The organism is Escherichia sp. Marseille-Q3837 (genome assembly GCF_916618735.1).
Classification (GTDB): domain Bacteria; phylum Pseudomonadota; class Gammaproteobacteria; order Enterobacterales; family Enterobacteriaceae; genus Escherichia; species Escherichia ruysiae.
This window is the reverse complement of the sequence record NZ_CAKAKC010000001.1, coordinates 514,502-572,172: the sequence shown is the minus strand read 5'-3', so window position 1 is coordinate 572,172 and position 57,671 is coordinate 514,502. Positions and strand designations below refer to the sequence as shown.

General features: G+C 52.2%; 44 protein-coding genes and 3 pseudogenes (2 of these 47 running past the window's edge). 26 read left to right on the top strand and 21 right to left on the bottom strand.

The genetic code is table 11. From position 1 onward, the window contains the following. Positions 1-155 carry the end of a glycerophosphodiester phosphodiesterase gene (gene ugpQ, locus LG381_RS02760; RefSeq protein WP_085461346.1) on the top strand. The gene continues 589 nt to the left of window position 1, outside the view, so 155 of the gene's 744 nt are visible here — the last part of the coding sequence; the start codon falls outside the window, past its left edge; it ends in the stop codon at positions 153-155. Here the strand turns inward: ugpQ and LG381_RS02755 are convergent. Continuing rightward, positions 142-582, bottom strand: coding sequence for a DUF2756 family protein (locus LG381_RS02755; protein ID WP_225761992.1), 441 nt, complete (start codon positions 580-582; stop codon positions 142-144). The genes ugpQ and LG381_RS02755 overlap by 14 nt on opposite strands. A gap of 120 nt (positions 583-702) precedes the next feature. On the opposite strand from LG381_RS02755, the gene ggt reads away from it, so the two are divergent. After that, positions 703-2,448, top strand: a complete 1,746-nt coding sequence (ggt, locus tag LG381_RS02750) for a gamma-glutamyltransferase (protein ID WP_222680849.1) — start codon at positions 703-705, stop codon at positions 2,446-2,448. A 60-nt stretch (positions 2,449-2,508) separates the two neighbouring features. Here the strand turns inward: ggt and yhhY are convergent, their stop codons facing one another. Further along, positions 2,509-2,997: an N-acetyltransferase gene (gene yhhY, locus LG381_RS02745; RefSeq protein ID WP_105290279.1), complete on the bottom strand. Its 489-nt coding sequence runs from the start codon at positions 2,995-2,997 to the stop codon at positions 2,509-2,511. A gap of 475 nt (positions 2,998-3,472) precedes the next feature. Here yhhY and LG381_RS02740 point away from each other — a divergent pair, with 475 nt between their 5' ends. From LG381_RS02740 to gntU, 5 genes are all read left to right on the top strand, one after another. Next, positions 3,473-4,510, top strand: coding sequence for an oxidoreductase (locus tag LG381_RS02740; protein ID WP_000236320.1), 1,038 nt, complete (start codon positions 3,473-3,475; stop codon positions 4,508-4,510). A gap of 122 nt (positions 4,511-4,632) precedes the next feature. Further along, positions 4,633-5,328, top strand: a complete 696-nt coding sequence (yhhW, locus tag LG381_RS02735; protein ID WP_000639800.1) for a quercetin 2,3-dioxygenase — start codon at positions 4,633-4,635, stop codon at positions 5,326-5,328. A 93-nt stretch (positions 5,329-5,421) separates the two neighbouring features. Further along, a complete protein-coding gene (gntR, locus tag LG381_RS02730) occupies positions 5,422-6,417 on the top strand; it encodes a gluconate operon transcriptional repressor GntR (protein ID WP_000730250.1) in 996 nt (331 codons plus the stop codon). A 138-nt stretch (positions 6,418-6,555) separates the two neighbouring features. After that, on the top strand, positions 6,556-7,083 hold the full coding sequence (gene gntK, locus LG381_RS02725) for a gluconokinase (RefSeq protein WP_000108328.1): 528 nt from the start codon (positions 6,556-6,558) through the stop codon (positions 7,081-7,083). Positions 7,084-7,086: 3 nt separating this feature from the next. Then, positions 7,087-8,427: a gluconate transporter gene (gene gntU / locus LG381_RS02720; RefSeq protein WP_000105942.1), complete on the top strand. Its 1,341-nt coding sequence runs from the start codon at positions 7,087-7,089 to the stop codon at positions 8,425-8,427. A 56-nt stretch (positions 8,428-8,483) separates the two neighbouring features. Here the strand turns inward: gntU and yhgN are convergent, their stop codons facing one another. After that, complete coding sequence (yhgN, locus tag LG381_RS02715) at positions 8,484-9,077, bottom strand: NAAT family transporter YhgN (RefSeq protein ID WP_001002547.1); 594 nt, start codon at positions 9,075-9,077, stop codon at positions 8,484-8,486. Between the two features lie 192 nt (positions 9,078-9,269). Between yhgN and asd the strand changes: the two genes are divergently transcribed. From asd to LG381_RS02670, 8 genes and pseudogenes are all read left to right on the top strand, one after another. Next, positions 9,270-10,373: an aspartate-semialdehyde dehydrogenase gene (gene asd / locus LG381_RS02710; RefSeq protein ID WP_000799967.1), complete on the top strand. Its 1,104-nt coding sequence runs from the start codon at positions 9,270-9,272 to the stop codon at positions 10,371-10,373. Positions 10,374-10,644: 271 nt separating this feature from the next. Continuing rightward, entirely contained in the window at positions 10,645-12,828 is a 2,184-nt protein-coding gene (gene glgB / locus LG381_RS02700; RefSeq protein ID WP_000116223.1) for a 1,4-alpha-glucan branching enzyme, read from the top strand. Then, entirely contained in the window at positions 12,828-14,801 is a 1,974-nt protein-coding gene (gene glgX, locus LG381_RS02695; protein WP_000192584.1) for a glycogen debranching protein GlgX, read from the top strand. Before glgB ends, glgX begins: the two co-directional genes overlap by 1 nt. Positions 14,802-14,818: 17 nt before the next feature. Further along, the gene (gene glgC, locus LG381_RS02690) at positions 14,819-16,114 is read left to right on the top strand and encodes a glucose-1-phosphate adenylyltransferase (protein ID WP_000624234.1); all 1,296 of its coding nucleotides are present in this window, start codon (positions 14,819-14,821) and stop codon (positions 16,112-16,114) included. Then, positions 16,114-17,547: a glycogen synthase GlgA gene (glgA, locus tag LG381_RS02685; protein ID WP_001197629.1), complete on the top strand. Its 1,434-nt coding sequence runs from the start codon at positions 16,114-16,116 to the stop codon at positions 17,545-17,547. The genes glgC and glgA overlap by 1 nt, the downstream gene beginning before the upstream one ends. Positions 17,548-17,565: 18 nt before the next feature. Beyond that, complete coding sequence (gene glgP, locus LG381_RS02680; protein ID WP_000993435.1) at positions 17,566-20,013, top strand: glycogen phosphorylase; 2,448 nt, start codon at positions 17,566-17,568, stop codon at positions 20,011-20,013. A 226-nt stretch (positions 20,014-20,239) separates the two neighbouring features. Further along, positions 20,240-20,495, top strand: a pseudogene (locus LG381_RS02675) (phosphate ABC transporter substrate-binding protein); the annotation flags it as partial. After that, positions 20,494-20,766, top strand: a pseudogene (locus LG381_RS02670) (hypothetical protein); the annotation flags it as partial. The pseudogenes LG381_RS02675 and LG381_RS02670, both read left to right, overlap by 2 nt. Before the next feature lie 232 nt (positions 20,767-20,998). Here the strand turns inward: LG381_RS02670 and glpD are convergent. Beyond that, positions 20,999-22,504 (bottom strand): glycerol-3-phosphate dehydrogenase, encoded by a 1,506-nt coding sequence (gene glpD / locus LG381_RS02665; protein ID WP_225761991.1) that lies wholly within the window; start codon positions 22,502-22,504, stop codon positions 20,999-21,001. A 189-nt stretch (positions 22,505-22,693) separates the two neighbouring features. On the opposite strand from glpD, the gene glpE reads away from it, so the two are divergent. From glpE to LG381_RS02650, 3 genes are read left to right on the top strand one after another with little or no spacing between them, the layout of a single operon-like run. Further along, positions 22,694-23,020 (top strand): thiosulfate sulfurtransferase GlpE, encoded by a 327-nt coding sequence (glpE, locus tag LG381_RS02660; protein WP_001517242.1) that lies wholly within the window; start codon positions 22,694-22,696, stop codon positions 23,018-23,020. Between the two features lie 44 nt (positions 23,021-23,064). After that, positions 23,065-23,895 carry a rhomboid family intramembrane serine protease GlpG gene (gene glpG / locus LG381_RS02655; RefSeq protein ID WP_000928717.1) on the top strand — a complete coding sequence of 277 codons (831 nt, stop codon included), beginning with the start codon at positions 23,065-23,067 and terminating at the stop codon, positions 23,893-23,895. A 16-nt stretch (positions 23,896-23,911) separates the two neighbouring features. After that, complete coding sequence (locus LG381_RS02650) at positions 23,912-24,670, top strand: DeoR/GlpR family transcriptional regulator (RefSeq protein ID WP_000815101.1); 759 nt, start codon at positions 23,912-23,914, stop codon at positions 24,668-24,670. Here LG381_RS02650 and rtcR read toward each other — a convergent pair. Next, complete coding sequence (gene rtcR / locus LG381_RS02645; protein WP_225761990.1) at positions 24,652-26,250, bottom strand: DNA-binding transcriptional regulator RtcR; 1,599 nt, start codon at positions 26,248-26,250, stop codon at positions 24,652-24,654. The two genes, LG381_RS02650 and rtcR, sit on opposite strands and share 19 nt — an antisense overlap. Positions 26,251-26,436: 186 nt before the next feature. On the opposite strand from rtcR, the gene rtcB reads away from it, so the two are divergent. Both rtcB and rtcA read left to right on the top strand, forming a co-directional pair. Continuing rightward, on the top strand, positions 26,437-27,663 hold the full coding sequence (gene rtcB / locus LG381_RS02640; protein WP_225761989.1) for an RNA-splicing ligase RtcB: 1,227 nt from the start codon (positions 26,437-26,439) through the stop codon (positions 27,661-27,663). Positions 27,664-27,666: 3 nt separating this feature from the next. Beyond that, positions 27,667-28,683: an RNA 3'-terminal phosphate cyclase gene (rtcA, locus tag LG381_RS02635; protein WP_225761988.1), complete on the top strand. Its 1,017-nt coding sequence runs from the start codon at positions 27,667-27,669 to the stop codon at positions 28,681-28,683. 42 nt (positions 28,684-28,725) lie between these two features. On the opposite strand, the gene malT is transcribed toward rtcA, so the two are convergent. Then, on the bottom strand, positions 28,726-31,431 hold the full coding sequence (gene malT, locus LG381_RS02630) for an HTH-type transcriptional regulator MalT (protein WP_032226671.1): 2,706 nt from the start codon (positions 31,429-31,431) through the stop codon (positions 28,726-28,728). A gap of 623 nt (positions 31,432-32,054) precedes the next feature. On the opposite strand from malT, the gene malP reads away from it, so the two are divergent. Then, a complete protein-coding gene (gene malP, locus LG381_RS02625) occupies positions 32,055-34,448 on the top strand; it encodes a maltodextrin phosphorylase (RefSeq protein WP_225761987.1) in 2,394 nt (797 codons plus the stop codon). A gap of 9 nt (positions 34,449-34,457) precedes the next feature. Further along, a complete protein-coding gene (gene malQ, locus LG381_RS02620) occupies positions 34,458-36,542 on the top strand; it encodes a 4-alpha-glucanotransferase (protein ID WP_225761986.1) in 2,085 nt (694 codons plus the stop codon). Positions 36,543-36,643: 101 nt separating this feature from the next. On the opposite strand, the gene gntT is transcribed toward malQ, so the two are convergent. The 3 genes from gntT to gntX all read right to left on the bottom strand — a co-directional run bounded on the left by gntT (position 36,644) and on the right by gntX (position 39,620). Then, positions 36,644-37,960: a gluconate transporter gene (gene gntT, locus LG381_RS02615; RefSeq protein ID WP_001131744.1), complete on the bottom strand. Its 1,317-nt coding sequence runs from the start codon at positions 37,958-37,960 to the stop codon at positions 36,644-36,646. Between the two features lie 342 nt (positions 37,961-38,302). Beyond that, a complete protein-coding gene (nfuA, locus tag LG381_RS02610; RefSeq protein ID WP_000619389.1) occupies positions 38,303-38,878 on the bottom strand; it encodes a Fe-S biogenesis protein NfuA in 576 nt (191 codons plus the stop codon). A 58-nt stretch (positions 38,879-38,936) separates the two neighbouring features. Continuing rightward, complete coding sequence (gntX, locus tag LG381_RS02605) at positions 38,937-39,620, bottom strand: DNA utilization protein GntX (RefSeq protein WP_010348483.1); 684 nt, start codon at positions 39,618-39,620, stop codon at positions 38,937-38,939. 37 nt (positions 39,621-39,657) lie between these two features. On the opposite strand from gntX, the gene bioH reads away from it, so the two are divergent. Further along, positions 39,658-40,428 carry a pimeloyl-ACP methyl ester esterase BioH gene (gene bioH / locus LG381_RS02600; protein ID WP_001060058.1) on the top strand — a complete coding sequence of 257 codons (771 nt, stop codon included), beginning with the start codon at positions 39,658-39,660 and terminating at the stop codon, positions 40,426-40,428. Positions 40,429-40,459: 31 nt separating this feature from the next. Here bioH and LG381_RS02595 read toward each other — a convergent pair. The 7 genes and pseudogenes from LG381_RS02595 to greB all read right to left on the bottom strand — a co-directional run. Continuing rightward, a pseudogene (locus tag LG381_RS02595) lies at positions 40,460-40,576 on the bottom strand (transposase); the annotation flags it as partial. Positions 40,577-40,647: 71 nt separating this feature from the next. Continuing rightward, complete coding sequence (gene rpnA, locus LG381_RS02590; protein ID WP_105281187.1) at positions 40,648-41,541, bottom strand: recombination-promoting nuclease RpnA; 894 nt, start codon at positions 41,539-41,541, stop codon at positions 40,648-40,650. Positions 41,542-41,744: 203 nt separating this feature from the next. Continuing rightward, positions 41,745-41,981 (bottom strand): [Fe-S]-dependent transcriptional repressor FeoC, encoded by a 237-nt coding sequence (feoC, locus tag LG381_RS02585; RefSeq protein WP_000157593.1) that lies wholly within the window; start codon positions 41,979-41,981, stop codon positions 41,745-41,747. Positions 41,982-41,991: 10 nt separating this feature from the next. Next, positions 41,992-44,313, bottom strand: coding sequence for a Fe(2+) transporter permease subunit FeoB (gene feoB / locus LG381_RS02580; protein WP_000737001.1), 2,322 nt, complete (start codon positions 44,311-44,313; stop codon positions 41,992-41,994). A gap of 16 nt (positions 44,314-44,329) precedes the next feature. After that, positions 44,330-44,557: a ferrous iron transporter A gene (gene feoA / locus LG381_RS02575; protein ID WP_001200455.1), complete on the bottom strand. Its 228-nt coding sequence runs from the start codon at positions 44,555-44,557 to the stop codon at positions 44,330-44,332. A 572-nt stretch (positions 44,558-45,129) separates the two neighbouring features. Continuing rightward, on the bottom strand, positions 45,130-47,451 hold the full coding sequence (locus tag LG381_RS02570; RefSeq protein WP_225761985.1) for a Tex family protein: 2,322 nt from the start codon (positions 47,449-47,451) through the stop codon (positions 45,130-45,132). Between the two features lie 96 nt (positions 47,452-47,547). Next, positions 47,548-48,024 (bottom strand): transcription elongation factor GreB, encoded by a 477-nt coding sequence (gene greB / locus LG381_RS02565; RefSeq protein ID WP_000856744.1) that lies wholly within the window; start codon positions 48,022-48,024, stop codon positions 47,548-47,550. A 227-nt stretch (positions 48,025-48,251) separates the two neighbouring features. Between greB and ompR the strand changes: the two genes are divergently transcribed. Both ompR and envZ read left to right on the top strand, forming a co-directional pair. Then, positions 48,252-48,971: a two-component system response regulator OmpR gene (gene ompR, locus LG381_RS02560; RefSeq protein ID WP_001157751.1), complete on the top strand. Its 720-nt coding sequence runs from the start codon at positions 48,252-48,254 to the stop codon at positions 48,969-48,971. Continuing rightward, entirely contained in the window at positions 48,968-50,320 is a 1,353-nt protein-coding gene (envZ, locus tag LG381_RS02555) for a two-component system sensor histidine kinase EnvZ (protein ID WP_225761984.1), read from the top strand. The genes ompR and envZ overlap by 4 nt, the downstream gene beginning before the upstream one ends. A gap of 76 nt (positions 50,321-50,396) precedes the next feature. On the opposite strand, the gene pckA is transcribed toward envZ, so the two are convergent. Beyond that, positions 50,397-52,019 carry a phosphoenolpyruvate carboxykinase (ATP) gene (gene pckA, locus LG381_RS02550; protein ID WP_001309803.1) on the bottom strand — a complete coding sequence of 541 codons (1,623 nt, stop codon included), beginning with the start codon at positions 52,017-52,019 and terminating at the stop codon, positions 50,397-50,399. 376 nt (positions 52,020-52,395) lie between these two features. On the opposite strand from pckA, the gene LG381_RS02545 reads away from it, so the two are divergent. Then, positions 52,396-54,120, top strand: coding sequence for a DUF4153 domain-containing protein (locus LG381_RS02545; RefSeq protein ID WP_225761983.1), 1,725 nt, complete (start codon positions 52,396-52,398; stop codon positions 54,118-54,120). A gap of 143 nt (positions 54,121-54,263) precedes the next feature. Here LG381_RS02545 and hslO read toward each other — a convergent pair whose 3' ends face one another. From hslO to igaA, 4 genes are all read right to left on the bottom strand, one after another. Beyond that, positions 54,264-55,142, bottom strand: a complete 879-nt coding sequence (hslO, locus tag LG381_RS02540; protein ID WP_024165248.1) for an Hsp33 family molecular chaperone HslO — start codon at positions 55,140-55,142, stop codon at positions 54,264-54,266. Positions 55,143-55,166: 24 nt separating this feature from the next. Next, positions 55,167-55,568: a ribosome-associated heat shock protein Hsp15 gene (gene hslR / locus LG381_RS02535; protein WP_000660493.1), complete on the bottom strand. Its 402-nt coding sequence runs from the start codon at positions 55,566-55,568 to the stop codon at positions 55,167-55,169. Between the two features lie 10 nt (positions 55,569-55,578). Beyond that, positions 55,579-56,247: a GMP/IMP nucleotidase gene (yrfG, locus tag LG381_RS02530; protein WP_001295168.1), complete on the bottom strand. Its 669-nt coding sequence runs from the start codon at positions 56,245-56,247 to the stop codon at positions 55,579-55,581. Positions 56,248-56,311: 64 nt separating this feature from the next. Then, positions 56,312-57,671, bottom strand: the 3' portion of a protein-coding gene (gene igaA, locus LG381_RS02525; protein WP_000104495.1) for an intracellular growth attenuator protein IgaA. Its footprint extends 776 nt past the window's final position; the window shows 1,360 of its 2,136 coding nt (coding positions 777-2,136); the start codon falls outside the window, past its right edge — the gene reads right to left on this strand; it ends in the stop codon at positions 56,312-56,314.

Below are 57,671 nucleotides of genomic sequence, written 5' to 3'. Positions count from 1 at the left end.
AAACGCGAGTGAGGCAGTTGAAAGACGCCGGATTACGGATTCTGGTGTATACCGTCAACAAACCCCAGCGCGCGGCAGAGTTGCTGCGCTGGGGCGTGGATTGCATTTGTACCGATGCGATTGACGTGATTGATCCGAACTTTACGGCCCAATAGTTTTCAACGGAATATCAGGCTGCGGCGTGCTGGGTTGATTCAGCATGTCGCCGTTTCTCCTCTCCGGCAGCATATGCTGCTGATTCAGCGAGTTATCCGGATTACGGTTGCCGTTTAACATCCCGCCGTTGGTGTTGGGCAGCATTTGCTGCCGGGCGGGATTTAGCTCCCCCGGCTGCGACTGCAATACCCGCTGCGAGTTACTGTTAATCTGATTTTCTAAATGTTGCTGCTGTAATTGCGTCTGCGTTTTCAGTTGCTGATTCAGCATCCCTTTTTGCTGGATTTGCTGGGCCTGCATCTGGGTTTGCATCCGTTGCTGACTGGGGATCTGATACCCCGACTGGTTAGGGTTGTTCAGAGTATTAATGGGCTGTGCAAAGCCGACGAACGGCAGGAGTGCCGTCAAAAGCAGAAGTCGTTTCATCGCGTATCCTCCTCTGAAGATATCCTTTAAGTTTACTCGCTTCCCGGCAAAACGATGATTAATTCAGAGTTATATACCAGGCTTAGCTGGGGTTGCCCCACACATAACTGGAGAATAACGATGATAAAACCGACGTTTTTACGCCGGGTGGCCATTGCTGCTCTGCTCTCAGGAAGTTGTTTTAGTGTTGTTGCCGCGCCACCTGCGCCGCCGCCGGTCTCGTATGGCGTGGAGGAAGATGTCTTCCATCCGGTGCGCGCGAAGCAGGGGATGGTGGCGTCTGTGGATGCTACTGCCACTCAGGTGGGGGTGGATATCCTTAAAGAAGGTGGTAATGCCGTTGATGCTGCCGTGGCAGTGGGGTATGCGCTGGCGGTAACGCATCCGCAGGCGGGGAATCTGGGCGGCGGCGGTTTTATGCTGATCCGCACTAAGGATGGCAATACAACCGCTATCGATTTCCGCGAAATGGCACCCGCCAAAGCGACCCGCGATATGTTTCTCGATGACCAGGGCAATCCGGACAGCAAAAAATCACTCACTTCGCATCTGGCCTCCGGTACGCCCGGTACGGTCGCAGGTTTCTCGCTGGCGTTGGAGAAGTACGGCACTATGCCGTTAAATAAAGTGGTGCAGCCGGCGTTTAAACTGGCACGCGATGGTTTTATCGTTAATGACGCGCTGGCTGACGATCTCAAAACCTACGGTAGCGAAGTGTTGCCGAATCACGAAAACAGCAAGGCTATCTTCTGGAAAGAGGGCGAGCCGCTGAAAAAGGGCGACAAGCTGGTACAGGCGAATCTGGCAAAGAGTCTGGAGATGATTGCTGAAAACGGCTCGGACGAATTCTACAAAGGCAAGATAGCGGAACAGATTGCCCAGGAGATGCAGAAAAACGGCGGCTTAATTACCAAAGAGGATTTAGCAGCGTATAAAGCGGTCGAACGCACACCAATAAGCGGCGATTATCGCGGGTATCAGGTTTACTCCATGCCACCGCCATCCTCCGGCGGGATCCATATCGTACAAATCCTCAATATCCTGGAAAACTTCGATATGAAGAAATACGGCTTTGGCAGTGCCGACGCGATGCAAATCATGGCTGAAGCTGAGAAATACGCCTACGCCGACCGCTCGGAATATCTTGGCGACCCGGATTTTGTCAAAGTACCGTGGCAGGCGCTGACCAATAAAGCCTATGCCAAATCCATTGCCGATCAAATTGATATCAACAAAGCGAAACCGTCCAGCGAAATTCGCCCAGGCAAACTTGCGCCTTATGAGAGCAATCAAACAACCCATTACTCAGTGGTGGATAAAGACGGTAACGCGGTGGCGGTGACCTATACGCTGAACACCACCTTCGGTACGGGTATTGTCGCGGGCGAGAGCGGTATTCTGCTTAATAACCAGATGGATGATTTCTCCGCCAAACCGGGTGTGCCGAACGTTTACGGGCTGGTGGGCGGTGATGCTAACGCCGTCGGGCCGAACAAACGTCCGCTGTCGTCGATGTCACCAACCATTGTGGTGAAAGACGGTAAAACTTGGCTGGTGACTGGCAGCCCAGGCGGGAGCCGGATTATCACCACTGTGCTGCAAATGGTAGTGAACAGTATCGATTACGGAATGAACGTTGCCGAAGCGACCAATGCGCCGCGTTTCCACCATCAGTGGTTGCCAGACGAGCTGCGTGTCGAGAAAGGATTTAGCCCGGATACGCTCAAGCTGCTGGAAGAAAAAGGTCAGAAAGTGGCGCTGAAAGAGGCGATGGGTAGCACACAAAGCATTATGGTTGGGCCGGACGGTGAGTTGTACGGCGCATCCGACCCGCGCTCGGTGGATGATTTAACGGCGGGGTATTAATATCTTAAGCCCTCTTCCGGTAGGTGAGGGCTTAAATGACCAACTTAGATTGCAAATTCTTTACTTCACCCGCGCCATAAAATACGCATCGACATATTCACCATTTCGCAACGCGTACTTTTTACCAGTTCCTTCAATCTCAAAACCGTATTTTTTATAGACCTTAATTGCCGGGGCGTTATCGACAAACACGGTTAGTTCAATGCGATCTACCCGCAGCCAGTTGTCGCACATCTCAATCATCTCTCGCATCAGGGCGCTGGCGACGCCGCGATTGTGCCAGCGGGAGTCGACGCAGATACCAAAATCGGCAACATGACTGCGGCGCGGGCGTTGCTGCACGTCAATGGTGAGATGACCCACGACGGTTCCATCAATACAGGCGACTAACTGTTTGATGCCGGGACGATCGGCGAGTCGCTCCTGCCACATATGATCGGAAGGATGAGGCACCTGTAGCGTGTTGTAATACACCTCCGGCTGGGCGTGGATTTGCCGAATGGCCTCGTAATCGCGCGTTTCAGCGTGGCGTATCACTATCTCACTCATTCCTCTGTCCTCTTTGGGGTAAATGTCCCTTTCAACATCATTGACTTTCAAATGCGAGTCAAATGCATTTTTTTGCAAAAAGTGTTGGACAAGTGCGAATGAGAATGATTATTATTGTCTCGCGATCAGGAAGACCCTTGCGGAGAACCTGAAAGCACGACATTGCTCACATTGCTTCCAGTATTACTTAGCCAGCCGGGTGCTGGCTTTTTTTTGCTTTCGTTCCTGCCAGGCTGACTTGCTATTTTGCCCACGGGAAGTGCTCGTGTTGAGACAAATGCAAAATTGCCTGATGCGCTACGCTTATCAGCCTACAAACCTGTGCCCGAACCGTAGGTCGGATAAGGCGTTCACGCCGCATCCGGCATGATCAAAGTGCACTTTGCCAACAATCTGACGTACTGAAGCACAGGCATAGGAACCACGTCCGCTTTGCGTTAAGGTGTAACTAACCACCTTATAAAAGGACGAAATCATGGTCATTAACTGCGCCTTTATTGGCTTCGGCAAAAGCACCACCCGTTACCATCTGCCGTATGTACTTAACCGCAAGGATAGCTGGCATGTCGCGCATATTTTCCGCCGCCATGCGAAGCCGGAAGAACAGGCTCCTGTCTACTCGCATATCCATTTCACCAGCGATCTCGACGAAGTATTAAACGATCCTGACGTTAAGCTGGTTGTCGTCTGCACTCACGCTGATAGCCACTTCGAGTACGCGAAGCGCGCGCTGGAAGCCGGGAAAAATGTGCTGGTTGAAAAACCGTTCACCCCTACGCTTGCGCAGGCGAAAGAGCTGTTTGCGCTGGCAAAAAGCAAAGGGCTGACCGTCACGCCGTATCAGAATCGCCGCTTTGATTCTTGCTTCCTGACGGCGAAAAAAGCGATTGAAAGCGGCAAGCTGGGGGAGATTGTTGAAGTGGAAAGCCATTTTGACTACTACCGCCCGGTGGCAGAAACTAAACCGGGGCTGCCGCAAGATGGTGCATTTTATGGCCTTGGCGTGCATACCCTCGACCAGATTATCTCGCTGTTCGGTCGCCCGGATCATGTGGCTTACGACATTCGCAGCCTGCGTAATAAAGCCAATCCGGACGACACCTTTGAAGCGCAGTTGTTTTATGGTGATTTGAAAGCCATCGTCAAAACCAGCCATCTGGTGAAAATCGATTATCCGAAATTTATCGTTCATGGTAAGAAAGGTACATTTATTAAATACGGTATCGACCAGCAGGAAACCAGCCTGAAGGCTAATATTATGCCGGGCGAACCGGGATTCGCAGCGGATGATTCGGTCGGTGTGCTGGAGTATGTCAATGACGAGGGCGTGACGGTAAGAGAAGAGATGACGCCGGAGGTGGGAGATTACGGACGCGTCTACGATGCGCTGCATCAAACCATCACCACCGGTGCACCAAATTACGTCAAGGAATCTGAAGTTCTTACTAATCTGGAAATCCTTGAACGCGGTTTTGAACAAGTCTCTCCCTCCACAGTGACTCTCGCGAAGTAAGTTTGATGGCTCCTCGAATAGTTCAATTTTTTTGAACAGAGGGGTCAATTTTCACCCTCTATCATCCCAGGCGGATCGGGTCCACACTAAGCCCATCGAAAACATTCAGGGGGTGAATACAAATGATCTACTTACGCAAAGCAAATGAACGTGGTCATGCAAATCATGGCTGGCTGGACTCCTGGCACACTTTCTCTTTTGCCAACTATTACGATCCGAATTTTATGGGCTTCTCCGCGCTGCGCGTGATTAACGACGACGTGATTGAAGCAGGGCAGGGCTTCGGCACTCACCCACATAAAGATATGGAAATTTTGACCTACGTGCTGGAAGGTACTGTTGAGCATCAGGACAGCATGGGCAATAAAGAGCATGTTCCGGCGGGCGAGTTTCAGATAATGAGTGCGGGTACGGGTATTCGTCACTCAGAGTACAACCCCAGCAGCACCGAGCGTCTGCATCTGTATCAGATCTGGATCATGCCAGAAGAAAATGGGATTACGCCGCGTTATGAACAGCGTCGCTTTGATGCCGTGCAGGGCAAACAGCTGGTTCTTTCGCCGGATGCGCGTGATGGTTCGCTGAAAGTGTATCAGGATATGGAACTTTACCGCTGGGCGCTGGTAAAAGATGAGCAGTCGATACATCAGATTGCCGCTGAACGCCGCGTCTGGATCCAGGTAGTAAAAGGCAATGTCACCATTAACGGTGTCAAAGCCTCTACCAGCGATGGTCTGGCAATCTGGGATGAGCAGGCAATCTCCGTCCACGCCGATAGCGACAGTGAAATCCTGCTGTTCGATTTACCGCCAGTCTAAATTTATCTCACAAACCTTCCTGAGGAATCAGGAAGGTTGTGATGCGTCCGTGGTAAACTAAAGGAATCTATCCCTTTTGTACCCTTCAGGACGATGAAAAAGAAAAGACCCGTACTTCAGGATGTGGCTGACCGTGTAGGCGTGACCAAAATGACGGTCAGCCGTTTTTTACGCAACCCGGAGCAGGTCTCCGTCGCCTTACGCGGCAAGATTGCCGCCGCTCTTGATGAACTGGGTTATATTCCCAACCGCGCGCCCGATATCCTCTCAAATGCTACCAGCCGGGCAATTGGCGTCCTGTTACCTTCTCTCACCAACCAGGTTTTCGCGGAAGTATTACGCGGCATCGAAAGCGTCACCGACGCGCACGGTTATCAGACTATGCTGGCGCACTACGGTTATAAACCGGAAATGGAGCAAGAACGTCTCGAATCGATGCTCTCCTGGAATATCGACGGGCTGATCCTCACCGAACGTACCCACACGCCGCGCACCTTAAAGATGATTGAAGTGGCAGGTATTCCGGTGGTGGAACTGATGGACAGTAAATCACCGTGCCTCGATATCGCCGTCGGTTTTGATAACTTTGAAGCGGCACGCCAGATGACCACCGCCATTATTGCTCGCGGGCATCGTCACATTGCCTATCTCGGCGCACGTCTCGACGAACGTACTATCATCAAACAGAAGGGATACGAACAGGCGATGCTGGATGCAGGCCTGGTGCCATATAGCGTGATGGTTGAACAATCTTCTTCTTACTCTTCAGGTATTGAACTGATTCGCCAGGCGCGGAGGGAATATCCACAGTTGGATGGCGTGTTCTGTACCAACGATGACCTGGCTGTCGGCGCGGCGTTTGAATGTCAGCGTTTGGGGCTGAAAATTCCTGACGATATGGCGATTGCCGGTTTCCACGGTCACGATATTGGTCAGGTGATGGAGCCACGGCTGGCGAGTGTGCTGACACCGCGTGAGCGGATGGGCAGCATTGGCGCTGAACGCCTGCTGGCGCGTATTCGTGGCGAAGCAGTGACACCGAAAATGTTAGATTTAGGTTTCACCTTGTCACCGGGCGGATCTATTTAAGCTCACAAATTTGAAGTAGCTCACACTTATACACTTAAGGCACGGATGGATATTGCTTCTGATTTTGTCCGGCTGGACAATGTTACCGATAACAGTTACCCGTAACATTTTTAATTCTTGTATTGTGGGGGCACCACTTTGAGCACGACTAACCATGATCACCACATTTACGTCTTGATGGGCGTATCGGGCAGCGGCAAATCTGCGGTCGCCAGTGAAGTGGCGCATCAACTTCATGCCGCGTTTCTTGATGGCGATTTCCTCCATCCACGGCGCAATATCGAAAAAATGGCGTCTGGCGAACCGCTGAATGACGACGATCGCAAACCCTGGTTGCAGGCGCTGAACGACGCCGCGTTTGCTATGCAGCGCACCAATAAAGTGTCGCTGATCGTCTGTTCTGCACTGAAAAAGCACTATCGCGACCTGCTACGCGCGGGTAATCCGAATCTCTCTTTCATCTACCTGAAAGGTGATTTTGATGTGATTGAAAGCCGCCTGAAAGCGCGTAAAGGCCATTTCTTTAAAACCCAAATGCTGGTGACGCAGTTTGAAACGCTGCAGGAACCGGGTGCGGACGAAACCGATGTACTGGTGGTGGATATCGATCAGCCACTGGAAGGTGTTGTGGCAAGCACCATTGAGGTTATCAAAAAAGGCAAATAAGTAGTGAGTACATTAACGCTTGTTTTAACAGCAGTAGGGTCTGTTTTACTGCTGCTGTTTTTAGTCATGAAGGCGCGTATGCACGCTTTCCTGGCTTTGATGGTGGTGTCTATGGGGGCTGGCCTTTTTTCCGGTATGCCGCTCGATAAAATCGCAGCGACGATGGAAAAAGGGATGGGAGGCACCCTCGGCTTCCTGGCGGTGGTTGTCGCTCTGGGAGCCATGTTTGGCAAGATCTTACATGAAACCGGCGCAGTCGATCAGATTGCCGTCAAAATGCTCAAATCCTTCGGCCACAGCCGCGCTCATTATGCCATTGGCCTTGCTGGGCTGGTTTGTGCGCTACCGCTGTTCTTTGAAGTGGCGATTGTTCTGCTGATTAGCGTTGCTTTCTCAATGGCGCGCCATACCGGCACGAACCTGGTGAAACTGGTTATCCCGTTATTCGCCGGTGTGGCGGCAGCGGCGGCGTTCTTACTGCCGGGGCCAGCGCCAATGCTGCTGGCATCGCAGATGAACGCCGACTTTGGCTGGATGATCTTGATTGGCCTGTGTGCGGCAATTCCGGGAATGATTATTGCCGGGCCGCTGTGGGGTAATTTCATCAGCCGCTACGTGGAACTGCATATTCCTGACGACATCAGCGAACCGCATCTCGGCGAAGGAAAAATGCCATCTTTCGGATTCAGCCTGTCGCTGATCCTGCTGCCGCTGGTGCTGGTAGGTCTTAAAACCATTGCCGCGCGTTTTGTGCCGGAAGGCTCTACCGCTTATGAATGGTTCGAGTTTATCGGTCATCCGTTTACCGCGATTCTGGTTGCTTGTCTGGTGGCGATTTATGGTCTGGCGATGCGTCAGGGTATGCCGAAAGACAAAGTGATGGAGATTTGCGGTCACGCGCTGCAACCGGCGGGAATCATTCTGCTGGTGATTGGTGCAGGTGGCGTGTTCAAACAGGTACTGGTTGATTCTGGCGTAGGTCCGGCACTGGGCGAAGCGTTAACCGGGATGGGGCTGCCGATTGCGATCACCTGCTTCGTGCTGGCCGCTGCAGTGCGCATCATTCAGGGTTCTGCTACCGTTGCCTGCTTAACGGCGGTGGGACTGGTGATGCCGGTTATTGAACAACTGAACTACTCCGGTGCGCAAATGGCGGCGTTGTCGATTTGTATCGCCGGTGGTTCGATTGTTGTCAGCCACGTTAACGACGCTGGTTTCTGGTTGTTCGGTAAATTTACCGGCGCGACCGAAGCCGAAACGCTGAAAACCTGGACCATGATGGAAACCATCCTTGGCACTGTCGGTGCTATCGTCGGGATGATTGCGTTCCAGCTGTTGAGTTAAGTTTGTTCGCCCGGTAGTTCTGACGCTACCGGGCTCATTTCGAGAAATTATCCCCGTCACCCCTTCATCCACATCCGAACGCCGTCGAGGAACATCTGGGTTGCCATCATCACCAGAATCAATCCCATCAGGCGTTCCAGTGCATTCACCCCTTTCTCGCCCAGCAGACGTAAAAATAGCGATGACTGCAGCAGGATGACAAATGTGCCGCCCCAGGCCAGCAGCAGGGCAATCACCAGATGCCCCATCTGATTGGGGTACTGATGAGACAGCAACATCAGCGTGGCGAGAATCGTCGGCCCGGCGACCAGTGGAATGGCTAATGGCACGATAAACGGCTCTTCACCGGCCGGAAGCCCACTGCTGTTTCCCGATGCGCTGGGGAAAATCATCTTAATGGCAATCAGAAACAGAATGATGCCGCCAGAAATAGAGACGGTTTCCGCCCGCAGACTAAGAAATGCCAGAATTTTCTCACCCGCAAACAGGAACACCAGCATCACCAGGAGAGCAATAAGCAACTCTCGCACCATGATTGCCCGACGTCTTTTCGGTTCAGTATGTTTCAGTACGGACATGAAAATAGGTAGGTTTCCGAGCGGATCCATAATCAAGATCAATAAAACTGCTGCAGAAATGATTTCATTCATAACTCAAGTTCCCTGATAATTGCGTTGGACTTTCTGCGTGCTATGAAAGCAGGATAAGTCGCATTACTGATTGCTTCGCTATCATTGATTAATTTCACTTGCGACTTTGGCTGCTTTTTGTATGGTGAAAGATGTGCCACGAGGACACCGGCACATATATACAGCACACATCTTTGCAGGAAAAAAACGCTTATGAAAAATGTTGGTTTTATCGGCTGGCGCGGTATGGTCGGCTCCGTTCTCATGCAACGCATGGTTGAAGAGCGCGACTTCGACGCCATTCGCCCTGTCTTCTTTTCGACTTCCCAGCCTGGTCAGGCTGCACCGTCCTTTGGCGGTACTACCGGCACACTTCAGGATGCCTTTGATCTGGAGGCGCTGCAGGCCCTCGATATCATCGTAACCTGTCAGGGCGGCGATTATACCAACGAAATCTATCCAAAGCTCCGTGAGAACGGGTGGCAAGGTTACTGGATTGACGCAGCATCGTCTCTGCGCATGAAAGACGACGCCATCATCATCCTTGACCCAGTCAATCAGGACGTCATTACTGACGGATTAAATAAAGGCATCAGGACTTTTGTGGGCGGTAACTGTACCGTAAGCCTGATGTTGATGTCGTTAGGCGGTTTATTCGCCAATGATCTTGTTGATTGGGTTTCCGTTGCAACCTACCAGGCGGCTTCCGGCGGTGGTGCGCGACATATGCGGGAGTTGTTAACCCAGATGGGCCAACTGTATGGTCATGTGGCGGATGAACTCGCAACCCCGTCCTCTGCTATTCTCAATATTGAACGCAAAGTCACGACCTTAACCCGCAGCGGCGAGTTGCCGGTGGATAACTTTGGTGTTCCGCTGGCGGGTAGCCTGATTCCGTGGATCGACAAACAGCTTGATAACGGTCAGAGCCGCGAAGAATGGAAAGGGCAGGCGGAAACTAACAAGATCCTCAACACATCTTCTGTGATTCCGGTAGATGGTTTATGCGTGCGTGTCGGAGCATTGCGCTGCCATAGTCAGGCATTCACCATCAAATTGAAAAAAGATGTATCGATTCCGACCGTGGAAGAACTGCTGGCGGCTCACAATCCGTGGGCGAAAGTCGTACCAAACGATCGGGAAATCACTATGCGTGAGCTAACCCCAGCAGCCGTTACTGGCACGCTGACCACGCCTGTAGGCCGCCTGCGTAAACTGAATATGGGACCAGAATTTCTGTCAGCCTTTACCGTGGGTGACCAGTTGCTGTGGGGTGCAGCGGAGCCGCTGCGCCGGATGCTTCGTCAACTGGCGTAATCTTTATTCATTAAATCTGGGGCGCAATGCCGCCCCTTTTAGTGCGTAATACAGGAGTAAGCGCAGATGTTTCATGATTTACCGGGAGTTAGATAGAGCATTGGCTATTCTTTAAGGGTGGCAGAATACATGAGTATTCACTGCCTTACCTGAAGGGAGGACGACGCAGAGAGGATGCACAGAGTGCTGCGCCGTTCAGGTCAAAAAAATGTCACAACCAGATGTCAAAAATCAGTTGGATGGGGTGACACAATAAAACAGGAAGACAAGCATGTCCGTTCGTATCGATAGAGACGTGATAAACGCGCTAATTGCAGGCCATTTTGCAGACCCATTTTCCGTACTGGGAATGCATAAAACTACAGCAGGACTGGAAGTCCGTGCCCTTTTACCTGACGCCACCGATGTGTGGGTGATTGAACCAAAAACCGGACGCAAAGTCGCTAAACTGGAGTGTCTCGACTCTCGTGGATTCTTCAGCGGCGTCATTCCACGACGTAAGAATTTTTTCCGCTATCAGTTGGCTGTTGTCTGGCATGGTCAGCAGAATCTTATTGATGACCCTTACCGTTTTGGCCCTTTAATTCAGGAAATGGATGCCTGGCTGTTATCTGAAGGTACTCACCTGCGCCCGTATGAAACCTTAGGCGCACACGCAGATACCATGGATGGCGTTACCGGCACGCGTTTTTCTGTCTGGGCACCCAATGCCCGCCGAGTCTCGGTTGTTGGGCAATTCAACTACTGGGATGGTCGTCGTCATCCGATGCGCCTGCGTAAAGAGAGCGGCATCTGGGAACTGTTTATCCCTGGCGCGCATAACGGTCAGCTCTATAAATACGAAATGATTGATGCCAATGGCAATCTGCGTTTGAAGTCTGATCCTTATGCCTTTGAAGCACAGATGCGTCCGGAAACCGCTTCCCTTATTTGCGGACTGCCTGAAAAGGTCGTGCAGACCGAAGAGCGCAAAAAAGCGAATCAGTTTGATGCGCCAATCTCTATCTATGAAGTTCATCTGGGTTCCTGGCGTCGTCACACCGACAACAACTTCTGGTTAAGCTACCGCGAGCTGGCCGATCAACTGGTGCCTTACGCTAAATGGATGGGCTTTACCCATCTCGAACTGCTGCCAATTAACGAACATCCATTCGATGGTAGTTGGGGCTATCAACCGACGGGTCTGTACGCGCCAACTCGCCGTTTTGGTACTCGTGATGACTTCCGCTATTTCATTGATGCCGCACACGCAGCCGGTTTGAACGTTATTCTTGACTGGGTGCCGGGGCACTTCCCGACTGATGACTTTGCACTTGCCGAATTTGACGGAACAAATCTGTATGAACACAGCGATCCGCGCGAAGGCTATCATCAGGACTGGAACACGCTGATCTACAACTATGGTCGCCGTGAAGTCAGTAACTTCCTTGTCGGTAACGCGCTGTACTGGATTGAACGTTTTGGTATTGATGCGCTGCGTGTCGATGCGGTGGCGTCGATGATTTATCGCGACTACAGCCGTAAAGAGGGCGAGTGGATCCCCAACGAGTTTGGTGGACGCGAGAATCTGGAAGCGATTGAATTTTTACGCAATACCAACCGTATTATCGGTGAGCAAGTTCCTGGCGCGGTAACGATGGCGGAGGAGTCTACTGACTTCCCTGGCGTTTCTCGTCCGCAGGATATCGGCGGCCTCGGCTTCTGGTACAAGTGGAACCTCGGCTGGATGCACGACACCCTGGACTACATGAAGCTCGACCCGGTTTATCGTCAATACCATCACGATAAACTCACCTTCGGGATGCTCTACAACTACACTGAAAACTTCGTCCTGCCGTTGTCGCACGACGAAGTGGTACACGGCAAAAAATCGATTCTCGACAGAATGCCGGGTGATGCGTGGCAGAAGTTTGCCAATCTGCGTGCCTACTATGCCTGGATGTGGGCGTTCCCAGGCAAAAAACTGCTGTTCATGGGCAATGAATTTGCTCAAGGGCGTGAGTGGAACCACGACGCCAGCCTTGACTGGCACCTGCTGGAAGGCGGCGACAACTGGCACCACGGTGTCCAGCGTCTGGTGCGCGATCTGAACCACACTTATCGCTATCACAAAGCATTGCACGAGCTGGATTTTGACGCGTATGGCTTTGAATGGCTGGTGGTGGATGACCATGAACGTTCGGTGCTGATTTTTGTTCGCCGTGATAAAGAGGGTAATGAAATTATCGTTGCCAGTAACTTTACGCCGGTGCCGCGCCATGATTATCGCTTTGGCATTAATCAGCCGGGTAAATGGCGTGAAATCCTCAATACGGATTCCATGCACTATCACGGTAGCAATACCGGTAATGGCGGCGCAGTACACAGTGATGAGATCGCCAGCCACGGTCGCCAGCATTCATTAAGCCTTACGCTACCGCCGCTGGCCACTATCTGGCTGGTTCGGGAGGGATAATGACACAACTTGCCATTGGCAATCCCGCTCCTCTTGGCGCGCATTACGACGGCCAGGGCGTTAACTTCACGCTCTTCTCCGCTCATGCCGAACGGGTAGAGCTGTGTGTGTTTGACGCTCAGGGCATCGAACATCGGTATGATTTGCCAGGACGAAGTGGTGACATCTGGCACGGTTATCTGCCGGATGCGCGCCCGGGTTTGCGTTATGGTTACCGCGTTCATGGCCCATGGCAACCCGCCATGGGGCATCGCTTTAACCCGGCGAAGTTGTTGATTGATCCTTGCGCGCGGCAAATTGTCGGGGAATTTAAAGATAACCCGCTGCTGCACGCCGGGCATAGTGATCCTGACTATCGCGACAACGCTGCTATTGCGCCGAAATGCGTAGTGGTCGTGGATCACTATGACTGGGAAGATGATGCCCCGCCGCGCACGTCGTGGGGCAGTACCATCATTTATGAAGCCCATGTCAAAGGCTTAACCTACTTGCACCCGGAGATCCCGGTCGAGATCCGTGGAACCTATAAAGCCCTGGGGCATCCGGTGATGATCAACTATTTAAAACAGTTGGGCATTACCGCACTGGAACTGCTGCCGATCGCGCAATTTGCCAGTGAGCCGCGCTTGCAACGAATGGGGTTGAGTAACTACTGGGGTTACAACCCGGTGGCGCTGTTTGCACTGCATCCGGCGTATGCATGCTCGCCCGACACGGCGTTGGATGAGTTCCGCGATGCAGTCAAAGCCCTGCACAAAGCGGGTATTGAGGTCATTCTCGACATCGTTCTCAACCACAGTGCGGAACTGGATCTCGACGGCCCGTTATTCTCCCTGCGCGGGATCGATAACCGTAGCTATTATTGGATAAGAGAAGACGGCGATTATCACAACTGGACTGGTTGCGGCAATACGCTCAATTTGAGCCATCCAGCTGTGGTGGAGTACGCCAGCGCCTGTCTACGCTATTGGGTGGAAACTTGTCATGTTGATGGCTTCCGCTTCGATCTCGCTACAGTCATGGGGCGAACGCCGGAGTTTCGTCAGGATGCGCCTCTGTTTACGGCTATTCAGAATTGCCCGGTACTTTCGCAAGTGAAGCTGATTGCCGAACCGTGGGATATCGCGCCTGGCGGCTATCAGGTGGGGAATTTCCCGCCGTTGTTTGCCGAGTGGAACGATCATTTCCGCGATGCCGCCCGGCGCTTCTGGCTGCACTATAACCTGTCGCTGGGGGAGTTTGCCGGACGTTTTGCTGCTTCCAGCGATGTTTTTAAACGTAATGGCCGTCTGCCGAGTGCTGCGATTAATCTGGTCACAGCGCATGACGGTTTTACGCTTCGCGACTGCGTTTGTTTTAACCATAAACACAATGAAGCAAACGGAGAAGAAAATCGCGACGGAACCAACAACAATTACAGTAACAATCATGGTAAAGAAGGGTTAGGCGGTACTCTTGATCTGGTTGAACGGCGGCGCGACAGCATTCACGCCCTGTTAACAACGTTGTTGCTCTCCCAGGGTACGCCGATGTTACTGGCCGGTGACGAACACGGTCACAGCCAGCATGGCAATAACAATGCTTACTGTCAGGATAACCAACTAACGTGGTTGGACTGGTCGCAAGCAAGCAGTGGCTTAACCGCGTTTACCGCCGCGTTAATCCATCTGCGCAAGCGCATTCCTGCTTTGGCAGAGGATCGCTGGTGGGAAGAAGGCGACGGCAATGTCCGTTGGCTGAATCGATATGCTCAATCTTTAAGCTCGGATGAGTGGCAGAACGGGCCAAAGCAGCTGCAAATTTTGCTTTCGGATCGTTTCTTGATCGCAATAAACGCCACGCTTGAGGTAACAGAGATTGTTTTACCTGCTGGGGAGTGGCGTGCCATTCCCCCATTCGCTGGAGAGGATAACCCAGTGATTACGGCTGTCTGGCCGGGACCTGCACACGGACTGTGTGTGTTCCAGAGATGATAAAAAAGGAGTTAGTCATGATTAGTTTAGAGAAGAACGATCACTTAATGTTGGCGCGCCAGCTGCCATTGAAGTCTGTTGCCCTGATTCTGGCGGGGGGACGTGGTACTCGCCTGAAGGATTTAACCAATAAACGAGCAAAGCCTGCCGTACACTTCGGCGGCAAGTTCCGTATTATCGATTTTGCACTGTCCAACTGTATCAACTCCGGTATCCGTCGTATGGGCGTGATCACCCAGTACCAGTCTCACACTCTGGTACAGCATATTCAGCGCGGCTGGTCGTTCTTCAATGAAGAAATGAACGAGTTTGTCGATCTGCTGCCAGCGCAGCAGAGAATGAAAGGGGAGAACTGGTATCGCGGTACGGCAGATGCCGTTACCCAAAACCTCGACATTATCCGCCGTTATAAAGCGGAGTACGTAGTGATCCTGGCGGGTGACCATATCTACAAGCAAGACTACTCGCGTATGCTTATCGACCACGTCGAAAAAGGCGCACGTTGCACCGTTGCTTGTATGCCTGTACCGATTGAAGAAGCCTCTGCATTTGGCGTTATGGCGGTTGATGGAAACGATAAAATTATCGAATTTGTTGAAAAACCGGCTAACCCGCCGTCAATGCCAAACGATCCGAGCAAATCTTTAGCGAGTATGGGGATCTACGTCTTTGATGCAGAGTACCTGTATGAATTGCTGGAAGAAGACGATCGTGATGAAAACTCCAGCCACGACTTTGGTAAGGATTTGATTCCAAAAATTACCGAAGCAGGCCTCGCCTATGCGCATCCATTCCCGCTCTCTTGTGTACAGTCCGATCCGGACGCCGAGCCGTACTGGCGTGATGTTGGGACACTGGAGGCTTACTGGAAAGCGAACCTGGATCTGGCTTCTGTCGTGCCGGAACTGGATATGTACGATCGCAACTGGCCGATTCGCACCTACAATGAATCATTGCCGCCAGCGAAATTCGTTCAGGATCGCTCCGGTAGCCATGGGATGACCCTTAACTCACTGGTTTCCGGCGGTTGTGTGATCTCTGGTTCGGTGGTGGTGCAGTCCGTTCTGTTCTCACGCGTTCGCGTGAATTCATTCTGCAACATTGATTCCGCCGTATTGCTGCCGGAAGTATGGGTAGGTCGCTCGTGCCGTCTGCGTCGCTGCGTCATTGACCGCGCTTGTGTCATTCCGGAAGGAATGGTGATTGGTGAGGATGCAGAAGAGGATGCACGTCGTTTCTATCGTTCAGAAGAAGGCATTGTGCTGGTTACGCGCGAAATGCTACGGAAGTTAGGGTACAAACAGGAGCGATAATGCAGGTTTTACATGTATGTTCAGAGATGTTCCCGCTGCTTAAAACCGGCGGTCTGGCTGATGTTATTGGGGCATTACCCGCAGCACAAATCGCAGACGGCGTTGACGCTCGCGTACTGTTGCCTGCATTTCCCGATATTCGCCGTGGCGTGACCGATGCAAAGGTGGTATCTCGCCGTGATACTTTTGCCGGACATTTCACGCTGCTGTTTGGGCATTACAACGGGGTTGGCATTTACCTGATTGATGCACCGCATCTCTACGATCGTCCCGGAAGCCCGTATCACGATACCAACTTATTTGCTTACACCGACAACGTATTGCGTTTTGCACTGCTCGGATGGGTTGGAGCGGAGATGGCAAGCGGGCTTGACCCATTCTGGCGCCCCGATGTTGTGCACGCGCACGACTGGCATGCGGGTCTTGCGCCTGCGTATCTGGCGGCACATGGGCGTCCGGCGAAGTCGGTGTTTACTGTACACAACCTGGCCTATCAAGGCATGTTTTATGCACATCACATGAATGACATCCAATTGCCATGGTCATTCTTTAATGTTCACGGGCTGGAATTCAACGGGCAAATCTCTTTCCTGAAGGCCGGATTGTATTACGCCGACCACATTACAGCGGTTAGTCCGACCTACGCTCGTGAGATCACTGAACCACAGTTTGCCTACGGTATGGAAGGTTTACTCCAGCAGCGTCATCGTGAAGGACGACTTTCCGGCGTACTGAACGGCGTGGACGAGAAAATATGGAGTCCAGAGACGGACTTACTTTTAGCCTCGCGTTACACCCGCGATTCATTGGAGGATAAAGCGGAGAATAAGCGCCAGTTGCAAATCGCAATGGGGCTTAAGGTTGACGATAAAGTGCCGCTTTTTGCAGTGGTGAGCCGTCTGACCAGCCAGAAAGGACTGGATTTGGTGCTGGAAGCCTTACCGGGTCTTCTGGAACAGGGCGGACAACTGGCACTGCTCGGCGCGGGCGATCCGGTATTGCAGGAAGGTTTTCTTGCTGCAGCGGCGGAGCATCCCGGCAAGGTTGGTGTACAGATTGGTTATCACGAAGCATTTTCGCATCGCATTATGGGCGGCGCGGACGTCATTCTGGTTCCCAGTCGTTTTGAACCGTGCGGCTTAACGCAACTTTATGGATTGAAGTACGGCACGCTGCCACTGGTGCGGCGTACCGGTGGGCTTGCTGATACGGTTTCTGACTGTTCTCTTGAGAACCTTGCAGATGGCGTCGCCAGTGGGTTTGTCTTTGAAGATAGTAATGCCTGGTCGCTGTTACGGGCTATTCGACGCGCTTTTGTTCTGTGGTCTCGCCCTTCACTGTGGCGGTTTGTGCAACGTCAGGCTATGGCAATGGATTTTAGCTGGCAGGTCGCGGCGAAGTCGTACCGTGAGCTTTACTATCGCTTGAAATAGTTTTCAGGAAACGCCTATATGAATGCTCCGTTTACATATTCATCGCCCACGCTAAGCGTAGAAGCTCTTAAGCACTCTATCGCTTACAAGCTGATGTTTACGATTGGAAAGGATCCGGTCGTCGCCAATAAACATGAATGGCTGAACGCAACGTTATTTGCTGTGCGCGATCGTCTCGTGGAACGCTGGTTACGTTCGAATCGTGCCCAGCTGTCGCAAGAAACTCGCCAGGTTTACTACCTGTCGATGGAGTTTTTGATTGGCCGTACTCTCTCCAACGCCATGCTGTCGTTAGGTATTTATGACGATGTCCAGGGTGCGCTGGAGTCGATGGGATTAAATCTCGAAGAGTTGATTGATGAAGAAAATGACCCGGGTCTCGGTAACGGTGGCCTGGGGCGTCTGGCCGCCTGCTTCCTGGATTCGCTGGCGACGTTAGGGTTGCCGGGGCGCGGTTACGGCATCCGTTATGACTATGGTATGTTCAAACAGAACATCGTTAACGGCAGTCAGAAAGAGTCTCCGGACTACTGGCTGGAGTACGGCAATCCGTGGGAATTTAAACGCCACAATACGCGCTACAAAGTGCGTTTTGGCGGCCGTATTCAGCAAGAAGGTAAGAAAACGCGCTGGATTGAAACCGAAGAGATTCTGGCCGTGGCTTACGACCAAATCATCCCCGGTTATGATACTGACGCGACCAACACTTTGCGTCTGTGGAGTGCACAAGCCAGTAGCGAAATTAATCTTGGTAAATTTAACCAGGGTGACTACTTCGCGGCAGTGGAAGATAAAAACCACTCTGAGAACGTATCCCGCGTACTGTACCCGGATGACTCCACCTATTCCGGACGTGAACTGCGTTTGCGTCAGGAATATTTCCTGGTATCTTCGACCATTCAGGACATTTTAAGTCGCCATTATCAGTTGCATAAAACCTACGATAATCTGGCGGATAAAATCGCGATTCACCTCAACGACACCCATCCGGTGCTGTCGATTCCTGAGCTGATGCGTCTGCTGATCGATGAGCACAAATTTAGCTGGGACGACGCTTTTGAAGTGTGCTGCGAGGTCTTCTCCTACACCAACCACACGCTGATGAGCGAGGCGCTGGAAACCTGGCCGGTCGATATGCTGGGTAAAATTCTGCCGCGCCATTTGCAGATTATCTTTGAAATCAACGACTATTTCCTGAAAACCTTGCAGGAGCAGTATCCGAACGATACTGACCTGCTGGGACGGGCGTCGATCATTGATGAATCGAATGGGCGTCGTGTGCGCATGGCCTGGCTGGCTGTTGTGGTCAGCCACAAAGTTAACGGCGTATCGGAGCTGCACTCTAATCTGATGGTGCAATCGCTGTTTGCTGACTTTGCGAAGATCTTCCCTGGACGTTTCACCAACGTTACCAACGGTGTGACCCCGCGTCGCTGGCTGGCGGTGGCGAATCCGTCGCTTTCAGGCGTGCTGGATCAACACCTCGGTCGTAACTGGCGTACCGATCTGAGTCAATTAAACGAGTTGCAACAGCATTGTGATTTTCCGATGGTCAATCATGCTGTTCATCAGGCGAAACTGGAGAACAAAAAGCGTCTGGCAGAGTACATCGCCCAACAATTGAATGTGGTGGTGAATCCGAAGGCGCTGTTTGATGTGCAAATCAAACGTATTCACGAATACAAACGTCAATTGATGAATGTGTTGCACGTGATCACCCGCTATAACCGCATCAAGGCCGATCCAGATGCGAAGTGGGTTCCACGAGTGAATATCTTTGGCGGTAAGGCGGCTTCGGCCTATTACATGGCGAAGCACATTATCCATTTGATCAATGACGTAGCGAAAGTGATCAACAACGATCCACAGATTGGCGATAAGCTGAAAGTGGTGTTTATCCCGAACTACAGCGTCAGCCTGGCGCAGCTGATCATTCCGGCAGCCGATCTTTCCGAACAGATTTCGCTGGCGGGTACGGAAGCCTCCGGCACCAGTAACATGAAGTTTGCACTTAACGGCGCACTGACTATCGGTACGCTGGACGGTGCGAACGTCGAGATGCTGGATCATGTCGGTGCGGATAATATCTTTATCTTTGGTAACACTGCGGAAGAAGTGGAAGAACTGCGTCGTCAGGGCTACAAACCGCGTGAATACTACGAGAAAGACGAAGAACTGCATCAGGTGCTGACGCAAATCGGCAGCGGCGTGTTCAGTCCGGAAGATCCGGGACGCTACCGCGATCTGGTTGATTCGCTGATCAACTTTGGCGATCACTACCAGGTGCTGGCGGATTATCGCAGCTATGTCGATTGTCAGGATAAAGTTGACGAACTGTACGAACGTCCGGAAGAGTGGACAGCCAAAGCGATGCTGAACATCGCAAATATGGGCTATTTCTCTTCTGACCGGACTATTAAAGAGTACGCCGATCTTATCTGGCATATTGATCCGGTGAGATTGTAATTTCGCCAAAAATAGAACGGGGCCAAAAGGTCCCGTTTTTTTTCGCCTTTATTTCGGAAAAGTGTCCAGCGGGGCGAAGATAGTGGAGGAGTATAATTTCGCCATTCAGAAAGAATGGACAGAATGATGCAAAACAAAAAATGGATTTTGATCTCGCTGGTAATGACTTTTTTCGGTATTCCCATACTGGCGCAATTTTTGGCAGCGGTTATTGCCACGCTGGGTGCGACTCGATGGCGCGACGGCAGCATAACCCATTTATGCTTCTGCCTTTTATGCGTTAAACGTTATACCAGAAGATTTTCACGTCTGAGATATCTGGATAACTCTCGCACGCCAGAAGCGTATAACAAAATCGTTAAGGGCGATGCCGATATTATTTTCGTGGCGCAACCTTCCGGTGGGCAGAAAAAACGGGCGTCACTTTGATATACACCCCCTTTGCCCGCGAAGCATTTTTTTTCATCGTCAATACGGATAATTATTTTTTATATTGCGCCAGAGAAATCAGCTTTGCTGGAAAATATCCGTAATTACTTTCTGAGTGTTGTTTGGTGACCCCTGAATTTTTCGCCATTTTGGCTCCAGCCCTGGACTGAGTTAGTCGGTTCGATAAGTGCACAGCTTGGTTTTGCGCTGGGATATTACTGCCAGTGGTGTAGCAAAAATAGAAGCCAGAGGTGGAAGTGGGGCGGGTGGGGAATGTGCCTGAGTTTTGTTACGTTGGGTATGATGGTGTGGGCTTTGCGATAATTCCCTGAATCCAAAAGTTATTGAGATTGAAATTTGACCACAGATTGTTGGCAAAGTGCGCTTTGTTCATGCCGGATGCGGCGTGAACGCCTTATCAGGCCTACAAAACCATGCAAATTTAATATATTGCATAAGCTACGTAGGCCTGATAAGCGTAGCGCATCAGGCAGTTTTTGTGTTTATCATCAGTCTCAGGTCAGATTGAAATCTGACCTGACCACCTTACGTTAAATCACGACGCCAGCGACAATTTCTGCTGCGTATACTCGACCAGCCACTGACTTACACGAGACTGTTGCTGCGCATTCAGCCACATGCCTTGTTTCGTGCGACGCCACAGGGCATCGTCGGCGCGGCGTACCCATTCGTGGTCGACCAGATATTTCAGCTCCGCTTCGTAGAACTCATGACCGAAATCTTCCCCAAGATCGCTTATCGTCTCTGCATTGCCGAGCAACAGCTCGCTGTTGCTGCCGTAAGTGCGCGCGTAATGACGTGCCAGCGATTCCGTAATGAACGGATAGCGGCGGCGCAGGCGGGCGGCATAATCGTCGCGGTCGCCTTCGATGGCGCCACCTGGTAACACGCTCTCTTTTGTCCATGCCGGACCAATGCCCTGATAATACGGCGTCAGTTTTTCCAGCGCATGTTCCGCCAGTTTACGATAGGTCGTCAGCTTGCCGCCAAATACTGACAACAGCGGCGCTTTGCCGTTTTCATCATGGATATCAAGCGTGTAATCACGAGTAATAGCCTGCGGTGAGTCGGACTCATCATCACACAGCGGGCGCACGCCCGAGTAGGTCCAGACGATATCGTCCCGGCTTAACTGTTTTTTAAAGTGCGCGTTATACACTTTCAGCAGGTAATTGATTTCACTCTCTTCAATCTTCACTGCCTTCGGATCGCCTTTGTACTCCACGTCGGTGGTGCCGATGATGGAAAACTCGTCCATCCACGGGATCACAAACACAATACGTTTATCTTCGTTTTGCAGAATGTAGGCTTGCTTCTGGGTATGCACACGCGGCACCACAATATGGCTGCCTTTGATCAGGCGAATGCCATAAGGCGAAGGCAGATGCATCCCGTCGTCGAAGAACTGTTTCACCCACGGGCCGGTAGCATTAACCAGGCCGCGCGCCTGCCAGGTGTATTTTTTGCCGGTATCGATATCTTCCGCTTCCACAATCCACAGGCCGTTTTCGCGGCGAGCAGAAGTAGCACGAGTACGAGTAAGCACTTCGCCGCCTTTACGCGCCACCATCTGGGCGTTGGCGAGTACCAGACGAGCGTCGTCGACCCAACAGTCGGAATATTCGAATCCGCGCTTAATTTCCGGCTTTAACACTGAATTTGCGCCAAAACGCAAACCGTTTGATCCTGGCAGGCTGGTGCGTTTACCCAGATGATCGTACATAAACAGACCAATACGAATCATCCACGCCGGGCGCAGATGCGGGCGATGCGGCAGGCGAAAACGCATCGGGAAGGCGATATGCGGGGCCATCTTCAGCAGCACTTCACGTTCAGCCAGCGCCTCGCTGACCAGGCGGAATTCATAGTGCTCAAGGTAGCGCAGGCCACCGTGAATGAGTTTTGAACTGGCGGAAGATGTCGCGCAAGCGAGATCCTGCGCCTCCAGCATCAGCACGGATAAACCGCGTCCAGCGGCGTCTGCCGCGATACCAGCACCATTGATGCCGCCACCTATCACAATCAGATCTTTGGTTTCCATGCTGCCCTCGTTCACTTTCGTTAAAGCTCATAAATGTTCGTTATCGAACATATTAGCAAAGAATCGCGCTTTGGGTAACATTGAAAAAACATTTTAGAGTGATATGTATAACATTATGGCGTTTATCTGCCGCTTCGACGTAAACTGTGCGGTAAATTTGCCCACTTGTTTGTAAAGAAAGAGAGACGCATGGATCAGTTCGAATGTATTAACGTTGCCGACGCACACCAGAAGTTGCAGGAAAAAGAGGCGGTACTGGTCGATATTCGCGATCCACAAAGTTTCGCAATGGGACATGCGGCGCAGGCTTTCCATTTGACTAACGACACGTTGGGCGCGTTTATGCGTGAAAATGACTTCGATACGCCGGTCATGGTGATGTGTTACCACGGTAATAGCAGCAAAGGCGCGGCGCAGTATCTGCTGCAACAGGGCTACGATGTGGTCTATAGCATTGATGGTGGCTTTGAAGCCTGGCAGCGTCAGTTTCCCGCAGAGGTGGCGTACGGCGCGTAACGCTTTATACTGTCCCCTTTTGTGTGGAATAAGCGACAGCAACGATGTTGATGATTACCTCTTTTGCTAACCCCCGCGTGGCGCAGGCGTTTGTTGATTACATGGCGACACAGGGTGTTATCCTCACGATTCAACAACATAACCAAAGCGATGTCTGGCTGGCGGATGAGTCCCAGGCCGAGCGCGTGCGGGCGGAGCTGGCGCGTTTTCTCGAAAACCCGGCAGATCCGCGTTATCTGGCGGCGAGCTGGCAAGCGGGCCATACCGGCAGTGGCCTGCATTATCGCCGTTATCCTTTCTTTGCTGCCTTGCGTGAACGCGCGGGGCCGGTCACCTGGGGGATGATGATCGCCTGCGTGGTGGTGTTTATCGCTATGCAAATTATCGGCGATCAAGAAGTGATGTTATGGCTGGCCTGGCCATTCGATCCAACACTGAAATTTGAGTTCTGGCGTTACTTCACCCACGCGTTAATGCACTTCTCGCTGATGCATATCCTTTTTAACCTGCTCTGGTGGTGGTATCTCGGTGGCGCGGTAGAAAAACGTCTCGGTAGCGGTAAGCTAATTGTCATTACTCTCATTAGCGCCCTGTTAAGCGGCTATGTGCAGCAAAAATTCAGCGGGCCGTGGTTTGGCGGGCTTTCTGGCGTGGTGTATGCGCTGATGGGCTACGTCTGGCTACGTGGCGAACGCGATCCGCAAAGTGGCATTTACCTGCAACGTGGGTTAATTATCTTTGCGCTGATCTGGATTGTCGCCGGATGGTTTGATTTGTTTGGGATGTCGATGGCGAACGGAGCACACATCGCCGGGTTAGCCGTGGGTTTAGCGATGGCTTTTGTTGATTCGCTCAATGCGCGAAAACGAAAATAATTCCAGGGATTTATAAATGAAACAAACACAACGTCACAACGGTATTATTGAACTGGTTAAACAGCAGGGTTATGTCAGTACCGAAGAGCTGGTAGAGCATTTCTCCGTCAGCCCGCAGACTATTCGCCGCGACCTCAACGAGCTGGCAGAGCAAAATCTGATCCTGCGCCATCATGGCGGTGCGGCGCTGCCTTCCAGTTCGGTTAACACGCCGTGGCACGATCGTAAAGCCACCCAGACCGAAGAAAAAGAGCGCATCGCCCGCAAAGTGGCGGAGCAAATCCCCAACGGTTCAACGCTGTTTATCGATATCGGCACCACGCCGGAAGCGGTGGCGCACGCGCTGCTTAATCACAGCAATTTGCGCATTGTCACCAATAATCTCAACGTCGCTAACACGCTGATGGTGAAAGAAGATTTCCGCATTATTCTCGCCGGTGGCGAATTACGCAGCCGCGATGGCGGGATCATTGGCGAAGCAACGCTCGATTTTATCTCCCAGTTCCGCCTCGACTTCGGCATTCTGGGGATCAGCGGCATTGACAGCGACGGCTCGTTGCTGGAGTTCGATTACCACGAAGTTCGCACCAAACGCGCCATTATTGAGAACTCGCGCCACGTCATGCTGGTTGTCGATCACTCGAAATTTGGTCGTAACGCAATGGTCAATATGGGCAGTATCAGCATGGTCGATGCCGTCTACACCGACACCATGCCCCCTGCGGGCGTGATGCAGGTGCTGACGGACCACCATATTCAACTGGAGCTGTGCTGATCCTGCACGGCTTCCCACGTCAGACCAAAACGCGCCAGGTATTTGCGTAGCCGATCTGCGTCATTGACGCTGGCTTTGCCCTGGCGCGAAACGTCAAAAAGCTGACGTCCGGCAGCAGAAAGCGACTTTGCCTGACGGCAGACAGCGATAACGTTTTCCAGTTGTATGCGGTCAAAGAGATCGATGTTTTCCATCTCCGCGCCCAGCAACGCTGTAAGCGCCGAAGGGCGGCTTTCCTGCCAGTTGTAGCGCAGACGGTTAATCTCATCTTCCACCACTTCCAGAGTGATGCGTCCGCTAGTGGCAAAGGTTGCCATGCGCGTAACGCTGGCAGAAAGCTCGCGAAAGTTACCGCGCCATGTCGCCTGGGGAGATGTCGCAAAGGTCAGCCAGGCACGCCGCGCTTCGGTGTTAAAACGCACGCTGTCACCGGTGAGTGAGGCGTGGCGCTCCACTTCATAATCCAGATTAGGCTCGATATCCTCCTGACGCTGGCGCAGTCCTGGTAGGGTGAAGGTCCAGAGATTGATCCGCGCGTACAGGTCTTCGCGAAATTTCCCTTCGGCAACCAACTGGCGCAAATCGCGCACCGTTCCGGCGATAAGCTGAAAATCACTGTTCACCTGGCGATCGCTGCCAAATGGGTAAAAGGTTTTCTCTTCAATGGCTTTTAGCAGCATTGCCTGTTCGTCTGCGCCCAGTTCGCCAATCTCATCAAGAAACAACATTCCGCCGTTGGCGCTGCGTAACAAACCTTCCCGCGATTCCCGCGCCCCGGTAAACGCGCCTTTCACATGACCAAACAGCGCCGACATGGCGGTATCGCCGCGCAGGGTGGCGCAGTTCACTTCTACAAACGCGCCGCTAAACTGATGCCGCGCCTGTTTTAATTCGAAAATGCGTCGTGCCAGAAACGACTTACCCGCGCCGGTCGGGCCGTTAAGCAGGATCGGTGCGCGGGATTTAATCGCCACTTTTTCAATCTGCTCAATCATGCGGTTGAAGTGGGGGTTACGCGTGGCAATGCCGGACTTAAGAAAATCAAGCGTTTGCTGGCGTTCCTCGGCAAAGCGGCTGGCAATCGCGTTATAACGGCTTAAATCGAGATCGATAATCGTCACCGCGCCTGGGCTATCGGGCTGTTCTTTTTTGCGTGGTGGTGAAGTTTGCGCCAGTCGGGCGGGCAGGTAACGTGCTTCTGCCAGCAGAAACCAACAAATCTGCGCGACGTGGGTGCCGGTGGTGATGTGAATTAAATAGTCTTCTTTATCAGGTTGAAACGTGTAATGACGGGCGAAATCATGCAGGCAGGCGTAAACCTCTTCGAAATCCCACGGGTTATGCAGTTCTATCTCAACGCCCACCACTTCTGTTTCTGGCGAAACGCTGGCGATATCGCGTTTAAGCGTTTCAAACAGCGAGCGTGAGCGGGCGTCGTGCAACAATTCCAGCCGGTCGATGACCAACGATTCTTGCTGACATAAACAGAGCGTCGGGCGCCATTTCGACCAGCGTTGGCTGCCACGCCCGGCATAATCCAGTACGGTTCCGACAAAGCCAAAAGCCACTGTTTTACGCATCTTAGATATCCTTATAAAAGACGATATTTCATTATCGGGTAAGTGACTTTATAGAAAATCTCCGTTTACGGACTTTGTACTTTTAATTAAACAAAAACAATCAATTATAAATTTAATTTGCTGATTTAATTTTTTGGCACGACGGTTGCAATTATGGACAGCAAACAACGAAACGAGAAAAACAAAATGAATTACGAATTACTGACCACTGAAAATGCCCCGGTAAAAATGTGGACCAAAGGCGTGCCGGTAGAAGCCGATGCGCGTCAGCAATTGATAAATACAGCGAAAATGCCGTTTATTTTCAGACATATTGCGGTAATGCCTGATGTGCACCTGGGAAAAGGTTCCACCATTGGTAGCGTGATCCCAACGAAAGGGGCGATTATCCCGGCGGCGGTAGGTGTGGATATTGGCTGTGGAATGAATGCGCTGCGTACCGCGTTAACGGCGGCGGATCTGCCTGAAAACCTGGCGGAGTTGCGCCAGTCGATTGAAACTGCCGTACCACACGGGCGTACTACCGGGCGTTGTAAACGTGATAAAGGCGCATGGGAAAATCCGCCGGCTAACGTCGATGCTAAATGGGCCGAGCTGGAAGCGGGTTATCAGTGGTTAACGCAAAAATATCCGCGTTTCCTGAACACTAATAACTACAAACACCTGGGAACGCTGGGAACCGGCAACCACTTTATTGAAATCTGCCTTGATGAGTCGGATCAGGTGTGGATTATGCTGCACTCCGGTTCACGCGGAATCGGTAACGCCATCGGAACTTACTTTATCGATCTGGCGCAAAAAGAGATGCAGGAACAGCTTGAAACGTTGCCGTCGCGTGACCTGGCGTACTTTATGGAAGGTACGGAATATTTTGACGATTACCTGAAAGCCGTGGCATGGGCGCAGCTTTTTGCCAGCCTTAACCGCGATGCAATGATGGAAAACGTAGTAACGGCGTTGCAGAGCATCACGCAGAAAACGGTAAGACTGCCGCAAACTCTGGCGATGGAAGAGATCAACTGTCACCACAACTATGTGCAAAAAGAACAGCACTTTGGCGAAGAGATCTATGTGACGCGTAAAGGCGCGGTATCTGCGCGTGCCGGGCAGTACGGAATTATTCCTGGGTCGATGGGCGCGAAAAGCTTTATCGTGCGCGGGCTGGGAAATGAAGAGTCATTTTGCTCATGCAGCCACGGTGCCGGGCGGGTAATGAGCCGTACCAAAGCGAAAAAATTGTTTAGTGTGGAAGATCAGATTCGTGCCACCGCGCATGTGGAATGCCGTAAAGATGCCGAAGTGATCGACGAAATCCCGATGGCGTATAAAGATATTGATGCGGTGATGGCGGCGCAAAGCGATCTGGTGGAAGTGGTTTACACCCTGCGTCAGGTAGTGTGCGTAAAAGGATAAATAATGAAAAGGATAATTGCGCTGGATGGCGCACAGGGTGAAGGCGGCGGGCAGATCCTGCGCTCGGCGCTGAGCCTGTCGATGATAACCGGTAAACCGTTCACCATCACCGGCATTCGTGCCGGGCGGGCGAAAGCGGGGCTGTTGCGCCAGCATCTGACGGCGGTAAAAGCGGCGATGCAAATCAGCGATGCAACGGTTGAAGGTGTGGAGCTGGGATCGCAGCGCCTGGTCTTCCGGCCCGGCACCGTGCGCGGCGGCGATTACCGCTTTGCTATCGGCAGTGCCGGAAGTTGTATGCTGGTGCTGCAAACGGTGCTGCCCGCGCTGTGGTTTGCCGATGGGCCATCGCGTGTTGAAGTGAGCGGTGGCACCGATAACCCGTCGGCGCCGCCTGCCGATTTTATCTGCCGGGTGCTGGAACCGCTGCTGGCGCGGATGGGGATTCAGCAGCAAACAACGCTGTTGCGCCACGGTTTTTACCCTGCCGGAGGCGGTGTGGTGGCAACGGAAGTTACGCCGGTGGCATCGTTTAACACCTTGCAACTTGGTGAGCGCGGAAACATTGTGCATATGCGTGGAGAGGTGCTACTGGCTGGTGTGCCGCGCCATGTTGCTGAGCGTGAAATCGCTACGCTGGCGGGTAGTTTTTCACTGCATGAGCAGACTATTCATTCCTTGCCGCGCGAGCAGGGGCCAGGAAATACCGTCTCGCTGGAAGTCGAAAGTGAAAATATCACTGAACGCTTTTTTGTCGTCGGTGAAAAGCGCGTCAGTGCCGAAGTGGTCGCCGCCCAACTGGTGAAAGAGGTTAAACGCTACCTGGCAAGCCCGGCTGCGGTAGGGGAATATCTCGCAGACCAGTTGGTGCTGCCGATGGCGCTGGCAGGCGCGGGGGAATTTACGGTCGCCCATCCCTCATGCCATCTGCTGACCAATATCGCGGTGGTGGAGCGTTTCTTGCCAGTGCGGTTTACTCTGGCTGAAACAGATGGCGTAACGCGGGTTAGCGTTGAATGATGCAGAGAGGTAAGTCGGATCAGGTGCGTTATCCGACCAAACTCACACCCCATATCCCATCATTTTCAGCAGTTTCTGCGCGTGCTGTACCGCAGCCTGACGGTGAGCAACGCCGAGTTTTTGATACAGATTGCGGATATGCGTTTTGATGGTGGTTGCTGCCACTTCCAGTTCGCCCGCAATTTGTTCGTTACTGTAACCGGAGTAAATCAGCCCCAGTACCTGCCATTCGCGTTGGGTCAATGGGCTGGTGCGGATCAGTTCCGGCACTTCCGGGTGATTTAGCAGACGTTCGACAAAACTCTCGTCAAAGTGAGCGAACTTGTGTCGGTGATGTTGATTGATTTCCCGCAGGATACGCTGCGCGCGGTGCTGTTCCAGTTCCGGCAGCGTATTGAGTTGAATCAGCTGGCGTAACTGCTGCGCCATCGCTTCGCCTTCGATGACAAAATGACTGATAAATCCGGTGCGATTCGCCAGTTTTAATGCGTCCAGCAACACGCGCTGAGCGTCGCTTTTACGTCCGGCCTGCCAGTACAACTGATTGAGTAACAGCAGGTTGCGGTTCAGGTCGCTCATCAGCCGCAGACTGCGGGCATTTTCGTTGAGTTCTTCGAGGACAATTTCCGCAGGCTCAAACTCGCCCAGCAAAATTTGTGCACGGGCAATGTTGCGCCATTGGCCTTGCAGGAAGTGGTTGTTCGCAAACTCCGGTTTGGCCGTGTGACGCAACCAGTTGGCAGCGGCGGCTTTGTCGCCAGTCATTTGCCAGTAAATCACCCGAACTTTGTTGGCGTTAGAGATCCAGTCGCTGTGATATTTGCCATTCCCCAGCAGGTTTTCCAGGCGGTTAAGTTGGCTGCGGGCGTTATCCAGATCGCCACGAGCCAGCGAGCATTGAATTAACATTGCCAGGCACTGAAGCTGTTGCTGAGGCTGATAAGAAGATAAAACTTCGATCCCGCTACGCGCCGAGGCTTCGGCTTCATCCAGGCGCGCCCATGCCCATAACAGTTGCGCACGGATGCGTACCAGAAACTCATGCATCGGCAACTGTTCCAGATGCTGTTCGTTAATCAACTGGAACGCTTTTTCCTGCGTTTCCCACGCAGTTTGCAGGAACCCCTGGGCAAACAGAATTTCGCTTTGCTGGATTAAACTCCACAAGGCGTAGTGCCAGACATCATGCTGGCGCGCCATTTGCTCGGTTTGCTGCATAAGCGCCAGCGAGCGGGTTAGTTCACCTTTACAGTGCAACACTTCGCCAAGTACAGAGGTCGCGACAATGCGGCTGTAGAACCAGCCCGGAGGCAGTTCTTCCAGTGCCAGTTTTGCCAGTCGTTCGGCTTCTTCCGGATTACCGTCGTTAATGGCGACCTGGGCGCGCAGAGCGTTAAATTCTGCGTGCATGGTGCCTTCCCTGATACCCTGGATCTCGTGTTCGGCTCGTGCCAGCAGGGTATTTACTTCACCGTAGCGATGCTGACTTTGCATCAACCAGGCCTGCAACAACACTAGTTGTGGATTTTCCAACAGGCTGTCCCACGGCAGGGCTTTAAGCGACTCTTCCAGCAGTGACAGTTCGCTGTGGTTGAACAAACTCCAGGCGTGATTCAGCAGAATATCGCGTAGCATCAAAGCGTCGCCTGCCGCCAGCGCATGATGAATGGCTTCGCTGGGAAAACCTTGCGCCATCCAGCTTTCTGCGGCGGCGCGGTGGATTTCCGGCAATTCCGCCGCCAGTTCCCACTGGCAGCGTTGGCGCAGGAAGTTGCCAAACAGCGGGTGATAGCTGAACCATTCGCCAGTATCATCCATCCGTTGCAAAAACAGCCCCTGACGCTCAATCTCCTCAAGACGCATTTGCCCGTTTTCTTCGCCGGTCACGCGGGTGATTAGCGCATCATTCATCGAGCGCAAAATGGCGCTTTTTAGCAGGAAATGACGAGTGGCCAGATCAACGTTATCTAACACCTCATCGACCAGATAATCAGAAAGATGACTGGCATTGATGCCCGCCAGACGACGCGCTGATTTATGAGCTGAGTGGGTATTTTGCTTTGCTGAAAGCGCAATTAGCTGCAACGCCGTCGCCCAGCCGGACACGTCATCGCAAATCCGGCTGCTTTCTGCGGCTTCAATCGGCGATGACAGACGGCAATCAAAGAACTGTTTCGCTTCCTGATGGGTAAATGTCAGTTGCTGGCTGCCAATTTCCAATAGTTGGTCACGCACGCGCAGATTGGCAATGCCCAACTGCGGAAGGTTGCGTGACAGCACCACCAGAGTGAGATTTTCTGGTTGATGGCGAATGAAGAAGCGCATTGATTCGTGGATCACCGGATTGGTGATCAAATGGTAATCATCGATTACCAGGTAAAGTGGACTATGCCATTCCGCCAGTTCGATGAAAAGCTGGGCAAATAGTGACGTCAGACTGGCATATTGCCGTTTTTGCGTCATTGTTTCACTGATGGCGCAGTGACCGCTGGTTGCCTGTTGCACGGCGGCGATCAGATAGCTGGCGAAACGTTCTTGCTGGTTATCGCCTTCATCAAGCGAGTACCAGCCCAAATCGTTTTTTCCTGCCGCCCATTGGGATATGAGCGTTGTCTTTCCGTAACCCGCAGGACTTGTGATTAGCACCAGCCTGAAGTTGTTCGCGCCGGAAAGTTTAGCCAACAGGCGCTCACGAACCACAGTATGGTCGAGTCGAACCGGACGACTTAATTTTGACGGAATCAGCATAGTTAATCACTTCACTGTGGAAATTGAGGAAATATTATTTTTTTTGCGCTTCGTAATTAATAGTTATAAGTTCGGTCAGAAAACTGTGCAATGCAAGCGATGACGATTTTTTATGTGTCTGAATTTGCACTCTGTCACAATTCCAAATCTTTATTAATACTCCGTCTTAAAACAACGCAAATGCAGCGTGGATACTGGATTTTAGGGTGTTTTCTTTCAGTTCAAAAGCCTTATTAAAGCAACGATACCGCCTTAATTCCTGATGAAAGGTCTATCTAAAAACTTGATCTTAATAAATCTATTAAGAGTGAGATGACCCTCAATGGATATTTCATTGCTGAAACTATTTCGCCGCTTTACTTAATTTATAGAGTTACTTTCCGCTTTTTGATAATACGCAACGGCCATTTCTTACTGTTAATAGCAGGATTTCTGCGCTCTCTGGCACTGAGCTGATACTTTTGCAGTTGATTGCACTACCTTTAAGTGGTCGTGATCACATTTTCTTGCTCATCCCCGTCACTCCTCCCCGCCTAATCCCCCGTAGGATGAGGAAGGTCAACATGGAGCCTGGCAAACTAACGATAACGTTGTGTTTAATATCTAAGAAAACTGGAACTCCTATGTCACAACCCATTTTTAATGAAAAGCAATTTCAGGAAGCACTGTCACGCCAGTGGCAGCGTTATGGTTTAACTTCTGCGGCTGAGATGACCCCTCGCCAGTGGTGGTTGGCAGTGAGTGAAGCCCTGGCGGAAATGCTGCGAGCCCAGCCTTTCGTTAAACCGGCGGCGAATCAGCGCCATGTTAACTACATCTCAATGGAGTTTTTGATTGGGCGTCTGACGGGCAACAACCTGTTAAACCTCGGCTGGTATCAGGCTGTTCAGGATTCACTGAAACCTTATGACATCAACCTGACTGACCTGTTAGAAGAAGAGATTGACCCGGCGCTGGGTAACGGTGGCCTGGGGCGTCTGGCTGCGTGTTTCCTCGACTCAATGGCGACTGTCGGGCAGTCTGCCACTGGCTATGGTCTTAACTATCAGTATGGTTTATTCCGTCAATCCTTTGTCGATGGTAAACAGTCTGAAGCGCCAGACGACTGGCATCGCGGTAGCTACCCGTGGTTTAGTCATAACGAAGCTCTGGATGTGCAGGTGGGCATCGGCGGCAAAGTGACGAAAGAGGGGCGCTGGGAACCGGAATTTACCATTACCGGGCAAGCGTGGGATCTTCCAGTGTTGGGCTACCACAACGGTGTAGCACAGCCGCTGCGTTTGTGGCAGGCGACTCATGCTCATCCGTTCAATCTCACCAAATTTAATGACGGTGACTTCCTGCGTGCCGAACAACAAGGCATCAACGCTGAAAAACTGACCAAAGTCCTCTATCCAAACGACAACCACACTGCGGGTAAAAAGCTGCGCCTGATGCAGCAATACTTCCAGTGCGCCTGTTCGGTGGCGGATATTCTGCGTCGCCATCATCTGGCGGGGCGTAAACTGCACGAACTGGCAGAGTATGAAGTTATTCAACTGAACGATACCCACCCGACTATCGCTATTCCAGAACTGCTGCGCGTGCTGATCGATGAGCACCAGATGAGCTGGGATGACGCCTGGGCAATCACCAGCAAAACTTTCGCTTACACCAACCATACTTTGATGCCAGAAGCTCTGGAATGCTGGGATGAGAAACTGGTAAAAGCCCTGCTGCCGCGCCATATGCAGATAATCAACGAAATCAACAACCGCTTTAAGAAACTGGTGGAAAAAACCTGGCCGGGCGATAAAGCGGTGTGGGCAAAGCTGGCAGTTGTGTATGACAAACAGGTTCGCATGGCCAATATGTGTGTGGTAAGCGGCTTTGCGGTGAACGGTGTGGCAGCGTTGCACTCGGATCTGGTAGTGAAAGACTTGTTCCCTGAATACCACCAGCTGTGGCCGAACAAATTCCATAACGTCACTAACGGCATTACCCCACGTCGCTGGATCAAACAGTGCAACCCGGCACTGGCGGCGCTGCTGGATAAATCACTGAAGAAAGAGTGGGTTAACGATCTGGATCAACTGATCCATCTGGAAAAATTCGCCGATGACGCGAAATTCCGTCAGCAATATCGCGAGATCAAACAGGCGAATAAGGTTCGTCTGGCGGAGTTTGTGAAAGCCCGTACCGGTATTGAGATCAATCCACAGGCGATTTTCGATATTCAGATCAAACGTCTGCATGAGTACAAACGCCAGCACCTGAATCTGCTGCATATTCTGGCGTTGTACAAAGAAATTCGTGAAAACCCGCAGGCTGATCGCGTACCGCGCGTCTTCCTCTTCGGCGCGAAAGCGGCACCGGGCTACTACCTGGCGAAGAATATTATCTTTGCGATCAATAAAGTGGCTGATGTGATCAACAACGATCCGCAGGTTAGCGACAAACTGAAGGTGGTGTTCCTGCCGGATTATTGTGTCTCAGCAGCGGAAAAACTGATCCCAGCGGCGGATATCTCCGAGCAGATCTCCACGGCAGGGAAAGAAGCTTCCGGCACTGGCAACATGAAACTGGCGCTCAACGGCGCGTTAACCGTGGGTACGCTGGATGGTGCGAACGTTGAAATTGCCGAAAAGGTCGGTGAAGAGAACATCTTTATTTTTGGTCATACCGTGGAACAAGTGAAGGCAATTCTGGCCAAAGGCTACGACCCGGTGAAATGGCGGAAGAAAGATAAGGTTCTGGACGCCGTATTGAAAGAGGTGGAAAGCGGTAAATACAGCGACGGTGATAAACATGCCTTCGACCAGATGCTGCACAGTATAGGCAAACAGGGCGGCGATCCGTATCTGGTGATGGCGGATTTCGCAGCCTATGTAGAGGCACAAAAGCAGGTGGATGTGCTGTACCGCGACCAGGAGGCCTGGACTCGCGCGGCGATCCTCAATACCGCCCGCTGCGGTATGTTTAGCTCGGATCGCTCTATTCGCGATTATCAGGCTCGTATCTGGCAGGCAAAACGCTAAGGAAGCTCGATGGAAAGCAAACGTCTGGATAATGCCGCGCTGGCGGCGGGGATCAGCCCCAATTACATCAATGCCCACGGTAAACCGCAGTCGATTGGCGCCGAAACCAAACGGCGTTTGCTTGACGCGATGCATCGAAGTACCGCCACGAAAGTGGCGGTAACGCCAGTCCCGAATGTCATGGTTTATACCAGCGGCAAAAAAATGTCGATGGCGGTAGAAGGCAGCGGCGAATATAGCTGGCTGCTGACCACCGAAGAAGGAACGCAGTACAAAGGCCATGTAACGGGAGGTAAAGCGTTTAATCTACCGACGAAGCTGCCGGAAGGTTATCACACGCTGACGCTTACTCAGGACGACCAGCGCGCGCATTGCCGGGTGATTGTCGCCCCGAAACGCTGTTACGAACCGCAGGCGTTGCTGAATAAACAAAAGCTGTGGGGTGCCTGCGTTCAGCTTTATACGCTGCGATCGGAAAAAAACTGGGGTATTGGGGATTTTGGCGATCTCAAAGCGATGTTGGTGGATGTGGCAAAACGTGGCGGGTCGTTCATCGGTCTGAACCCGATTCATGCGCTCTATCCGGCAAACCCTGAAAGCGCCAGCCCGTATAGTCCGTCATCGCGCCGCTGGCTGAATGTGGTTTATATCGACGTTAACGCCGTTGAAGATTTCCATCTTAGCGAAGAGGCACAGGCCTGGTGGCAGATGCCGACCACGCAACAGACGCTGCAACAGGCGCGGGATGCTGACTGGGTCGATTACTCCACGGTTACTGCTTTAAAAATGACAGCATTGCGGATGGCGTGGAACGGTTTCGCGCAACGTGATGATGAGCAGATGGCGGCGTTTCGCCAGTTTGTTGCAGAGCAGGGCGATAGCTTGTTCTGGCAGGCAGCGTTTGACGCGCTACATGCACAGCAAGTTAAAGAGGACGAAATGCGCTGGGGTTGGCCAGCATGGCCGCAGGCGTACCAGAATGTGGATTCACCAGAAGTGCGTCAGTTCTGCGAAGAACATCGTGATGACGTCGATTTTTATCTCTGGTTGCAGTGGCTGGCTTACTGCCAGTTTGCCGCCTGCTGGGAGATAAGCCAGGGCTATGAAATGCCGATTGGCTTGTACCGTGATCTGGCGGTTGGCGTAGCGGAAGGTGGGGCAGAAACCTGGTGCGACCGTGAACTGTATTGCCTGAAAGCGTCGGTTGGCGCGCCGCCGGATATCCTCGGCCCGTTGGGGCAGAACTGGGGATTGCCGCCGATGGATCCGCATATCATCACCGCGCGCGCCTATGAACCTTTTATCGAACTACTGCGCGCGAACATGCAAAACTGCGGTGCGCTGCGTATCGACCATGTAATGTCGATGCTGCGTTTGTGGTGGATACCGTATGGCGAAACGGCGGATCAAGGGGCATATGTCCACTATCCGGTGGATGATCTGCTCGCTATTCTGGCGCTGGAAAGTAAACGCCATCGCTGCATGGTGATTGGCGAGGATCTTGGTACGGTGCCGGTAGAGATTGTCGGTAAGCTGCGCAGTAGCGGTGTTTACTCCTACAAAGTGCTCTATTTCGAAAGCGATCACGAGAAGACGTTCCGCGCACCAAAAGCGTATCCGGAGCAGTCGATGGCGGTCGCGGCAACACACGATCTGCCTACGCTGCGTGGTTACTGGGAGAGCGGGGATTTAACGCTGGGCAAAACACTGGGGCTGTACCCGGATGAAGTGGTGCTGCGCGGTTTGTATCAGGATCGCGAACTGGCGAAGCAAGGGCTGCTGGATGCGCTGCATAAATATGGCTGTCTGCCAAAACGTGCCGGGCATAAGGCATCACTAATGTCGATGACACCGACGCTTAATCGTGGCTTGCAACGTTATATCGCCGACAGTAACAGTGCCCTGTTAGGGCTACAGCCAGAAGATTGGCTGGATATGGAGGAACCTGTAAATATTCCTGGCACCAGTTACCAGTACAAAAACTGGCGACGCAAGCTTTCTGCGACGCTTGAGACGATGTTTGCCGATGATGGTGTGAACAAGTTGCTGAAGGATTTGGACAGACGACGCAGGGCGGCAGCGAAGAAGAAGTAGAGTGCGGTTGATGCCGGATGCGACGCTTGATGCGTCTTATCCGGCCTACTCATTAGAGCAGCCGGATAAGGCATTCACGCCATATCCGGCAGTCAGTATTATCAAATCACCATATTCAGCAGCAGACAGCCTACCAGACCGCACACTGAGATAATGGTTTCCAGCATCGACCAGGATTTGATGGTCTCGCCGATAGTCAGGTTAAAGTACTCTTTGAACAGCCAGAAGCCCGGATCGTTCACGTGAGAGAAAATCACACTACCGGAACCAACCGCAATAACCATCAGCTCCGGGCTAACGCCTGTCGTTGCAATCAGCGGTGCCGCGATACCCCCCGCAGTGATTGCCGCAACGGTTGCAGAACCCAGCGCGATACGCAGCACTGCGGCAATAGACCACGCCATCAGCAGCGGAGAAATGTTGGTTTCGTGCATCATGGAAGCAATGTATTTGTCCACGCCGCTGTCTACCAGCACCTGCTTGAACGCACCGCCACCACCGATGATTAGCAGCATCATCGCGATGATTTTGATTGAAGAAACCAGCGTGTCGTTAATCTGATCCATCGAACGACCACGGTTCAGACCAAAGGTGAACATCGCGATCAGTACGGCAATCAGCGTTGCCATTACCGGGTCACCGAGGAACTCGGCTACCGGCAGGAAAGCGTGACCTTTCGGCAGGATCATTTCAGCGATGGCACGCATTGCCATCAGTACAACCGGCACCAGAGAAGTCCAGACGCTGACGCCAAAGCTCGGCATCTCTTCTTCGCTAAAGGTTTTCGCGCTGTACAGACCTTCCGGGATCGGCTTATCAATGCCTTTCAGCACGCGAGCGTAAACCGGACCCGCGAGAATCACGGTCGGGATCGCCAGAATAGTACCGTACAGCAGGGTTTTACCCATATCGGCCTGGAAGATGGTGGCAATCGCAGTCGGACCCGGATGCGGCGGCAGGAAGCCGTGGGTAACAGACAGTGCAGCCGCCATTGGTACACCAACATACAGCAGTGGGATATTTGCAGCAGCGGCGATGGTGAATACCAGCGGCAGCATCAGCACAAAGCCTACTTCATAGAACAGGGCAAAACCGACGGTAAAACCGGTTAATACCACCGCCCACTGGATGTGTTTTTTACCAAATTTGGCAATCAGCGTGGTGGCGATACGTTGTGCGCCGCCACAGTCTGCCAGCATTTTGCCCAGCATCGCACCAAACCCCATGATCAGGGCAAGGCTACCGAGCGTCCCGCCGACACCGGCTTTGATAGAGCCAATAACTTTATCCAGCGGCATCCCTTGCATTAATCCAACAGCAAGCGCCACGAGGACGAGAGCGATGAAGCCGTTCATTTTGAAGCGGATCATCAGGAGTAATAACAAGATTACACCGATAGCAACAATGACTAATGGCATGATTTACCTGGCCTTTAATTTGTTATGGGTAACGTCAGGTTTCTGACGACAAATCCTGGTTGTCCCAACTGGGAACAGAGATATAACGGCACCACGGCTGATGACCCCTAAAACGTATTAGTGTAGTCAGATGTTATGAGTGTGTTTGGTGCCCATGAGAATGATACGGGTAACATAATGCGCTTGAGAATCACCAGAGCGGGGTAAATTTAAATTATGAGAGGTTGGTCATATTATCGTGGGGAGACGAAGGGGATGGAGTAAAGCTGCGCCATAAGAACAACGAAAGCCCGATAAGACGCTTTAGCGTCGCATCGGGCAATCTACAAAAGAGGGGATAACTTAGTAGTAAGAGTGTTCGCCGCGCTGGTGTTCGGTGAGATCGCGCACACCTTTCAGCTCCGGGAATTCGTTCAGCAACTGCTTTTCGATCCCTTCTTTCAGCGTTACGTCGACCATGGAACAACCGTTACAGCCGCCGCCAAATTGTAGAATGGCGTAACCGTCTTCGGTGATTTCCATCAGCGAAACGCGACCACCGTGACCGGCAAGCTGCGGGTTAATCTGCGATTGCAGCATATACTCCACGCGCTCCATTAGCGGGGCATCGTCAGCCACTTTACGCATTTTGGCGTTCGGTGCTTTCAGCGTTAGCTGGGAACCCAGTTGGTCGGTAACAAAGTCGATCTCTGCATCTTCCAGGTATGGTGCGCTTAACTCATCAACATACGCGGTCAGCAGGTCAAATTTCAGGGCGGTGTCGGTGGCTTCTACAGCGTCAGGCGGACAATAAGAAACGCCACATTCAGCGTTAGGTGTGCCAGGGTTAATCACAAATACGCGGATTTGTGTCCCTTCTTCCTGGTTTGCCAGCAGTTTGGCAAAGTGCGCTTGTGCAGCATCGGAAATACGGATCATAGTAATGGCCTAATAGTTGACTATTTTAGTTGGTTATAATACGCCCATCATCGAGGCTCTACAAGGTTCGACAAAGGCACCAGACCTGGACAGTCGCCGCACCATTGCGTAAAAGCAACTGCGCAATCTCTGCGACGGTACTTCCGGTGGTAACGACATCATCCACAATCACCATATGGAGACCTTGCACGGGCAATTCAAGGCGAAAGGCATTTTTCAGGTTGCGCTTGCGCAGACGGGCGTTGAGAAAATGCTGGGGCGCAGTGGCTCTTGTTCGTGTGACGGCTTCGCTATCCCATTGGCAGTGCAACCAGCGTGATAACGGCTGACACAGCAAATCGCTCTGATTAAATCCCCGACGCCAGTGGCGATGCCGCCATAGCGGGACACTGACGATGCGATCCGGCAGATGTAATTCGCTGGTGCGACGGGCGTGTAAGACTTCCAATAGTAACAAACGTGCTAGCGCACTGGCGATTTCACTGCGGCGGGAAAACTTAAGCTGGTGGATGAGCGGGCTTAACGGCGGCGCATAATTGGCGATGGTTACCAGTCTTTGCCACGGCGGTGGTTTTTGCAGGCAACGACCACAGGGGAGATACGAGTGTGTAGCTGGTAATCCACATTGCGGGCATAGCATTTTATCTGTACGTGCGGCGCGGGAGCAGACCGAACAAATCCCCCAATGACCTAGCGCCAGCGGCATTCGGCATAGCCAGCATAATCCCGGTACTGTTAGCATATGTTCATCCTTGTAAGTGAAAAGAGAACAATAGCGGATGAATAACATCTGGTGGCAGACCAAAGGTCAGGGGAATGTTCATCTTGTGCTGCTGCACGGATGGGGACTGAATGCCGAAGTGTGGCGTTGCATTGACGAGGAACTTAGCTCGCATTTTACGTTACATCTTGTTGATCTGCCTGGCTTCGGGCGCAGTCAGGGATTTGGTGCGATGTCGCTTGCTGACATGGCTGATGTCGTGCTGCAACAGGCACCGGATAAAGCCATTTGGTTAGGCTGGAGCTTGGGCGGGCTGGTGGCAAGTCAGATTGCATTAGCCTATCCCGAGCGTGTTCAGGCGCTGGTCACTGTAGCATCGTCGCCATGTTTTAGTGCCCGTGATGGGTGGCCGGGGATAAAACCGGATGTGCTGGCGGGTTTCCAGCAGCAGCTAAGTGAAGATTTTCAGCGTACGGTGGAGCGTTTCCTTGCGTTGCAAACCATGGGGACAGAAACGGCGCGCCAGGATGCGCGGGCGCTGAAGAAAACCGTTCTGGCATTACCGATGCCGGAGGTTGACGTGCTCAATGGTGGGCTGGAAATCCTGAAAACGGTCGATCTTCGTTATCCGCTGCAAAATGTACCAATGCCGTTTTTGCGATTGTATGGTTATCTCGACGGTCTGGTGCCGCGCAAAGTAGTGCCGATGCTGGATGAACTCTGGCCGCACAGCGAATCATATATCTTCGCCAAAGCGGCTCATGCGCCGTTTATTTCGCATCCAGACGAGTTTTGTCAGCAGCTGGTAGCGTTGAAGCAGAGGGTGTAGGTGGCTTTAGAAATGGCGAGACAGAACTTTCCTGACTCGCCGCAGCCAACTCTTCTTCTGACACCCCGGTAAAGCGCATGATATCTGCAAGAGGGACTCCGGATTACAGCATTCTTTTGGCGATATCCAGGGCTTCCAGGCGTCGACCCAATAAATAACCAATCAGGTAACTAATAAGATATTCTCTTTGTGCATCTGTCATTAAAACCATCCTTTACGTTATTGATGATCTATTTCAGCAAGGTCTTCAACCGTCAGGCTGGTAAATCGCAGAACGTCCTCAAGAGAGACTCCGGCATCCAGCATGGTTTTGGCAATATTTAGGGCGTTGGTACGTATACCGTTCTGAAACCCTTCCTGCCGCAATCTTTCCGCAATAGTCATTAAACTTTCCTTGTGTTTCGGTGAACGTTCGGCAACGCCGTCGATAAAATCGTTAAAACGTACCGCATCGCCAGTTTGTAGTATGTAATTAAACAGCCCTTTGATTTGTCTGTCATTAGCGTACCCACTACTTAATAAGCAAGCCATTTGCTCTACCAGCCCCATCAGGTCGCGTTGACGAATATGTTTTTGAATTAACTCCAGCAGCGCCATGCGTCGGTGCTGCATGATTTCATCATCAGGCATGACGGTGATATCAATCAGCGGAAATGCCGAGGCATAAAGCTGCCTTGCCAGTTTAGGATCGGCGAAACAATCCAGCCAACACAGCGAATAGGGATAGGGGCTTTCAATGCCGTGGTAAAACAACAACGGTACGACCATCGGCAACGTTTTGTATCCTGCATCAAGGTGGTTTTGCATTGCGGCAATGGCATAACGCATCATGCGAAATGCGATCAGTCTGTTTGAGGTGCTTTGATGTTCAATCAGGCAATAGATATATCCTGGCCCTTGCTCCGTTTTCACCGACCACAGCACGTCGGAATAGCTTTCACGCAGATCGTCATCGATAAAGCTGCTCGACTCCAGCTTGAGGGTTTTCATATCACAGAGCGCGTGGATGGGTGCCGGTAAATGGAACGCAAGAAAATCGCGTGCCGTGTCCGGTTGGCGTAAAAAGAGTTTGAACAGCGCATCGTGTGGGGTGGAACTCTGTTTTTTGCTCATGGCGTTCCTTCACCTGTTTTTTTGAATGCCGCGACTTTACGCGCCACTCCACGGCTGTGCATCAGCAAGTTTTCATCCCTGCGAGACGCTTTCAGAGGAACTTACTCCATGCTGCAAGAGTTGCATTTTTATGGAAAGCCGCACGCAAAAAAGCCCGGTAGCTAATGCATACCGGGCTTTTCAAAACGAACGATGAAACAAGGTTAACGCAGCATCCACCACTCACGCAGACAGGCTTTTCCTTCCGGGCAGCTTTTACAACTGCCAGAGAGGCAGCCATCAGGTTCTTCCTGAATCCGTACCGCTTTGCCCATATTTTCCAGCTGTTGCAGCATAGCGTTAATCATCGGCTGCGGGGTGTTCAGCGTCTGGCTGATCTGGGTCGCTTCCATACGACCCCGTAACGCCAGCAAATCACGCACCTGAATGAGCGAAGCCATTGCCGTGTCCTTAGTGGCAATCGCCAGTGGTGCTGGCTGCGCAGCAACTGCTTACCGTTTTGCGGCTTGCCAGTAGTTCGATATCGACTCGACTACGCGCGCGGCGCAGCAGGCCAATAACCACGATGTTAAACAGGACAACCGCCAGAATGCACACCAGGCTGTAAGTTGGGTGCTGGCTGTAGCTGGCGACCTGATAGAACAATGTTGCCAGCGAGTAAGCGATATTCAGCCCCCACAGGATGGAGAAGCCCATCCAGCCACGGCTTGATTCACGGGCAATGGCTCCCATCACCGAAATGCAAGGTACATACAGCAGGACGAATATCAGATAGCTGTAAGCAGCCGCCGCGCTACCGAATTTCTCATCCATCACGCCCATTGCCCCAGTACCCATTTCGCCGTCGCCTTTGCTGGCTTCAATTGGGTTCATCAGTACGCTAAGGCTGAAGGTGTCTTTCAGGCTCTGCCAGGTTTCATCTACCGCGCTGAACAGCTCTTCACCGAGGTTAAATTCCGCCGGATTGAACTCTTCGTCCTGAATGTTTTCTGCGGTATAGAGGGTGTTGAGAGTACCCACCACCACTTCTTTCGCCATTGCGCCAGTAAACAGTCCAACCGTTGCCTGCCAGTTATCTTCATGCACGCCAATCGGCTTGAAGACTGGAGTGATCACGCGGCTGACAGAGGCCAGCGCCGAGTCGTTGATGTTATCGACGATTTTCCCACTCAGCGAGAAGCTGTTGAATGCGCTCAGGAAAATGCTGACGATGATAATCACTTTACCGGCGCGCAGAACGAAGCCTTTCAAACGCTGCCAGGTCTGGATAATCAGACTCTTAATGTGTGGTACGTGATAGACCGGTAGCTCCATGACAAACGGCGTCGCTTCACCGCGCATAATGGTGTATTTGAGCATCAGACCCGTCAGTACCGCCATCACAATACCGATGACATACAGTGAGAACACAGCCAGCGCGCCATTCTGCCCGAAGAACGCGGCAGCAAATACTGCGAAGATTGCCAGACGAGCACCGCAGGACATAAATGGCGCCATCATGATAGTCATCAGACGTTCACGCGGAGCATCAAGAGTGCGCGCACCCATCACCGACGGTACGTTACAACCGAAGCCAACGATCAACGGCACAAAGGATTTCCCTGGCAGACCCAACGCTTGCATCAGACGGTCCATCACAAATGCCGCTCTCGCCATATACCCGGAGTCCTCGAGGAAGGAGAGGAACAGGTACATCATGCCGATCTGCGGCACCAGTGGCAGAACGGTGTTAATACCGCCACCCAGCCCCTGGGCGAGGAAGATAGTCAGCCAGTCAGGGAAGTGGAGCGTGTAGCCAATCCACTGAATACCATGCACAAAGAGTGCCACGGAACCGACGTCAAACAGCGGCTGTAACGCCCCGCCGATGTTGATAGCCAGCAGGAACATCAGATACATCACAAAGAGGAAAATTGGCAGACCGAGGAATCGGTTGAGCACGATTTTATCTACTGCCGTGGTGAAACGGCTGGGTTCTGCCGTCAGGGTATTGCTCACCACATCGCAGATGGCAGCAATACACTGGTAACGCGCATCGGCAATGTGCAGCGCCGGATCGTCCATCTCATTACGCAGACGGGCGAGGGCTGCATCCAGATGCTGCGACGCTTCACCGGCGTAGGCGCGGCTGTAGATATCGCCTTCCAGCATTTGCAGACCCAGCCAGCGGCGATGTTTCAGCGGGATGTCTGACGGCATCACTTTCGCCAGCGCATCGGCTTCATTGATTAGCGGCTGTGCGTAATGCACCAGTTCTACATTCTCGTTGGCTTTATAGCGGTCAATTGCCAGTTTCAGGGCTTCAATACCGCGACCACGCGTGGAAACCAGCGGGATCACCGGGCAGCCAAGACGTGCCGACAGCGCATCAATTTCAATGCGAATATTTTGCTTCTCGGCAATGTCGAGCATGTTCAGCGCCACGATGCAGGGAATGCCGAGCTCCAGCAGTTGCAGCGTCAGGTACAGGTTACGCTCAAGGTTAGACGCATCCACCACGTTAATCAGCAGATCGGCGTCGCCACTCAAAATGTAGTGACAGGCGATTTGCTCATCAAGCGAAGTTTGCGATGAGATGGTGGTCAGAGAATAGGTGCCGGGCAGGTCAACCAGGGTGACCTGATGATCGGTGGTGGAGAACTGACCCTCTTTACGTTCGACGGTAACGCCAGCCCAGTTTCCTACACGCTGACGTGCGCCGGTGAGCTGGTTAAATAAGGTTGTCTTGCCAGAATTTGGATTACCAATTAAGCCAATGGTTAATTTTTTCATTGTTATTCTCACCGTATTAACAGGAAACCGCTTCCACTTCTAATAAGGCCAGATCTTTTTTCCGTAATACCAGGCTCACACGGCGAGTTTCGATATGAATGGGATCACCGAGTGGAGCGACGCGCACCACATTAAAAGAGGAGCCAGGTAACATGCCAAGAGAAAGCAGCTTCTGACGATATGCCGGGCTGATTTCACGGGAAAAGCCAGTGATTTTCCACGCAGTATCTGGAGTGTATTGCATAGGTGCCTACTTGTTTCTCATTAACTGGATAACTACCTCATGGGGCGTTTGACAGCGACATGAGACCAGATGATTTGCCAACGAAGGAGAGATGAAATAATCAACAGTACAATGATAATGAGAATGGTTTCTATCAGCAATACTTAAAATGTGTGCGAATGTTGGTTTAGATAATAATCTGACTCAATGTTGATGTGGCTCAAGGTTATATCTGGGTCAAAATAAAATTCGAGTGACGAATTATTAGGGCGGCTTGATGTTTAATTAAGGTTTCAGTTGTTAATGATGTGATAAATATTAGCGGAATATATTGTGGTTTTGGCTGTGGAATAAAAATACCGGAGCCAGGCAAGTGCACGGACAGTCCCCTCGCCCCATCGGGGAGAGGGCTAGGGAGAGGGGGGAAAGTTGTGCCTGTTTTGACCCGTAAGCGAGTTTGTCAGCAATCTCAAATGCCGGAGATGTTCTCCGGCACTTTTATGTCAGTTAAGGCGTTTATTGCCAGATGTGGTGTGAACGCCTTATCTGGCCTACGACTTCGTGCAAATTCGAACCGTAGGCCAGTTGGGCGATTAACGTTTTTTGCCCATTGCCGCTGCCAGCGCATCCATCATCGCACTGTTACCGGCAGTCTGCGCTTCACGACCGCGCGGTTTGGCTGCCGGGCGGTTATTTTGCGGGCGATCGTTACCGCTGCCGCGACGGGCGTTGGTTTCACTTGGCTGTTCATCCAGACGCATGGTCAGGGCGATACGTTTACGCTGAAGATCGACTTCCAGCACTTTCACCTTCACAATGTCGCCCGCTTTCACCACGGTGTGCGGATCTTCCACAAACTTGTTCGACAAAGAAGAAATGTGAACCAGGCCATCCTGATGTACGCCGATATCAACAAAAGCACCAAAATTGGTGACGTTGGTCACCGCGCCTTCGAGGATCATGCCCGGTTGCAGATCGTTCATTGTCTCGACGCCATCGGCAAACTGAGCGGTTTTAAATTCCGGACGCGGGTCGCGGCCCGGTTTTTCCAGCTCTTTGATGATGTCGGTTACCGTCGGCACACCGAATTTCTCATCGGTAAAGTCAGAGGCTTTCAGGTTACGCAGTTCGCTGCTATTACCCATCAGATCTTTCAGCGCCTGCTGTGTTGCCGCCAGAATGCGTTCAACCACCGGATAGGCTTCCGGGTGAACGGTAGAAGCATCCAGCGGGTTATCGCCGTGGTTAATTCTCAGGAAGCCCGCGCATTGCTCGAAGGCTTTCGGCCCCAGACGGCTGACTTTTAACAGTTGCTGACGGTTCTGGAACTGACCGTTCTCGTCACGCCAGGCAACTATGTTTTGCGCCATCATGCGCGTCAGACCCGCCACGCGGGTTAACAGCGGAACGGAAGCGGTGTTGAGATCAACGCCAACGGCGTTAACGCAGTCTTCCACCACTGCGTCCAGTTTGCGAGCCAGCTGCGTCTGGCTAACATCATGCTGATACTGACCTACGCCGATAGATTTCGGATCGATTTTCACCAGCTCCGCTAGCGGATCTTGCAAACGACGGGCGATAGACACTGCGCCACGCAGCGAAACATCGAGCTCCGGGAACTCCTGCGCTGCCAGCTCGGAAGCCGAGTAAACCGATGCGCCTGCTTCGCTGACGATCACTTTCTGCGCCGTTACTTTCGGGAACTGCTTCTGTACGTCGAGATAGAAACGCTCGGTTTCGCGGGAAGCCGTACCGTTACCAATTGCTACCAGTTCAACGTTATGTTTTTCACACAGCGCAGCAACGGTCATCGCTGCTTTTGCGGCTTGCCCGGTGTGCGGATAAATGGTGTCGGTCGCCACCAGCTTGCCAGTTGCATCGACCACCGCGACTTTTACCCCGGTGCGCAGACCCGGATCGAGCCCCATCGTCGCACGCAGTCCAGCGGGGGCTGCCATCAGCAGATCGTGCAGGTTACGGGCAAAGACGTTAATCGCTTCATCTTCCGCACGTTCGCGCACGGTGCCCATCAGTTCGGTTTCCAGGTGCATCAGTACCTTGATGCGCCATGTCCAGCTCACCACGCCTTTACGCCAGCTATCCGCCGGGGCATTGTTCAGGCGCAGGCCAAGGTGATCCATGATGATTTGCTCGCAGTAGCTCTCTTTGGGCGGCTCATCGAACTGTGGATCGGCATTCAGCGAAAGCTGGAGTATGCCTTCGTTACGACCACGAAACATCGCCAGTGCGCGGTGAGAAGGCACCGTTGACAGCGGTTCGTGATGATCGAAATAGTCGCGGAATTTTGCCCCTTCCTCTTCTTTACCGCTCACCACCGTAGAAACCAAATGCGCGTTCTTCCACAGATAATCACGCACTTTCGCCAGGAGAGCGGCATCTTCGGCAAAACGTTCCATCAGAATGTAGCGCGCGCCGTCCAGCGCGGCTTTGGTATCTGCCACGCCTTTATCGGCATCAACATATTGTGCAGCGGCGACTTCTGGCGTGTGTGACGGATCGCTCCACAGCAGGTCAGCCAACGGCTCAAGACCTGCTTCAATGGCGATTTGCCCACGGGTGCGACGTTTAGGTTTGTAGGGCAGATAGAGGTCTTCGAGTTCGGTTTTGCTTAAGGTGGCGTTGATGGCATTCGCCAGCTCATCGGTGAGTTTACCTTGCTCAGAAATGGACTTGAGGATCGCCTGACGTCTCTCTTCCAGCTCGCGCAGGTAGCTCAGACGCGTTTCCAGATTACGCAACTGCGTGTCATCCAGACCGCCGGTGATTTCCTTACGATAACGTGCGATAAACGGCACGGTATTCCCTTCGTCAAGCAGGCGAACGGCGGCTTCAACCTGTTCCGGGCGCGCCTGAATTTCACCCGCAATAATGCGGCAGAACGAATCATTCATCATGGTTTGAGTTCATCTTTTCGGATCAAAAATCAGGGGATAGTTATACGGACTGGCTGGCAAAAATGCCAGCCAAAGGCTGGAGGTTAAGACTCTTCCTTACGGTTTCACGTACTCGATGGCATTAACATACCAGCTCGCTTCCCCGGCAGGCGTATTCACCACCGCCAGATCGCCCACTTCTTTTTTCAGCAATGCGCGAGCCATCGGGGAATCGATAGAGATGTAATCTTTACGACCAAAAATTTCATCGTAGCCGACAATTCTAAAACGGTGAGTCACGCCATCGTCGTTTTCAATCTCTACCCAAGCGCCAAAGAAGACCTTGCCTTCCTGCTGCGGGGAATAATCGACGATTTTGAGATTTTCCATGCATTTAGTGAGATAGCGCACGCGACGGTCGATTTCACGCAGGCGCTTTTTATTATACTGATAGTCAGCATTTTCACTGCGGTCGCCCAGACTTGCAGCCCAGGTCACCTTTTTTGTGACCTCCGGGCGTTCTTCACGCCAGAGATAATTTAGCTCTTGTTTGAGTTTTTCATACCCTTCCCGGGTAACCAGGGGCGTTTTCATCTCGTTGATTCCCTTTGTCTGTTTGATAATGCGCACATTGGGTATAACGTGATCATATCAACAGAATCAATAATGTTTCGCCGAATAAATTGTATACTTAAGCTGCTGTTTAATATGCTTTGTAACAATTTAGGCTGAAATTCATACCAGATTTTGCTGGTGACGAACGTAAGCTTTTTTAAGAATACACGCTTACAAATTGTTGCGAACCTTTGGGAGTACAAAGAATGCAAGAGAACTACAAGATTCTGGTGGTCGATGACGACATGCGCCTGCGCGCGCTGCTGGAGCGTTATCTCACCGAACAAGGCTTCCAGGTTCGAAGCGTCGCTAATGCAGAACAGATGGATCGCCTGCTGACTCGTGAATCTTTCCATCTTATGGTACTGGATTTGATGTTACCTGGTGAAGATGGCTTGTCGATTTGCCGACGTCTTCGTAGCCAGAGTAACCCGATGCCGATCATTATGGTGACGGCGAAAGGGGAAGAAGTAGACCGTATCGTTGGTCTGGAGATTGGCGCTGACGACTATATTCCAAAACCGTTTAACCCGCGCGAGCTGCTGGCTCGTATTCGTGCAGTGCTGCGTCGTCAGGCGAACGAACTGCCGGGCGCGCCGTCACAGGAAGAAGCAGTAATTGCTTTTGGTAAGTTCAAACTAAACCTCGGTACGCGTGAAATGTTCCGCGAAGATGAGCCGATGCCGCTCACCAGCGGTGAATTTGCGGTACTGAAGGCGCTGGTCAGCCATCCGCGTGAGCCGCTCTCCCGCGATAAGCTGATGAACCTTGCCCGTGGCCGTGAATATTCTGCAATGGAACGCTCCATCGACGTGCAGATCTCGCGTCTGCGCCGCATGGTGGAAGAAGATCCGGCACATCCGCGTTACATTCAGACCGTCTGGGGTCTGGGCTACGTCTTCGTGCCGGACGGTTCTAAAGCATGAGGCGATTGCGCTTCTCGCCACGAAGTTCATTTGCCCGCACGTTATTGCTCATCGTCACCTTGCTGTTTGTCAGCCTGGTGACGACTTATCTGGTGGTGCTGAACTTCGCGATTTTGCCGAGCCTCCAGCAGTTTAATAAAGTCCTCGCTTACGAAGTGCGTATGCTGATGACCGACAAACTGCAACTGGAGGACGGCACGCAGTTGGTTGTGCCTCCCGCTTTCCGTCGGGAGATCTACCGTGAGCTGGGGAGCTCTCTCTACTCCAACGAGGCTGCCGAAGAGGCCGGGCTGCGTTGGGCGCAACACTACGAATTCTTAAGCCATCAGATGGCGCAGCAGCTTGGCGGCCCGACGGAAGTCCGCGTCGAGGTCAACAAAAGTTCGCCTGTCGTCTGGCTGAAAACCTGGCTGTCGCCCAATATCTGGGTACGTGTGCCGCTGACCGAAATTCATCAGGGCGATTTCTCCCCGCTGTTCCGCTATACGCTGGCGATAATGCTGTTAGCAATAGGCGGCGCGTGGCTATTTATTCGTATTCAGAACCGACCCTTAGTCGATCTCGAACATGCTGCTTTGCAGGTGGGTAAGGGGATTATTCCGCCGCCGCTGCGTGAATATGGCGCTTCGGAGGTGCGTTCGGTTACCCGCGCCTTCAACCATATGGCGGCAGGCGTTAAGCAACTGGCAGATGATCGCACATTGCTGATGGCAGGGGTAAGCCACGACCTGCGCACGCCGCTGACGCGTATTCGCCTGGCGACTGAGATGATGAGCGAGCAGGATGGCTACCTGGCAGAATCGATCAATAAAGATATCGAAGAGTGCAACGCCATCATTGAGCAATTTATCGACTACCTGCGCACCGGGCAGGAGATGCCGATGGAACTGGCGGATCTTAACGCTGTGCTTGGTGAGGTGATTGCCGCCGAAAGTGGCTATGAGCGGGAAATTGATACCGCGCTTGAGCCGGGCAGCATTGAGGTGAAAATGCACCCTCTGTCGATCAAACGCGCGGTGGCGAATATGGTAGTGAACGCCGCCCGCTACGGCAATGGCTGGATTAAAGTCAGCAGTGGAACGGAGCCGAATCGCGCCTGGTTCCAGGTGGAAGATGACGGCCCAGGGATTGAACCGGAGCAGCGTAAGCACCTGTTCCAGCCGTTTGTCCGTGGTGACAGTGCGCGCACTATCAGTGGCACTGGCTTAGGGCTGGCGATTGTGCAGCGGATTATCGATAACCATAACGGGATGCTGGAACTTGGCACCAGCGAGCGGGGCGGGCTTTCCATTCGCGCCTGGCTGCCATTGCCGGTAACGCGGGCGCAGGGTGCGACAAAAGAAGGGTAAATAAAACGGGAGGCGAAGGTGCCTCCCGTTTTGCTTTCTATAAGATACTGGATAGATATTCTCCAGCTTCAAACCATTACAGCTTCGGACCAGCCGCTACCAGCGCAGCACCCGCAGGGGTGTCGGTATATTTATCGAAGTTGTCGATAAACAGTTTCGCCAGCGTTTCAGCTTTTTCCTGCCATTGTTCCGGAGAGGCGTAAGTGTTACGCGGATCGAGGATCTTCGTGTCAACGCCCGGCAGTTCTGTAGGGATCGCCAGGTTAAACATCGGCAGAGTGAAGGTTTCTGCGTTATCCAGCGAACCATTCAGAATAGCGTCGATAATGGCGCGGGTATCTTTAATGGAGATACGTTTGCCAGTGCCGTTCCAGCCGGTGTTAACCAGATACGCCTGCGCGCCCGCCGCCTGCATACGTTTCACCAGCACTTCTGCGTACTGAGTCGGGTGCAGCGACAGGAACGCCGCGCCGAAGCAGGCGGAGAAGGTTGGCGTCGGTTCGGTGATGCCGCGTTCAGTACCGGCCAGTTTGGCGGTGAAGCCAGAGAGGAAGTGGTACTGAGTTTGATCGGCAGTCAGACGAGAAACCGGCGGCAATACGCCGAAAGCATCTGCGGTCAGGAAGATAACTTTAGTTGCGTGGCCTGCTTTGGAGACCGGCTTAACGATGTTTTCGATGTGATAGATCGGATAAGAAACGCGGGTGTTCTCGGTTTTTGAACCATCGTCAAAGTCGATAGTGCCATCTTCACGCACGGTGACGTTTTCCAGCAGCGCATCGCGACGGATAGCGTTGTAGATTTCGGGTTCCGCTTCTTTCGACAGCTTGATGGTTTTCGCGTAGCAGCCGCCTTCGAAGTTAAACACGCCGTCATCGTCCCAGCCGTGTTCGTCATCGCCAATCAGACGGCGTTTCGGGTCGGTGGAAAGGGTGGTTTTACCCGTGCCAGAAAGGCCGAAGAACACTGCAACGTCGCCTTTCTCGCCAACGTTGGCGGAGCAGTGCATGGAGGCAATGCCTTTCAGCGGCAGCAGGTAGTTCATCATCGAGAACATCCCTTTCTTCATTTCGCCGCCGTACCAGGTGCCGCCAATTAACTGCATACGCTCAGTCAGGTTAAACGCGACGAAGTTTTCAGAGTTCAGACCCTGTTCTTTCCACTGCGGGTTAGTGCACTTCGCGCCGTTCATAACGATAAAGTCTGGTTTGAAACCTGCCAGCTCTTCATCGCTCGGGCGAATAAACATGTTCTTGACGAAATGCGCCTGCCAGGCCACTTCGGTGATGAACCGAACGGAAAGACGAGTATCCGGGTTAGCGCCACAGAATGCGTCTACAACGAACAGACGTTTGCCGGAAAGCTGTTTGGTTACCAGGCCTTTTAGATGTTGCCAGGTTTCAGGGGAGAGAGGTTTGTTGTCGTTCTTACCTTTGCCTTTGTCTGCCCACCAGAAGGTATCGCGAGTGGTATCGTCACGGACGATATACTTATCTTTTGGTGAACGGCCGGTGAAGATTCCGGTATCGACGGCAACGGCGCCCAGATTAGTTAACACCCCGCGCTCATAACCGGTCAGGCTCGGATCGAGCTCTTCCTGATACAGCAGGTCGTAGCTTGGGTTGTAAACGATATCATGTACGTCACTGATACCATAAGCCTCGAGTTCTTGCGGGGTCAAACCATTGTTAACGCGCATTTCACTGCTCCTTAGCCAATATGTATTGCCTGAATAGTAAAGTCTTTTTGGGGGTGTTAACCGCGACAAGGCTCATAGATTTACGTATCTGGAGAAATTCATATTTGACAAAACTCCGTGATTCCTGTCACGAAACGGTAGCTATTATCGCAGAAATAGCATTTTAGGTGTGGAAAATGTTCTTAAAAGGTTAAAACTTGGTTTATATGGCGAGAATGTTGCGAGTGTAATCGCATTCCTGAGTGAAATTGATGCAAATTCAACGAGTAAAGTATCGATTCACCTCGCTAACTTTTTTTGATTACTTTCTGAGAAAAACAAATTAGTCCAGCCTGGATGCGATAATTACCTCTCCTTTTGATTCTGGATAACCAACATGGAAAACGTTGAGCTTTCACCCGCAACACGCAGGGGAATGGTTGTTACCGGATTACTCCAGGGATTAGTTTGCTACCTGCTGATCTCCTGGCTCGCTGGTAAAAATAACAGTTGGATAGTTTATGGCGTACCTGCGACCATGGCGCTTTCATCCGTTTTGTTATTTTCTGTAGTGTCCTTCAAACAGAAGCGACTTTGGGGATGGCTGGCGATAGTGTTGATTGCCACTCTTGGGATGAGCGGCTGGCTGAAGTGGCAAATTGATGGCATGAGTCCCTGGAGAGCGGAAAAGGCGCTTTGGGATTTTGGGTGTTATCTGCTGCTGATGGGAATGATGTTGCTGCCGTGGATACAACATAGTCTGCGTGAGCGTAATGACAGTACCCGCTATAGCTATTTTTACCAGTCGGTATGGCATAACGTACTTATATTATTGGTGATTTTTATCGCTAATGGCCTGACGTGGCTGGTGCTTTTACTGTGGAGTGAGTTGTTTAAACTCGTTGGTATCACGTTTTTTAAAACGCTCTTTTTTGCAACCGACTGGTTTATTTATCTTACGTCAGGTCTGGTTACCGCACTGGCGGTGATCCTCGCGCGGACACAGTTGCGTTTAATCGACTCCATTCAAAAGCTGTTCACGTTAATCGCCACAGGTTTACTGCCGTTGGTGTCATTGTTGACGCTGATGTTTATTATCACCCTACCGTTTGCGGGCCTGAACGCGATTTCTCGCCACATTTCCGCTGCCGGGTTGCTTTTGACGCTGGCCTTTTTGCAATTGCTCTTAATGTCCATTGTCGGCGATCCGCAAAAAGCGTCACTTCCCTGGACGGGGCTGTTGCGTTGCCTGATTCAAACCGCTCTGCTGGTCGCCCCATTGTATGTGTTCGTCGCCGCCTGGGCGTTATGGCTGCGGGTCGCGCAGTACGGCTGGACTGCCGAACGCTTGCATGGCGTGTTGGCTGTGGTGGTGTTACTGGTTTGGTCTCTGGGATATTTTGTCAGTATTGTCTGGCGTAAAGGGCAAAATCCCCTTGTTCTTCAGGGCAAAGTGAACCTTGCGGTTTCGTTATTGGTGTTGGTGATACTGGTGCTTCTTAATTCGCCTGTGCTGGACAGTATGCGTATTAGCGTGAACAGTCATATGGCGCGTTATCAGAGCGGCAAAAACACGCCAGACCAGGTAAGTATCTACATGCTCGAACAGAGCGGTCGCTATGGCCGTGCGGCGCTTGAGTCGCTGAAAAGCGATGCCGAGTATATGAAAGACCCGAAACGCAGACGGGATCTGCTGATGGCGTTTGATGGGAAGCAACATCTTCAGCAGCAGGTATCGGAAAAAGCATTAGCCGATAACGTGTTAATTGCCCCTGGTTCTGGCAAACCGGATGCGACATTCTGGTCGGCCTTAATCAAAGAACGCTATAACGTGATGACCTGTATTGAAAAGGATGCCTGCGTACTGGTCGAGAGAGATCTAAATAGTGATGGTCAGACGGAGCGGCTCCTGTTTGCCTTTAATGATGAAAGAGTCATCGTCTATGGCATTGACCCCACCGGGAAAGAATGGCAAGAGCTCACGATGAGTTTACTTCCGCGCGAAATAACGAAAGAGAAATTACTCACTGCCGCGAAGGAAAGAAAACTGGGAACGAAGCCTAAAACGTGGCGCAATCTTACGGTGGATGGTGAAACGCTGGAGGTGAATCTGAATGAGTGACAACACGCATCTGATTTTTGTCAGATGCGGCGCCTTAGCTGACCCACAATAACTTGCGATTTATACCGTAGGCCTGATAAACGCAGCGCATCAGGCAATTTCGTCATGAAATCCGGCAGAGTTATCTCTGCCGGAAAAACTAATTAATGAACCTGCGGATCTGCCGGAGACGCGTTGTTGCGGATCTCGGCAATATCCATCGCATTGAACAGATAGTGGTTACCGCAGTAATCACAATGCATGTCAATTTCGCCATCTTCCGCCAGGATGCTATCCACTTCTTCATCCGGCAGCGTTTTCAGCGCATCGGCGCAACGTTCACGCGAGCAGGTGCATTTGAACTCCACATCCTGCGGATCGTAAACCGTCACCTCTTCTTCGTGGTACAAACGCCACAACACTTCATTTGCCGGCAAAGTCAGCAACTCTTCGGTTTTGATGGTTTCGGTTAGCGTCGCCAGGTGGTCGAAGTCGTCCTGCTGGGCATTTTGCGCAGGCATTACCTGTAACAACATACCGCCAGCGGCGGGCTTACCATCTACGTTGCCGGTGCGAATAAACAGGCGCGTCGGAAGCTGTTCAGAACGCATAAAGTAATCTTCCAGGCAGGCCGCCAGGGTATCACCTTCCAGACCAACCACGCCCTGATAGCGTTCGCCTTCGCTCGGGGTAATGGTGATCACCACATAACCATTACCGACCAGCGTTTTCAGGTCGGCATTTTCCGGAATTTCGCCCTGTACGCGCGCCACGCCGCGCATCTGCTGGTTGTTGTTACCGTTGATAACCGCCAGATTCATCGGACCGTCGCCTTGCAGCTGTACGGTGATATCACCATCAAACTTCAGCGTAGCGGTTAACAGGCTGGTCGCAACCAGCAGTTCTGCCAGCACGTTTTTAACGGGCTGCGGATAATCGTGATTCTCAAGGATCTGTTGCAGGGTTTCCGAAACGGTTACCAGTTCGCCGCGCACGGCAAAGTTTTCAAACAGATAGCGATGTAATTGGTCATGTTGCGGCATAATCATCTCTCTTGCAGGTGACAGTTATTCACTGTCGCCGTGTTTAAATCGTAACAGGTCGCGGCGCTCTTTTTTGTCCGGGCGTCGATCCGGGTGCGGCATGGTTAAGGCATTAAGTTTACGTGCCAGCGCCATTTTTTCGCGTTTCTCTACACTTTCCGCAGTCTCTTCATACAGCAAGACTGCCTCGCTGGCGGGGCGACGCTGTTCAGTAATCGCCTTTACAATCACCGTTCGTTCGTCATTTCCCTGGCGCAGAGTGAGCGTGGCATTCAGTTCGACGACTTTACTCGGCTTGCTGCGCTGCCCGTTGTAATGCACCTTACCGCCTTCGATCATTTCACGAGCCAGCGCGCGGGTTTTGTAAAAACGGGCGGCCCATAGCCATTTATCCAGTCGAACCTCAACAGCAGGTTTTTCTTTCATGGCGTCTCCTTCACATTAGCGAGGGGATCAGGCGGCGGTAGTCATTCAGTGACGGATGGCGCTGATACTGTTTTTCAGCAATCCCTGAGTCGGGATTAGTGACGCCGAGGCAGTAACGAATACCAAATTGCGCGGCAGCATCGAGAATTGCTTCGCTGTCATCAATAAACAGCGTTCTTTCAGCTTTCAGACCCGTAGCTTCGGCCACCGCATGCCATAACCGCTGATCCTCTTTCGGATAACCAAATGTGTGGGTGGAAAGTAATAAATCAAGGTGTGCGTCAAGACCGGTATGCTCAAGTTTTACCGCCAGGTTGTGCGGATGTGCGTTGGTGAGCAAAATTCGCTGCTTACCGCTGGCTTTAAGTGCCTCAAGAAACGGAATAGTATCTTCACGCAGTACGGCGCGCGGTCCCATCTCGGTGGTCATCGCACAGATATCCAGACCCAGTTGTTCACTCCAGTAATCAAGACAGTACCAGTTTAGCGTATGCTGCACGTCGTGATATTGCTGGCGCATATATTCCATCGCTTCCTGTGGCGTGACCCCGTTTTTCGCGCCCCAGGTTTCAGGCACCAGCTTTTGCCAGAAATAGTTATCGAAGGCGAGGTCGAGCAACGTGCCGTCCATATCCAGCAGAACGGTATCTACGTCCTGCCAGGCAATGTTGATATGCATGAGGGAAATCTCCAGAGTGAAGCCATTTGCGCGACAGGGTAGCATAACCTGCCGCGCAAACGTGTTATTCGATAAGGCTTTCTGAAGGGGTGATCAGTTGTGGATTCAGGCAGCTTTCATAATAGGCCTGAATTTCCATCATGCGAGTACGATGACGGTGATAACGACGCCAGGCCTGTACGCCATTATAGATGGCACTGCCCAGCATCGTCAGCAACAGCAATGTCGTGCCCAGATAGCGCCACAGGCCGGAGCGATCCGGGATGGGGTGCAAGCCGATATGCTGCGTGCCGTTGGCATCGGTAAAAATATTGGTGACGATGCCTTCGGCGTTAAACGGTGTATGCATCAGCATTTGCGCCAGTTTCTGGAAAGCGTTCCACTGTTCTTGCGGCGGGTAGTCGTAAAGTGATGCCGAAGGCCAGGGCTGATCAACAAAATCGCTGCCTTCGTCGCTGACAATCAGGAATCCTCCCGGTGCCGGGCTATTCAGTGATTGCGCGGCTCGCGCCGTTTCATGAGTAATGAATGGTGCTGTGGAGGTTTCCACCAGGTTATCGAGTGATTCCGCGCTCACCGGGCGGAGTAATACATTCACGCCGTCGAGTTTTCCAGCGTTAGCGCGTTTTACCAGTGCGTCCCAGTCCTTACTGTTGCCGAGATTCACCAGCGCATTTTTCAACCGAACACAATCATCTTTGGCGGCACAGAGATCGGCGGTTTTCAGCACGATGTCGCCAAAGTCATCGAGCAGTACCATGCCGGATTTCTGAATTGCTGAACGCAATGTGGCGCTGACGCGAGATTCGTCATCCGGTTTCGGGTGCAACTGGCGGTTTACTGCCTCGGTCAGTGCCGTGGCCTTGTTGACCAGTTCAGATTCCGGTAATGGCAATGAACGGGCGTCATTCCAGATGATCTGCGAGCAGTCAAATGGCAAAAACGGTGAATTGGTTTTCGCGCTCCAGGTGCCAGAAGTGCGGATATTACACATGCCTGTACCGCTAAGACGTAAGGTATCGCCTACACGTACTCCGGCATCTGCCAGTTGTTTAACGCTGGTGGCTTCAATGGTCTGCGCGCCTTTCATCCACGAGAGGGTGAATTTCAGCGGCATATCCAGCGGAACCCAGAACAGCAGCATAAACAGCACCAGCAGAGAACCCGCCGCGATAATCGTACTGCGTAGCCAGTGTTGCAGCGGGAAGTTTTTCACTTCGTCATGCAGTGAAAGATAGCGTCCCTGACGTACCACGTGCCGATCAAGATAGATATCGATATCCGTTTGCTGCCCCAGATCCTGCGCAATATAAGGCTGCCAGTGCGCGGGATAGACCAGGTCGATAATACCGAGCGAAATATTGTTGATCTGTTCCTGATCGTTTTCGCCAAACAATCCCCAACGACGCGGCGTACCACGCAGA

What these genes read in the sequence shown, in the direction of transcription:
- LG381_RS02755 (WP_225761992.1), bottom strand. Translation starts at nt 582, where the DNA reads ATGAAACGACTTCTGCTTTTGACGGCACTCCTGCCGTTCGTCGGCTTT.
- ggt (WP_222680849.1), top strand. Translation starts at nt 703, where the DNA reads ATGATAAAACCGACGTTTTTACGCCGGGTGGCCATTGCTGCTCTGCTC.
- yhhY (WP_105290279.1), bottom strand. Translation starts at nt 2,997, where the DNA reads ATGAGTGAGATAGTGATACGCCACGCTGAAACGCGCGATTACGAGGCC.
- LG381_RS02740 (WP_000236320.1), top strand. Translation starts at nt 3,473, where the DNA reads ATGGTCATTAACTGCGCCTTTATTGGCTTCGGCAAAAGCACCACCCGT.
- yhhW (WP_000639800.1), top strand. Translation starts at nt 4,633, where the DNA reads ATGATCTACTTACGCAAAGCAAATGAACGTGGTCATGCAAATCATGGC.
- gntR (WP_000730250.1), top strand. Translation starts at nt 5,422, where the DNA reads ATGAAAAAGAAAAGACCCGTACTTCAGGATGTGGCTGACCGTGTAGGC.
- yhgN (WP_001002547.1), bottom strand. Translation starts at nt 9,077, where the DNA reads ATGAATGAAATCATTTCTGCAGCAGTTTTATTGATCTTGATTATGGAT.
- asd (WP_000799967.1), top strand. Translation starts at nt 9,270, where the DNA reads ATGAAAAATGTTGGTTTTATCGGCTGGCGCGGTATGGTCGGCTCCGTT.
- glgB (WP_000116223.1), top strand. Translation starts at nt 10,645, where the DNA reads ATGTCCGTTCGTATCGATAGAGACGTGATAAACGCGCTAATTGCAGGC.
- glgX (WP_000192584.1), top strand. Translation starts at nt 12,828, where the DNA reads ATGACACAACTTGCCATTGGCAATCCCGCTCCTCTTGGCGCGCATTAC.
- glgC (WP_000624234.1), top strand. Translation starts at nt 14,819, where the DNA reads ATGATTAGTTTAGAGAAGAACGATCACTTAATGTTGGCGCGCCAGCTG.
- glgA (WP_001197629.1), top strand. Translation starts at nt 16,114, where the DNA reads ATGCAGGTTTTACATGTATGTTCAGAGATGTTCCCGCTGCTTAAAACC.
- glgP (WP_000993435.1), top strand. Translation starts at nt 17,566, where the DNA reads ATGAATGCTCCGTTTACATATTCATCGCCCACGCTAAGCGTAGAAGCT.
- glpD (WP_225761991.1), bottom strand. Translation starts at nt 22,504, where the DNA reads ATGGAAACCAAAGATCTGATTGTGATAGGTGGCGGCATCAATGGTGCT.
- glpE (WP_001517242.1), top strand. Translation starts at nt 22,694, where the DNA reads ATGGATCAGTTCGAATGTATTAACGTTGCCGACGCACACCAGAAGTTG.
- glpG (WP_000928717.1), top strand. Translation starts at nt 23,065, where the DNA reads ATGTTGATGATTACCTCTTTTGCTAACCCCCGCGTGGCGCAGGCGTTT.
- LG381_RS02650 (WP_000815101.1), top strand. Translation starts at nt 23,912, where the DNA reads ATGAAACAAACACAACGTCACAACGGTATTATTGAACTGGTTAAACAG.
- rtcR (WP_225761990.1), bottom strand. Translation starts at nt 26,250, where the DNA reads ATGCGTAAAACAGTGGCTTTTGGCTTTGTCGGAACCGTACTGGATTAT.
- rtcB (WP_225761989.1), top strand. Translation starts at nt 26,437, where the DNA reads ATGAATTACGAATTACTGACCACTGAAAATGCCCCGGTAAAAATGTGG.
- rtcA (WP_225761988.1), top strand. Translation starts at nt 27,667, where the DNA reads ATGAAAAGGATAATTGCGCTGGATGGCGCACAGGGTGAAGGCGGCGGG.
- malT (WP_032226671.1), bottom strand. Translation starts at nt 31,431, where the DNA reads ATGCTGATTCCGTCAAAATTAAGTCGTCCGGTTCGACTCGACCATACT.
- malP (WP_225761987.1), top strand. Translation starts at nt 32,055, where the DNA reads ATGTCACAACCCATTTTTAATGAAAAGCAATTTCAGGAAGCACTGTCA.
- malQ (WP_225761986.1), top strand. Translation starts at nt 34,458, where the DNA reads ATGGAAAGCAAACGTCTGGATAATGCCGCGCTGGCGGCGGGGATCAGC.
- gntT (WP_001131744.1), bottom strand. Translation starts at nt 37,960, where the DNA reads ATGCCATTAGTCATTGTTGCTATCGGTGTAATCTTGTTATTACTCCTG.
- nfuA (WP_000619389.1), bottom strand. Translation starts at nt 38,878, where the DNA reads ATGATCCGTATTTCCGATGCTGCACAAGCGCACTTTGCCAAACTGCTG.
- gntX (WP_010348483.1), bottom strand. Translation starts at nt 39,620, where the DNA reads ATGCTAACAGTACCGGGATTATGCTGGCTATGCCGAATGCCGCTGGCG.
- bioH (WP_001060058.1), top strand. Translation starts at nt 39,658, where the DNA reads ATGAATAACATCTGGTGGCAGACCAAAGGTCAGGGGAATGTTCATCTT.
- rpnA (WP_105281187.1), bottom strand. Translation starts at nt 41,541, where the DNA reads ATGAGCAAAAAACAGAGTTCCACCCCACACGATGCGCTGTTCAAACTC.
- feoC (WP_000157593.1), bottom strand. Translation starts at nt 41,981, where the DNA reads ATGGCTTCGCTCATTCAGGTGCGTGATTTGCTGGCGTTACGGGGTCGT.
- feoB (WP_000737001.1), bottom strand. Translation starts at nt 44,313, where the DNA reads ATGAAAAAATTAACCATTGGCTTAATTGGTAATCCAAATTCTGGCAAG.
- feoA (WP_001200455.1), bottom strand. Translation starts at nt 44,557, where the DNA reads ATGCAATACACTCCAGATACTGCGTGGAAAATCACTGGCTTTTCCCGT.
- LG381_RS02570 (WP_225761985.1), bottom strand. Translation starts at nt 47,451, where the DNA reads ATGATGAATGATTCGTTCTGCCGCATTATTGCGGGTGAAATTCAGGCG.
- greB (WP_000856744.1), bottom strand. Translation starts at nt 48,024, where the DNA reads ATGAAAACGCCCCTGGTTACCCGGGAAGGGTATGAAAAACTCAAACAA.
- ompR (WP_001157751.1), top strand. Translation starts at nt 48,252, where the DNA reads ATGCAAGAGAACTACAAGATTCTGGTGGTCGATGACGACATGCGCCTG.
- envZ (WP_225761984.1), top strand. Translation starts at nt 48,968, where the DNA reads ATGAGGCGATTGCGCTTCTCGCCACGAAGTTCATTTGCCCGCACGTTA.
- pckA (WP_001309803.1), bottom strand. Translation starts at nt 52,019, where the DNA reads ATGCGCGTTAACAATGGTTTGACCCCGCAAGAACTCGAGGCTTATGGT.
- LG381_RS02545 (WP_225761983.1), top strand. Translation starts at nt 52,396, where the DNA reads ATGGAAAACGTTGAGCTTTCACCCGCAACACGCAGGGGAATGGTTGTT.
- hslO (WP_024165248.1), bottom strand. Translation starts at nt 55,142, where the DNA reads ATGCCGCAACATGACCAATTACATCGCTATCTGTTTGAAAACTTTGCC.
- hslR (WP_000660493.1), bottom strand. Translation starts at nt 55,568, where the DNA reads ATGAAAGAAAAACCTGCTGTTGAGGTTCGACTGGATAAATGGCTATGG.
- yrfG (WP_001295168.1), bottom strand. Translation starts at nt 56,247, where the DNA reads ATGCATATCAACATTGCCTGGCAGGACGTAGATACCGTTCTGCTGGAT.